At 40.7% G+C, this 47,383-nt stretch carries 42 protein-coding genes and 1 other annotated feature; of the genes, 35 read left to right on the top strand and 7 right to left on the bottom strand.

Annotated features, from left to right (window positions below):
* Positions 1 to 125: 125 nt before the first annotated feature.
* Complete coding sequence (locus tag AC973_RS06760) at positions 126 to 1,154, bottom strand: 3-deoxy-7-phosphoheptulonate synthase (protein WP_048729001.1); 1,029 nt, start codon at positions 1,152 to 1,154, stop codon at positions 126 to 128.
* A gap of 431 nt (positions 1,155 to 1,585) precedes the next feature.
* Here AC973_RS06760 and AC973_RS06755 point away from each other — a divergent pair, with 431 nt between their 5' ends.
* The 13 genes from AC973_RS06755 to AC973_RS06695 all read left to right on the top strand — a co-directional run bounded on the left by AC973_RS06755 (position 1,586) and on the right by AC973_RS06695 (position 13,094).
* Entirely contained in the window at positions 1,586 to 1,924 is a 339-nt protein-coding gene (locus AC973_RS06755) for a hypothetical protein (RefSeq protein ID WP_048728999.1), read from the top strand.
* 187 nt (positions 1,925 to 2,111) lie between these two features.
* Positions 2,112 to 3,497, top strand: a complete 1,386-nt coding sequence (locus AC973_RS06750) for a L,D-transpeptidase family protein (RefSeq protein ID WP_048728997.1) — start codon at positions 2,112 to 2,114, stop codon at positions 3,495 to 3,497.
* A 227-nt stretch (positions 3,498 to 3,724) separates the two neighbouring features.
* Entirely contained in the window at positions 3,725 to 4,471 is a 747-nt protein-coding gene (locus tag AC973_RS06745) for a methionine ABC transporter ATP-binding protein (RefSeq protein ID WP_048728995.1), read from the top strand.
* Positions 4,464 to 5,147, top strand: coding sequence for a methionine ABC transporter permease (locus AC973_RS06740; protein ID WP_048728993.1), 684 nt, complete (start codon positions 4,464 to 4,466; stop codon positions 5,145 to 5,147). Before AC973_RS06745 ends, AC973_RS06740 begins: the two co-directional genes overlap by 8 nt.
* Positions 5,148 to 5,258: 111 nt before the next feature.
* Positions 5,259 to 6,110, top strand: a complete 852-nt coding sequence (locus AC973_RS06735) for a MetQ/NlpA family ABC transporter substrate-binding protein (RefSeq protein WP_016897782.1) — start codon at positions 5,259 to 5,261, stop codon at positions 6,108 to 6,110.
* A 649-nt stretch (positions 6,111 to 6,759) separates the two neighbouring features.
* Positions 6,760 to 6,997 (top strand) — a binding site (T-box leader).
* Positions 6,998 to 7,098: 101 nt separating this feature from the next.
* Positions 7,099 to 7,665 carry an NAD(P)H-dependent oxidoreductase gene (locus AC973_RS06730; protein WP_048729004.1) on the top strand — a complete coding sequence of 189 codons (567 nt, stop codon included), beginning with the start codon at positions 7,099 to 7,101 and terminating at the stop codon, positions 7,663 to 7,665.
* Positions 7,647 to 8,207, top strand: a complete 561-nt coding sequence (locus AC973_RS06725) for a GNAT family N-acetyltransferase (RefSeq protein ID WP_048728991.1) — start codon at positions 7,647 to 7,649, stop codon at positions 8,205 to 8,207. The genes AC973_RS06730 and AC973_RS06725 overlap by 19 nt, the downstream gene beginning before the upstream one ends.
* Positions 8,208 to 8,290: 83 nt before the next feature.
* Positions 8,291 to 9,070, top strand: coding sequence for an amino acid ABC transporter permease (locus tag AC973_RS06720; protein WP_048728989.1), 780 nt, complete (start codon positions 8,291 to 8,293; stop codon positions 9,068 to 9,070).
* On the top strand, positions 9,070 to 9,900 hold the full coding sequence (locus AC973_RS06715; RefSeq protein WP_048728987.1) for a transporter substrate-binding domain-containing protein: 831 nt from the start codon (positions 9,070 to 9,072) through the stop codon (positions 9,898 to 9,900). The genes AC973_RS06720 and AC973_RS06715 overlap by 1 nt, the downstream gene beginning before the upstream one ends.
* Before the next feature lie 102 nt (positions 9,901 to 10,002).
* Complete coding sequence (locus AC973_RS06710) at positions 10,003 to 10,767, top strand: transporter substrate-binding domain-containing protein (RefSeq protein WP_225968950.1); 765 nt, start codon at positions 10,003 to 10,005, stop codon at positions 10,765 to 10,767.
* Between the two features lie 24 nt (positions 10,768 to 10,791).
* Positions 10,792 to 11,622, top strand: coding sequence for a transporter substrate-binding domain-containing protein (locus AC973_RS06705; protein WP_048728983.1), 831 nt, complete (start codon positions 10,792 to 10,794; stop codon positions 11,620 to 11,622).
* 18 nt (positions 11,623 to 11,640) lie between these two features.
* On the top strand, positions 11,641 to 12,354 hold the full coding sequence (locus AC973_RS06700) for an ABC transporter permease subunit (RefSeq protein WP_016897773.1): 714 nt from the start codon (positions 11,641 to 11,643) through the stop codon (positions 12,352 to 12,354).
* Positions 12,351 to 13,094, top strand: coding sequence for an amino acid ABC transporter ATP-binding protein (locus AC973_RS06695; RefSeq protein ID WP_048728981.1), 744 nt, complete (start codon positions 12,351 to 12,353; stop codon positions 13,092 to 13,094). The genes AC973_RS06700 and AC973_RS06695 overlap by 4 nt, the downstream gene beginning before the upstream one ends.
* A gap of 363 nt (positions 13,095 to 13,457) precedes the next feature.
* Here the strand turns inward: AC973_RS06695 and ald are convergent, their stop codons facing one another.
* Entirely contained in the window at positions 13,458 to 14,570 is a 1,113-nt protein-coding gene (ald, locus tag AC973_RS06690) for an alanine dehydrogenase (RefSeq protein WP_048728980.1), read from the bottom strand.
* Positions 14,571 to 14,647: 77 nt separating this feature from the next.
* Entirely contained in the window at positions 14,648 to 15,760 is a 1,113-nt protein-coding gene (locus AC973_RS06685; RefSeq protein ID WP_048728978.1) for a hypothetical protein, read from the bottom strand.
* A 233-nt stretch (positions 15,761 to 15,993) separates the two neighbouring features.
* Between AC973_RS06685 and trmL the strand changes: the two genes are divergently transcribed.
* The 13 genes from trmL (at position 15,994) to AC973_RS06615 (ending at position 34,949) form a co-directional block, all read left to right on the top strand.
* A complete protein-coding gene (gene trmL / locus AC973_RS06675; RefSeq protein WP_048728975.1) occupies positions 15,994 to 16,509 on the top strand; it encodes a tRNA (uridine(34)/cytosine(34)/5-carboxymethylaminomethyluridine(34)-2'-O)-methyltransferase TrmL in 516 nt (171 codons plus the stop codon).
* Positions 16,510 to 17,225: 716 nt separating this feature from the next.
* On the top strand, positions 17,226 to 18,986 hold the full coding sequence (locus tag AC973_RS06670; protein ID WP_048728973.1) for a DUF4153 domain-containing protein: 1,761 nt from the start codon (positions 17,226 to 17,228) through the stop codon (positions 18,984 to 18,986).
* Between the two features lie 279 nt (positions 18,987 to 19,265).
* On the top strand, positions 19,266 to 21,359 hold the full coding sequence (locus AC973_RS06665; RefSeq protein ID WP_048728972.1) for a transglycosylase domain-containing protein: 2,094 nt from the start codon (positions 19,266 to 19,268) through the stop codon (positions 21,357 to 21,359).
* A gap of 168 nt (positions 21,360 to 21,527) precedes the next feature.
* Positions 21,528 to 21,911 carry a YlbF family regulator gene (locus AC973_RS06660; RefSeq protein ID WP_026465470.1) on the top strand — a complete coding sequence of 128 codons (384 nt, stop codon included), beginning with the start codon at positions 21,528 to 21,530 and terminating at the stop codon, positions 21,909 to 21,911.
* A 247-nt stretch (positions 21,912 to 22,158) separates the two neighbouring features.
* Positions 22,159 to 23,436, top strand: a complete 1,278-nt coding sequence (locus AC973_RS06655) for a metallophosphoesterase family protein (protein WP_225968949.1) — start codon at positions 22,159 to 22,161, stop codon at positions 23,434 to 23,436.
* Between the two features lie 2 nt (positions 23,437 to 23,438).
* A complete protein-coding gene (locus AC973_RS06650) occupies positions 23,439 to 26,186 on the top strand; it encodes an ATP-binding protein (protein ID WP_048728970.1) in 2,748 nt (915 codons plus the stop codon).
* A gap of 24 nt (positions 26,187 to 26,210) precedes the next feature.
* Positions 26,211 to 27,254, top strand: coding sequence for a 3'-5' exoribonuclease YhaM family protein (locus AC973_RS06645; RefSeq protein ID WP_048728969.1), 1,044 nt, complete (start codon positions 26,211 to 26,213; stop codon positions 27,252 to 27,254).
* A 214-nt stretch (positions 27,255 to 27,468) separates the two neighbouring features.
* Positions 27,469 to 28,593 (top strand): ABC transporter ATP-binding protein, encoded by a 1,125-nt coding sequence (locus AC973_RS06640; protein WP_048728965.1) that lies wholly within the window; start codon positions 27,469 to 27,471, stop codon positions 28,591 to 28,593.
* Entirely contained in the window at positions 28,590 to 29,480 is an 891-nt protein-coding gene (locus AC973_RS06635; protein ID WP_048728962.1) for a carbohydrate ABC transporter permease, read from the top strand. Before AC973_RS06640 ends, AC973_RS06635 begins: the two co-directional genes overlap by 4 nt.
* Positions 29,481 to 29,495: 15 nt before the next feature.
* Positions 29,496 to 30,344, top strand: coding sequence for a carbohydrate ABC transporter permease (locus tag AC973_RS06630; protein ID WP_048728959.1), 849 nt, complete (start codon positions 29,496 to 29,498; stop codon positions 30,342 to 30,344).
* 145 nt (positions 30,345 to 30,489) lie between these two features.
* The gene (locus AC973_RS06625; RefSeq protein WP_048728958.1) at positions 30,490 to 31,842 is read left to right on the top strand and encodes an ABC transporter substrate-binding protein; all 1,353 of its coding nucleotides are present in this window, start codon (positions 30,490 to 30,492) and stop codon (positions 31,840 to 31,842) included.
* Between the two features lie 211 nt (positions 31,843 to 32,053).
* Positions 32,054 to 33,349 carry an MBL fold metallo-hydrolase gene (locus tag AC973_RS09725; RefSeq protein WP_082148260.1) on the top strand — a complete coding sequence of 432 codons (1,296 nt, stop codon included), beginning with the start codon at positions 32,054 to 32,056 and terminating at the stop codon, positions 33,347 to 33,349.
* A gap of 22 nt (positions 33,350 to 33,371) precedes the next feature.
* Entirely contained in the window at positions 33,372 to 34,949 is a 1,578-nt protein-coding gene (locus tag AC973_RS06615) for a bifunctional metallophosphatase/5'-nucleotidase (RefSeq protein WP_082148259.1), read from the top strand.
* A gap of 367 nt (positions 34,950 to 35,316) precedes the next feature.
* Here AC973_RS06615 and AC973_RS06610 read toward each other — a convergent pair whose 3' ends face one another.
* From AC973_RS06610 to AC973_RS06600, 3 genes are all read right to left on the bottom strand, one after another.
* Positions 35,317 to 36,459 carry a peptidylprolyl isomerase gene (locus AC973_RS06610; protein WP_048728956.1) on the bottom strand — a complete coding sequence of 381 codons (1,143 nt, stop codon included), beginning with the start codon at positions 36,457 to 36,459 and terminating at the stop codon, positions 35,317 to 35,319.
* A 116-nt stretch (positions 36,460 to 36,575) separates the two neighbouring features.
* A complete protein-coding gene (locus AC973_RS06605) occupies positions 36,576 to 36,938 on the bottom strand; it encodes a YtxH domain-containing protein (RefSeq protein WP_016897757.1) in 363 nt (120 codons plus the stop codon).
* Position 36,939: 1 nt separating this feature from the next.
* A complete protein-coding gene (locus AC973_RS06600; RefSeq protein ID WP_026465462.1) occupies positions 36,940 to 37,374 on the bottom strand; it encodes an HIT family protein in 435 nt (144 codons plus the stop codon).
* 215 nt (positions 37,375 to 37,589) lie between these two features.
* Here AC973_RS06600 and AC973_RS06595 point away from each other — a divergent pair, with 215 nt between their 5' ends.
* From AC973_RS06595 to trmB, 4 genes are all read left to right on the top strand, one after another.
* Positions 37,590 to 38,336: an ABC transporter ATP-binding protein gene (locus AC973_RS06595; protein WP_048728953.1), complete on the top strand. Its 747-nt coding sequence runs from the start codon at positions 37,590 to 37,592 to the stop codon at positions 38,334 to 38,336.
* Positions 38,317 to 39,570, top strand: a complete 1,254-nt coding sequence (locus AC973_RS06590; protein WP_048728952.1) for an ABC transporter permease — start codon at positions 38,317 to 38,319, stop codon at positions 39,568 to 39,570. The genes AC973_RS06595 and AC973_RS06590 overlap by 20 nt, the downstream gene beginning before the upstream one ends.
* Positions 39,571 to 39,709: 139 nt before the next feature.
* On the top strand, positions 39,710 to 40,528 hold the full coding sequence (locus AC973_RS06585; RefSeq protein ID WP_048728950.1) for a phosphotransferase family protein: 819 nt from the start codon (positions 39,710 to 39,712) through the stop codon (positions 40,526 to 40,528).
* A gap of 353 nt (positions 40,529 to 40,881) precedes the next feature.
* Positions 40,882 to 41,523, top strand: coding sequence for a tRNA (guanosine(46)-N7)-methyltransferase TrmB (trmB, locus tag AC973_RS06580; RefSeq protein ID WP_026465459.1), 642 nt, complete (start codon positions 40,882 to 40,884; stop codon positions 41,521 to 41,523).
* Positions 41,524 to 41,571: 48 nt separating this feature from the next.
* Here the strand turns inward: trmB and AC973_RS06575 are convergent, their stop codons facing one another.
* Positions 41,572 to 41,922: a hypothetical protein gene (locus AC973_RS06575; protein WP_016897751.1), complete on the bottom strand. Its 351-nt coding sequence runs from the start codon at positions 41,920 to 41,922 to the stop codon at positions 41,572 to 41,574.
* A 397-nt stretch (positions 41,923 to 42,319) separates the two neighbouring features.
* Here AC973_RS06575 and ytpR point away from each other — a divergent pair, with 397 nt between their 5' ends.
* From ytpR to AC973_RS06550, 5 genes are all read left to right on the top strand, one after another.
* Positions 42,320 to 42,955: a YtpR family tRNA-binding protein gene (gene ytpR / locus AC973_RS06570; RefSeq protein WP_065419877.1), complete on the top strand. Its 636-nt coding sequence runs from the start codon at positions 42,320 to 42,322 to the stop codon at positions 42,953 to 42,955.
* A 58-nt stretch (positions 42,956 to 43,013) separates the two neighbouring features.
* Positions 43,014 to 43,880, top strand: a complete 867-nt coding sequence (locus AC973_RS06565; RefSeq protein WP_225968948.1) for a hypothetical protein — start codon at positions 43,014 to 43,016, stop codon at positions 43,878 to 43,880.
* Positions 43,873 to 45,216, top strand: coding sequence for a UDP-N-acetylmuramate--L-alanine ligase (gene murC / locus AC973_RS06560; protein WP_048728944.1), 1,344 nt, complete (start codon positions 43,873 to 43,875; stop codon positions 45,214 to 45,216). Before AC973_RS06565 ends, murC begins: the two co-directional genes overlap by 8 nt.
* 81 nt (positions 45,217 to 45,297) lie before the next feature.
* Positions 45,298 to 46,275, top strand: coding sequence for a magnesium transporter CorA family protein (locus AC973_RS06555; RefSeq protein ID WP_048728939.1), 978 nt, complete (start codon positions 45,298 to 45,300; stop codon positions 46,273 to 46,275).
* A gap of 97 nt (positions 46,276 to 46,372) precedes the next feature.
* Entirely contained in the window at positions 46,373 to 47,275 is a 903-nt protein-coding gene (locus AC973_RS06550; protein WP_048728936.1) for a UTP--glucose-1-phosphate uridylyltransferase, read from the top strand.
* The last annotated feature ends 108 nt before the right edge of the window (positions 47,276 to 47,383 follow it).

The raw sequence follows: 47,383 nt of genomic DNA, 5'->3' as shown, positions 1-47,383 counted from the left end.
AACTAAAAAACGTATTCGTGTGCTTTAAAATTATTTACCAACACTATTTGTAAAAGAACCTAAAAAAACGAGCTACTTGAATTAAAAAATTCATGAACTCGTTTTTTGTTTGTTATTTTATGATTTTAAACATTTTCTGCAATGTAACGTACTAATTCTTCTGATTTTTCCCAGCCTAAGCATGGGTCAGTGATTGATTGACCAAATACGTCGCCACCTGGCTCTTGACGGCCATCTTGTAAGTATGATTCGATCATGAAACCGCGAACGTAAGCTTTAATGTCTTCGTTCCATTGACGGTTTTGTAAGACTTCTTGTACGATTCGGATTTGATCCAAATAGTTTTTACCTGAATTATCATGGTTTGTATCGATCACAACAAATGGGTTACGGTAGTCTTCTTTTTTATAGTTGTTGATGGTTTTGATTAGGTCTTCGTAGTGGTAGTTTGGCACTACTTCTTTGTTTTCAAGGGTACCACCACGTAGGATAACGTGGGCATAAGGGTTACCACTTGTTAATACTTCTTGACCTGAATACATTAACTCTTGTGGTTTTTGCGCCGCATGTAGGGCGTTAAAGGTCACAGTGAGGTTACCTGATGTCGGGTTTTTTAAACCAACAGGGCAGTCTAAACCAGAAGCAACGAAACGGTGTTGTTGGTTTTCAACAGAACGGGCACCTACAGCGTGATAAGATACTAAGTCTTCTACAAATTGTAAGTTATCTGGGTATAACATTTCGTCTGCAGTTGTCATGCCTGTTTCAGTGATGACACGACGGTGCATGTTACGAACAGCTTTCATACCGCGGATTAAGCTTGTTTCACCAGTTGGATCTTGTTGGTGTAACATGCCTTTATAACCGTCACCATTTGTACGTGGTTTGTTGGTATAAACACGTTGTACAATAAAGACTTTATCTTTCACTTCTTCTTGTAATTTGGCTAAACGGTGTGCATATTCAACTACTGCTTCCTCGTTATCAGCGGAACATGGTCCGATAATTAATAAGAAACGGTCGTCCTCACCAGACATAATTGCACGTAATTCTTTATCGCGCGCTTCTTTAATTGCATTCTCTTCATCAGTTAACTTTGCATGTGACTTGATCACATCAAAATCAACAGTTTCACTTATTGGTTTAAAGCTCATCATTTACCCTCCTGTAATCATAGCTCTAAGTATATTCTAACAAATTTGTAACCAAATAGCATTGTTTATCAACATTTCTTGTGAATTCTGCAGTCATCCCTTTAGTAAAATAATTGAAAACGCATTCCTAATCTACTATTATCATGACATACGACATTTTGAACGGGGGACAAGAGACTATGACAACAAAAATATACTTAATGCGCCATGGCCAAACGCTATTCAATGTCTTAAATAAGATACTAGGTGTGTCAAAGAAATTTTTTAATTGACGTTAGTGTAAGAAATGCGGGTGTTTTCTAGGCAATCATTTAAAAGATAGGTTCGAAGTAAATTGGACTTTCTTTCTATTAAAGTTATATAATGCAGTCAATCGCACAAGACCCAGTGTTAAAAGTGTGTAAAGTAGGGCAAGGTTAGGGAGGAAAACGATGAACAAACATGATGTAAACCGTAAAGGGACTAAGGACGACCATTCGTTTCGAAATGTCTATAAAATTGAAATCAGTGGCTTACAAGGGAACAACTACGATGAATTAGACGACAATAATTTAAAGGTCAGTGTCAAAAGTATCCTATTGAAGGTTGTGATATTCCTACTTGTGGGTGTCATTACTTTCTTTATTTTTAAAGAAGATATGTGGTCTACAGATACCAAGGCGGCTTCCTTGGCTAGCATCTACTTTATTGTGACAGCGCTGGTTGTGGGCTATTTGGGCACAGTCTTAGTAGACCTATTATTCGGTCGTAAAAAGAAAAGTAAGAAATAAGCTGACTGGGTGATTGACTAGTTTTTTTATAGTCAAAGGGGTGGCTATTTGACCAATGTGGTGCTTGTCAATCGGGGATTTTTTTTAAAAATACGATAAATTGAATAAATATTACAGAAATATTACAAGAAATAAGGTATAATAGGTAAAAGCTTTAATAGAGTCAATTGGGAAGGGAGATAATTGAATGAAGAAAGTTTCGATGTGGGTATTGGGGGCAGTCTTAGCATTATTAATAGTAGGCTACGGTGTAGGTGTGTATTATTATCAATCACATTTCTTACCGGCGACGACTGTTTCTAATGTAAATGTCAGTGGGATGACAAAGTCTGACGCGGAAGCTGCAGTGGCCAAGGCCAACAATGAACGTACCATGAAAATTACTGACCAAGGTCAAGAAGTAGTTACCATGAATTTACAAGAAGCTGGCTTTCAAGCAGCAGAAAATAAAGCTTTTGATGACATTCTAAATCAACAATCAACCTTCACATGGCCAGTTGAATTTGTCAGCAATGCTTTAAAATCTGTGGATGCCAACGAAAGTAATGAGTGGACGGTTGACCGTGAGGCATTCAAGTTTTACTTTGACCAGTTAGACATTGATCAAGAAGGCGCAACACCATCAACAAGTGCACAAGTAGTCATTAATGATGAAACAAAGGCGGTAGAAGTGGTGCCTGAAACACAGGGTAACCAAGTTACGTCAGATTCATTGGCGGATGCCGTTTTGGCAAGTGTAAAAGCAGGAACAAGTGAGCTAGATTTAGCGGATGCTTACGTGAAACCAGAAGTGACTAGCGATTCAGAGGCTATTCAAATGGCTAAATCTGAATTGGAGGGTATCTTATCAGCAAGTATCGGCCTACAAATTGAAGATGAAGTTGTGAATATTCCAAGCGAAACGCTAGCGGCATGGGTAAGTACGGATGATAAAGGAAAAGTCCAAGTGGATAAAGAGGCGATCGACCAATACTTATACGAGTGGAATGTGGAAAATGCTGGGTTGAACCAAGACCACCAATTCCAATCTACTGAATCAGGTGAAGTGACGATTACACCAGGTATTTACGGTTGGTACATCGAGCGCGAAATGACTACGCAATTGGTTGCGGAAGCAGTCCTTGCGGGTGAAGATACAGTGATTCAACCAAATATTTGGGGTGGCGGTTATAACCAAGATGACTTCTTCGGCACTTCTTATATTGAAGTGGACTTAAGCAAGCAAAAGATGTTCGTTTATATTGATGGCGAACAAAAGATTGCTACTGATATCGTGAGCGGAAATACAGGTACTGACACAGTTCCAGGTGCCTATGAGATTTGGAATATGGAAAATCCATCAGTATTGAAAGGGTATAACCCAAGAACAGAAAAAGATTATGCGGTACCCGTAGACTACTGGATGGCCTTTGACTTTACGGGCCAAGGAATCCATGACGCCAACTGGCAATCAAGCTTTGGTGGCGACGCCTACCAACAAAATGGGTCTTTAGGTTGTATTAATACACCACCACAAACAATGGCTAAAGTATATGAATTAGCTTATGTAGGATTACCAGTAATTGTGTTCTAAAACCTTTTTTGGAAAAAGGTAACCTTTCTTAGACTAGGATAAATGAATTGAAAACTAGCATATGCATTTTTAGTGGTCGAGGACTTAGTTTCTCGGCCTTTTTTGCTATCTGTAGGGATAGTTATATAACAGAATGTCCGTGAGATTGTAACAGTTAAATGTGCTAGACATCAATATAAAATGCTGTTAATATGGTACACATGATATAGAAGAAGGTGACGAGATACATGATAGAATTTAAGCAAGTGGCCAAAGAATTTATCAATGGTAGTAACCGCATACAAGCGTTAAACCAAGTAAGCTTAAATATTCAATATCGAGAAATATTTGGCTTAGTTGGTGAAAGTGGGGCTGGTAAATCGACTTTGTTGCGGTTTATCAATGCCCTAGAAAAGCCCAGCTCTGGACAAGTTCTAGTAGACGATGACCTAGTCAATGACTTATCTGGGAAAGACTTGCGGGCATTTCGAAAAGACATCAGTATGGTCTTTCAACAATTCAACCTATTAAACAATAAAACAGTAGCCGAAAATGTTGCCTTACCCTTAAGTTTGCACAAGTACGATGATCCTTTAACCGTGGATGAGGTCTTGGCTTTTGTGGGTTTAGCAGATAAAAAAGACCACTACCCAAGTCAATTATCAGGTGGTCAAAAACAACGAGTGGGGATTGCCCGATCCTTAATTACCCGCCCTAAAATCTTGTTGGCCGATGAACCGACATCAGCCTTGGATACCCGAACTACTGGCGAGATTGTGAAAGTATTAAAAGCTGCCCATAAAGCCTATCCTATGACCATGATTGTGGTGACCCACGAACTTGAAGTCATTAAGGCATTATGCCAACGGGCTGCCATTTTAGAAAATGGACAAGTCAGTCAAGTGGTAACAGTCAAGCCAGGTATCCAGGCTGTTTCAGACGGAAACCAGTCTTACGCTGACCATGTATTGGAGGTGCTTGAAGGTAATGAATAACCTACAAGAATATGGTCAACGGTTGATCGAATTTCTACCCGATATCATTGAAAGTCTTGGTGAAACAGGGATTATGATGAGCTTTGCTATGGTGGCAGCAATTATTTTAGGCCTACCTTTGGGAACGATTTTATTCTTAACCGATGAGGACAATCCAAGAGAAAATAAGCTGGTCTATCAGGTCTTATCCTTTATCATCAACATTATCCGGTCATTCCCATTCTTACTATTGGTTGTCTCTATGCAACCTCTGATTCGAGCGACTTACGGCCGAGCGACAGGGGACCCAGTGGCGGCATCCTTTCCAATGATGGTGATTGCCATCGCACTATATGCCCGCTTTGTTGAACAGTCTTTACTGGACGTTGACCGCGGTGTTCTTGAAACGGCCGAGGCTTTAGGGGCCAACACTTGGCAATTGGTGACCAAGTTCCTCTTCGTTGAAGCCAAATCGTCCTTAATTATTGGCTATACGACGGCATTTGTGTCCTTCATTTCCTATTCGACCATTATGGGGGTTGTCGGCGGAGGGGGTATTGGTGACTTCGCCATTCGCTATGGCTACCAGCGCTATGAAACCGACATGATGTACACGGCTATCGTTTTGATTATTGTGATCGTACAAGTTTGTCAGTGGTTAGGACTTAAACTAGCTAAGAAAGTCGACCACCGTTAAGTTAGTGGTTGTTGAGGCACAACTCATTGGAAAATAGCTTTATTTTCCTTAAGTTGGCGCCAGCTTAAAATACGGTAATCTTTTTACAAAAAAAATTTGGAGGTAAGATGTATGAAGAAAGGTTTATTGTTTACAGGGGTATTATCAGCAGGTTTGTTGCTTGCGGCATGTGGGAACGGGAGTGAAAGCGCTGAGTCAACGGCGACTGAATCAGCAGCTTCAAGTGAAGATACAGTAATCAAAGTGGCGTCTCATACGACACCAATGACTGATATCGTGGAATTGGCTGCTGAAGTGGTGGAAGAACCCTACACAATTGAATTGGTAGAAGTGTCCGATAATATTCAATACAACGAAGCGGTTTTAAATGATGAAGCAGATGCCTCATTTGCCCAACATGAGCCGTTCATGGAAGTTTTCAATGAAGAACGTAACGGTGACTTAGTAGCTATTCAACCGATTTACAATGCTGTCGTTGGTTTCTATGCACCAGAATATGAAAGTATTGAGGATATTGAAGATGGCGCAGAAGTGGCTATTCCAAGTGATATGACCAATGAAGCGCGTGCTTTACATATTTTAGACGCTCAAGGTTTGATTGACGTACCGGATGAAACTTTTGTAACAGTTGATGATATTACGGAAAATGACAAAAACCTAAACTTTACCCATGTCGACTTGTTGAATTTAAATGCTTCGTATCAAGATGGTGTGGACTTAGTCTTTAACTATCCAACTTATATTTCAGAAATTGGTTTAACACCAGAAGAGGCGTTATTCCTGGAAGAAGATGATTCTAACCGTTTCGCCTTACAAATCGTAACTCGTGAAGGCAATGCAGATTCAGAAAAAATACAAGCATTGAAAGCAGCCTTTACCTCACAAGAAGTCTATGACTATTTAGAAGAACTAGCTGCAAGTGGTCACTTAGAACCAGTCTTCGAAAATCCATCAGAACAATAATTTGAACCAGTAATTAAGTAAGATTTCGGCTTATACTTTATCTATCATCGCCTTAAAAAGCAGTGGGCATGCTAGGTAAGCTCCGTCTGAAACTCTTTCTAGTAGAGATTAATAGGCTAACTTAATAAGTAAAAGCTATTAATGTCACGTTACATATTATTGTTCAAGGCATTCTTCAATTATGAGAAACAAATATTTTGTAATATAGGCGTGATCATCAATTGGTCATGTCTTTTTTTAGGTCATTTTTGATAGGTGCTTACTATTGATCGCTTATTCAGGTCAAATGATAACCGGAAAAGTTTTCAAGTTTTTTGTCAAAAGTCTGACAAATACTGATATTAGGGTGTTTTTTAATGAATAAGATGTGCTTAAAAGGTACATGGAATACAATTATTGTATTTTGTGTACCCTTTTTTGATCGCTATTTTTGCCACTTCTATATCAGTGATGATAGCGGTTAACGATTAAAAGAAGATGATAATCAGATGAAAACCTAAGAGGGATAAAGGATTTTGTCCTTTTTTCAAAAAAAGGCGATCAGACGAAAGTGAATTCATTGATTGTTTTTCCTAGGCAGTAATATTGATGCAGATGCATGAGATTTGTTAAATTTACTGCAAGCAAAAGTTGCAAATCATTTTTATAACCAATTGCTTTGATGAGTAGAGTAGTTATGCAGGTAATCGACAGCGAGTCTGGATTTGGTGAAATCAGATGTTTACCGGTAATGAAAATGAGCTCTGAGCATCTAGTCAGTGAAAGCTGGTTAGACGGGTGGGACCGTTATTTCTTTCAGTATGTAAGGTATTTACTGGATAAGAGATTGCTCGCGAGGGCAATTTGAATAAGGGTGGCACCGCGATCGTTAACCAATCGCCCCTTCTTAATAGACAGGGTTGTTTATTAGGGAGGGATTTTTATTTTTCAAAAAATGTCTAGATGTATGAAATCAATGAAAGCAATCACCAAAGAAAGAGGGAAGGATATGACAAAAGTAACTTTAATTGTAGGCGCAAATTCATTATCTTCACGACTGAATGGTCTGGTGGCCTATGCCCAGCAGGTGTTATTCGAATATAAGATTCAAACGCAGGTGATTCAAGTCCATATGTTACCAGCTGAAGCTTTGATGACGGCGGACTATACGGATAAGACGCTTCAAGCGGTCAACCAACAGTTATTGAATTCAGATGGGGTTTTGGTATTTACGCCAATCTTTCAAGGAAGCTACTCAGGGATTTTAAAGGCATATCTTGATGTATTGCCGCCAAAGGCGCTGCAGGACAAGGTGGTTTATGGCTTGGGATTAGGTGGATCAAAACACCACTTGTTGGCCCTGCAATATGCTTTGGAGCCTGTCTTGAAAGAACTGGGTACAGAAGAATTGTTACAGTCAACCTTTGCGACGCAAGATCAAGTTGTGAAAGATGGTAGAGATTTTATTATCGAAGACAGTGTAACCAATCGAATAGATGAACAACTTTATAGATTTACCAGCCGTATCGGCCATGAGGTTATTAAGGAGGAAGCAAGATGGGAAAAGATCGTATAAGAATTGCTACTAAAGAGGACGCACCAGCATATTTAGCTCTTATTCAAGAGTCATTCCAAGAGGTGAAGGATTTAGGTATTGATTGGCCGTCAACAAACGCTACGTTAGAATCGGTCACAGAAAATATTGAAACGGGGATTGCCTTAGTCTTAGAGCGGGATGACCAGTTAATTTCAACCATCACGATTCGACAACCCTGGGAAAATAATAGCCCCATTTCACATTATCCTTTCTTGTGGTGGTTTGCGACTGCGAACGAATTTAAGGGACAAGGGATTGGGAAGAAATTCCTGAAACAAGTGGAAGAGGAATTCTTGGTGAAAACCTTAAAAGCACCAGCCTATGTCTTAGGAACTTCTGGTAAGAGACATCCATGGTTACTGGATATGTATTTGAGAAATGGCTACCAAGTCTTAGGCACAAGAGAAGATCCGAATGATATCGGGGTTTCCTTGTATAAAGTCTTGATTCCCGAACGGTTTGATGAAAGCGTCCTTCGGGTTGAAGCACCTTATTATGAGTACCAAGATTTGACTATTTAATGATTTGAAATTTTAGTGAATGAAATGAAAGTGATGGCTGAATAGCCGACTTAACAGTTCCAACAAATAGGAGGAAAAAACTCATGTCAGAATTTTTTAAATGGGAATATGTTGTATCCTTTTTCCCGAAAATATTATCCGCACTCCCTACGACACTAGCCATTGTGGCAGTTGCCACTGCAGTCGGAATGGTACTCGGCTTGGCCATTGCTTTTGTGAGAATTGAAAAAGTGCCAGTCTTGTCACAAATTAGTCAGGTGTTCGTGTCTTTCATCAGAGGTACGCCAATTCTAGTGCAATTGTTCTTAATTTATTACGGGCTACCGATTGTCTTTACGGCTTTAGCCAATATTGAAAAGATTGACTATGTTTACATTACATACGGTTTGAGTACGGCGGCCTTTTTCTCAGAAATCTTCCGGTCAGCGATTTCAAGTGTCGCAACCGACCAAAAGGAAGCGGCAGCCTCTGTTGGCTTGACCAAACTGCAAACCTACCGTCGAATCATTTTGCCACAAGCAGTACGAATCGCCATTCCTGCTACAGGAACCATGATCGTTAGCCTATTACAAGACACGTCACTGGCCTTCTCACTAGGGGTTATCGATGTGATTGGGAAGGTTCGGGCCCTAGCAGCCTTAACGTATCGGTCGCTTGAAGGGTATTTCGTGGCAGCCATCATCTTCATCGTCTTATCTATCGTCTTGGAGCGGGTATTTGCTTGGTTAACTAAACGATTCCAATTCCAATCGAAAGCGAAAACAGAAGTGACACAAGCTGGACTAGATCCAGAGATTTTAATTAAAAATGATGAATTATTTAATACATATACACTTAAAAGTGGAAAAGGGGAGACCTATTAATGAAGAAAAAACCAACTTTTATACGATGGGGATTATTAACTTTTGCAGCAACAGCAGTCCTTGCAGCTTGCGGGTCAGCTGAAGCAACGGATGAAGAAGTAGCATCATCGAATTCAGATGCAGAGACAGTTGTCGTTGGAACAGGGAATGGCTACCAACCATTTGTTTACTTAGATGAAAATGGTGAATTAACAGGATATGATGTGGCTGTCCTTGAAGCGATTGATGAAAAATTAGACGACTACAGTTTTGAATATGAGTCATCTGATTTCAAGAATATCTTGACCTCATTGTCAGCTGGGAAGATTGATTTAGCGGCCCACCAATATGAATACAATGATGAACGAGCGGAGAAATACCTGTACGGGGAAGTGGGCTATACCGACTATACCCTATATATTGTCAACATTGCAGGTGACGAGCAATATGCAACTTTAGATGACCTACAAGGGAAGAAAGTATTCGCTTCACCAGGATCTAACGTGGCTTACTTATTGGAACAATATAATAGTGAACATGAAAATGCAGATGAACAAATCTCCATTATTTATAACGAAAGTGCCAGTGAAATCTTTGTTTCAGGTTTACAAAACGGGACCGCTGATGCAGGAATCTTAACTAAATACGACACCAACAAATACAATGAACAATTCGACGCCAACTTAGAGATTGTCTCTGAACCGATTTCCGTATCAAAAACCTACTTCTTGTATGACAAGGCTGATGAAGAGCTGAAAGAGGCTGTTGACGGCGCCTTACAAGAGTTGATTGATGAGGGGACTTTGAAAGAATTATCGGTTGAATACTTAGGTGACGATTACACCAAATAGAAGATGAAATGGTGGACAGCACAATATGCAGAAAATTTTTGGCAATAAAATTAAAAAAGGGTTTGTGTTAACGGGTATTGCCTCAGCCTTATTACTTGGGGCTTGCGGGAATGCGGATGCTTCAGAAGAGACGACCAAGAATCGGCAGCTAATCCGGATGCAGAAACGATTGTTGTTGGAACGGGGAATGGCTACCAACCATTTGTTTACTTAGGTGAAAATGGTGAATTAGAGGGTTATGACGTGGTCGTGTTGAAGGCCGTCGATAAAAAATTAGACCAATATAACTTTGAATACGAGTCGTCAGACTTCAAGAATATCTTGACTTCGCTACAAGCTGGGAAAGTTGATTTAGCGGCCCATCAATATCAATACAATGATGAACGAGCGGAAAAATATCTCTTTGGTGAGGTGGGTTATAACAATATCACCTTACATATTATTTCGATTGAAGGTGAGGGCGAATACAACAGCTTAGACGACCTACAAGGGAAAAATGTAATCGCCTCACCAGGGGCTAATGAAGCCCATGTCGTTGAAGAATACAATAGCGAACACGGAAAAGATGAACAAATCAACATCGTCTATAACGAAGGTGGTAGTGAAATCTTTATCTCCAGCCTACAAAATGGTACGGCTGATGCAGGAATCCTAAAAGAATATGACGGTAACAAATACAACGAACAATTCAATGCCAACTTGGCCATCTCAGAACAACCAGTTAGTGGTTCAAAAGCCAATTCCTTATATAGAAAAGGTGATGAAGAATTACAGCAAGCCGTTGATGGCGCTGTCCAAGAGTTGATTGATGAAGGAACTTTAGCAGAATTATCCATCGAATATTTAGGCGATGATTATACACAATAAAAGTGAGAAAGTGGGATTAATAATATGAAGAAAATGACACATGAAAGATTCAAAAAAAAGTTTTTAATAACGGGTATTGCCTCAGCCTTTCTACTAGCAGCTTGCGGATCAGCTGAAGCAACTGATGAAGAAGCCACAGCTAATCCAGATGCAGAAACCATTATTGTGGGAACAGGAAATGCTTACCAACCCTTTGTTTACCTAGATGAAAATGAAGACTTACAAGGTTATGATATTGAAGTCTTGCGGGCAGTGGACGAAAAGTTAGACCAATACGACTTTGAATATGAATCCATGGACTTCAAAAATATTCTAACGTCACTTTCAGCCGACAAGGTCCAACTTGCAGCCCACAACTACGCTTATAACGACGAGCGTGGAGCCAAATACCTATACGGGGAAGAAGCCTACAACAATTACGCCCACCATATCGTAGCCGATGAATCTACCGGTCAAGTTTACCAATCTTTAGATGACCTTAAAGGCAAAAAGGTATTTGCATCCCCAGCTAGCGAGGTAGCCAATATTTTAGAGACCTATAACGCTGAAAATGACGATGCCATAGAAATTGTCTACAGTGAAGCGAAGGGTGAATTATTGGTCTCTGGTCTAAAAAACGGGACAGCAGACGCAGCCATTTTAACAAAATTTGACGCTGATAAATACAACGAACAATTCGATATCAACCTACAAGCGTCAGATGAAGCCCTAAAAAGTGCGGGTATCTACTACGTCTTCCAACAAGGTGATGAAGCATTACAAACAGCCGTTGACGGGGCTATCAAAGAATTACGAGAAGAAGGGACTTTATCAGATCTTTCCATTGAAATCCTTGGCGCTGACTACACCAAATAAAGAAAGGAGGGCGCCACTATGCCCATCGATTTTACAGCAATAGCAGAAGCCTTTAAAGCGGCCGTTCCATTTATCCCAGTCACCTTGCGCTTGGCCTTCATTCCCTTATTCATCGGGATGATCTTTGGCCTACTCATCGCACTGGCACGTTTCTTCCAAGTGCCTGTCTTAAGCAAATTTCTCGCTGGTTTAATTACCATTGGAAAAGGGGTACCAGTTGTTCTAAGTTTAATGGTTGCTTACCTACTTTTCTCAGACTTGTTCGATCAAGTAGCCACTAGCTTAAGCTTGCCGATACGTTTTTCAGATATCAACCGTGAATACATTGGCATTTTTGTCCTTAGTTTCACGGCAACCATTTCCCTTTCGGAGATTTTCCGAGGTGCCTTATCTGCCATTCCAAAAGACCAATGGGATGCAGCGGCATCCATTGGTTTAACCCAATTTCAAACCATTGCCCGGGTCATTTTCCCACAAATGATCCCCATCGCATTACCCATGATTTGTAGTCAATTAATCGTCTTAATCAAGGCATCTTCATTGGTATCCTTGGTCTCAGTGGTCGATGTCTTGAACGGGGCTTTAATTACAGCGACAACAAGCTATACCTTCCTAGAATCTTATATCGCAGCAGCCGTCATTTATTGGGCGCTGTCGATTACAGTGGAACAAGTATCGCAATTATTTGAACGCAACTACACCAGAAAATTTGTGAAAGGAAGTGCCCTATGATACAAGTTGAAAACATCCACAAAAAATTTGATCAAAATGAAATCCTTAAAGGGATCGATTTAACCATTAACCAAGGCGAGGTGGTCGTAATTATTGGCCCATCTGGTTCAGGGAAGACCACCTTCCTTCGCTGCCTAAACTTTTTAGAGCGTGCGGATGAAGGGTATCTGAAAATTGGTGACCAGCAAGTAGACTTTGAAAAAGTTTCTAAGAAAGAAATTCTAGATATTCGTAAGAAAACGGCTATGGTTTTCCAACAATATGCGCTATTTTCAAACCGGACGGCTTTAGAAAATGTCATTGAAGGTTTAGTGGTTGCCCGTAAAGTGCCTAAGAAAGAAGCGACAGAAAAAGGGCGTGACCTCTTAGCTAAGGTTGGCTTGGAAGGGAAAGAGGACCACTATCCACATGAACTTTCAGGTGGGCAACAACAACGGGTGGGGATAGCGCGTGCTTTAGCCCTGAACCCAGAAGTTATTCTATTTGATGAACCAACATCGGCCTTAGACCCAGAATTAGTAGGGGAAACCCTGGAAGTCATTAAAGATGTAGCCCAAAGCGGGTCTACTTTAGTCATTGTGACCCATGAAATGCAATTTGCTTATGAAGTTGCGGATAGAGTCATCTTTATGGAAAATGGCGTCATTGTTGAACAAGGGACACCTGAAGAAGTATTTGATAACACTCAAGAAGAAAGAACGCAAAACTTCCTGAAAAGAACTGCTGTATTTGCACGTTAGACTTTTGATAAACAGTTTGTAATGTCTAATGTGCATGCTAAAAATATCTTCCTTTTATATAGAAGTATTTTCAATTGATTGTGCTAGTTCTTTGTGTTCAACGACCATGGTACGTCTTGAATAGGCACGGGCAATCTTAAAAATGAACATCTGAAACGTAAGATTACTTTCAACGCTATGTCACAGGTGTGATGCTGATATCTTGGCTAACTGTCTAATAATGGTCAAAAGCGTTTTGTGATACATATCTATCTTACAAGAAGTGTTAATAGAATTTGCAAGCTTAATCAAATTTATCGATAACAAAAAAACCGCTATTCTTTTAAGAAATGGCGGTTTTTTGTTGCTGATAACAGCTTTAATTTATTTGTTTAGTAGGTCTTGGATTGGTGTGTAGTCACGGTTTTGCGATTCGGCTACGCCTTCGTGGGTCAGGTGACCTTGGTAGGTGTTGATGCCTGTTAGAATAGTTTCGCTGTTCTTGGCAGCTGCTTCTACACCTTGGTTAATGATTTGGTTGGCGAATTTCATTGTGGCGTTTGTTAAGGCCAATGTTGAGGTACGTGGTACTGCACCCGGGATATTGGCTACTGTGTAGTGGGTTACCCCATGTTTTACATAGACTGGGTCTTGGTGGGTTGTTGGGTGGGAGGTTTCAAAGTTACCACCTTGGTCAACGGCGATATCTACCAATACTGATCCAGCTTTCATGGTCTGAACCATTTCTTCGGATACGAGTACCGGCGCGCGACGACCAGTGACTAATACAGACCCAACGACAACATCCGCGTCTTTGAGGACTTGACGGATATTTTCTTCGTTGGACATTAAGGTAGTAACTTTGCCGTTTAAGATGTCTTCTAGTTGAGCGAGGCGACCAGTATTGACATCTAAAATCGTTACGCGAGCGCCCATGCCAACAGCTATTTTGGCTGCGTTGTAACCAACGGTACCACCACCAATGACAACGACATGACCGGATGCAACACCTGGTACACCTGAAAGTAAGATTCCAGAACCGCCGTTTTGTTTTTCCAGATAATGGGCACCAATTTGGATAGCCATTCGTCCAGCAACTTCAGACATAGGTGTTAGTAGGGGCAGGCTGCCATTTTCCACCATGGTTTCGTAGGCGATAGCCGTCACTTTATGGGCTAACAGGGCGTCAGTTAGTTCAAGTTCTGGTGCTAAATGGAAGTAAGCAAACAGAATCAAGCCTTCGTGGAAGTAGTCGTATTCAGACGCTAGCGGTTCTTTGACTTTAATAACCATCTCGCTGGCCCAAATAGTAGCTGGTTGATCTTCAATGCGCGCACCAGCTGCAGCATACTCGTCGTCTGTAAAGCCCGCGCCGTCACCAGCACCCGCTTCAACCAATACATCGTGACCATTATTGACCAAAGTTCTTACATTACCAGGCGTTAAACCAACGCGGTCCTCTTGCGCCTTAATCTCTCTTGGTATACCAATCTGCATGTAAACATCCTTCTTTCTATTTAATGTTTGTATCAAGAACATTATACCACGAAAAGAACAATTCCCAAATTTACCTATTATTTGGCCAATAGTCTAGTTAAAGCACGCCAAATCATTATAAACAAGAAAACAATCCCAAAATAACCAGCCACCACATAGACGATATTAACAAGTTGGTCAAAAGGTAGAAATAAGCCGATTGCCGTCGCGATGAAACCTAAAACGGCCGTCGCTAACTTATTACTTATTGTGCCATCAGACGTTACGGATGCTGCCACATTCCACAACATGGACACAACCGTCGAGTAAATCGCCAATAGGATGATCACGATGAAGGCATAGCCAAGCCAAGGATGAAGTTGGTTAGCGATGGTTAAAGTCGGTACTTGTACACCCGCAATCAGTGAGAATGCCCCCATAAAAGCCATGTATAGGATGAAAATTCCCAGGGCATAGATCCCAGATGAGAAAAGAGCTGCTGCCTTCGTTTCTGTCTGGTTATTGGCTTGAATACCAATTTGGGCAATAAAACCAGCGTTTAACATAATGATCAAGCCCACATAGTTTAAAGCGGACACCAACCAATTTCCAGAGGCGGCTTGAATAGTGCCTGAAGCTACGGCATTTTGGACCATGCCAGAAGCTTGACCAAGGTCACCGTTATTAGTGGATAAACTGAGTAAACCTAATACAATGGCAAAACCGGCAATCGTCGGGCCAATATTTCCTAAAATGCTGGTGATTTTGTCCATACCCAACATCACGGTTAGGGCGGAAGCGATATACATGAAACCAGATCCTATATATACGGAGACACCAAATTGTTGTTGGATGGTGGCACCTGCGCCAGCAACCATTACGGCATAGGTTAAAAATAGGGTGATTAAGGCGATGTATTTATACAAGCCACCGATCTTATCACCGGCAAATACCTTGAAAACGTCATTTGGACTATCTAGGTTTTCTTTGCTGGCTAAACCTGCTTTAAAGAAGGCATCGCTTGAAAAGTCTACTGTTAGGAAGGTGGCGATGACCCCTAAAATGCCTGTCCATTCGTGGGCTACAAAGTATTGCATAATTTCTTGGCCGGTCGCAAAACCTGAACCGATTAGAGTCGCAGTCATGGCGCCAGCCATCACAAAGACTAGCCCCCAACTGGTCGTACTAGTGTGTTTTTTATTGTCTTTCATAGTCAATCCTTTCAAACCGATTTAGATGAAATTGCATATACCGGCGATGATTTTTCTTTTTTCCTAAAGAGTATCATAACAAAATTTAGGACCGGTGTAGATAAAAAGGCAATGAAGGCAATCATTAGAAGGGACCGAATAACTTTCAAATATGATATAATTAATGGGCGAAAGAAGCTATTTGGTTTTATATACGTGATGAAAACAGTATTTATATAGAAAGAAGCGACATAATGACTAACCATATTGTATTATTTGAACCAGAAATTCCAGCAAATACAGGAAACATTGCCCGTACTTGTGCAGCGACTGATACCCACCTACATTTGATTGAGCCTTTAGGGTTTAAAACAGATGACAAGCATTTAAAACGTGCTGGTTTGGACTATTGGAATGCTGTAGATATTACTTACCATGCGAATCTAGACGCCTTCATGGAATATCTAGGCGACAACCAATTATATTTAGTAACAAAATTTGCTAACCATGTGTATTCAGATATTGATTACGGTAATAATGATCAAGACCAAGATATCTTCTTGATGTTTGGAAAAGAAACAACAGGATTGCCTGAAGAGTTTATGCGTGCGCATGAAGACAAATGCATTCGTATTCCAATGGATGATACCCATGTTCGTTCATTGAACTTATCGAATTGTGCGGCCTTGGTGATTTATGAAGTACAACGTCAACAATCTTTTAATAAGTTAGAGTTGACCCACCATTATGAAAATGACAAATTAGATTAATCCAACTAAGCGTGGTTAGGACAAACAAATCCTAATCACGCTTTTTTTGTATCATAAGTTATCAAGAAATTTGACGGTCTTTGGTTTCATGTCTTCTCTATCATTACCTTAAAATCAGGATGTGATTCAGGGCGTTCAGGCTGGTAACACTGGAAGGAATATGCCGTGGCAAGTGTAATTGCTGCAAATATTTATGAAGTGGAGACCTGCTTGCTCTTTAGAGCTCAACTTGCAGTGGCACCGGAATTACCCGAGGTCTAACTCCTTGGCTGATTGTTCATTCTGTAAGAACTGAAGTCCAAGTAGAATGATATGCATCAAACCAACCTCCTTCACCGCTAGGGCATGATAGGAAAGCTCCGCCTCTGACAAAATAAATGTGAAAATGAAATAACATTTAAACAGTGATAAATCCAAGCAAATGCATAATCTTCAATATCGATTTCACTGCAAATTTTACTAATTACGGATGTCTTGCTTTTCGATACATTGTCACCGGTGAAATTAGGAACCAATCCAAGTAAATCTAACCTTGGTAAATCGTACTAACTTCGATGGGGGAATATTTCCAAGGAACACAGATAATAGAATCACTAAGACTCGACTATAAACCAATTTTCTGCCGTATTGTGCCTACTTTCTATAATCTTAATGGTATAATAGATGAATAATAAAGCGATTTCAAAATTTATTTACCTATTTGGGAGGAGGTGCTGATGATGCGGAGGTTTCAATCTCTAGATGAATGGAAGGGTAGTTTACTACGATTTCCAATGGTAGTCGTGTTCGGTTTTATTGCGGCTACACTATCCATGTATGTGAATCGTATGCCTTACGACCAGCCGACGATGATGGCTGAGGTGGGGATTTATGCTAGTACGGTCGGCATGTTGCTGGCGACTGTGGTCCAGGTGGCTTATGAGCGTTTTTTAAAAGATGGCAGTCGGGTTCAGGCGCTTGGTCTTCAAGGTGTGGCAGGCTTTGGGGCAGTCGTTTATTACCTCTTTGCCAGTCGGACGGGGGATTTCTACTCTAGCCACCTGTTTACCCGAACCAATATTGCCATGTTCTTGCTAACTTTATTGATTATTTGGCTACCATCGATTAAGAATGAAGGGCTGGATTTTGCCCAGAGTTTCCGAATTTGGTTTAAGGCTTTCTTTGTGTCGGCGGTCTATACCGGTATCTTAATGATCGGCATTAGCTTGGTCTTGGCTGGTTGGTCCATCCTAATCTCTAATGTTGAGGGTGAATTGTATTGGGATATCTTTTCGGTACTTATATACATCTTCTTCCCTTGGTCTATCTTGTCTCAGCAGTCAGTATTCACCCGACCTTTTATCGAAGAAGAAGGTAAGATGACCTCTGATGTCAGCAAATTCTTGGATGTCCTTTTAACCAAAATATTTATCCCAATTGTAACGGTGTATACGGTGATTATTTTCATCTATTTCTTCTCGACATTGGGTAATTGGACGGATATTACGATTGAAATTGTGATGGTGTCCTACTTGGTGGTGGGCTGGATGGTTCTCTTCTTAGTAGCAGCGATTGAACGGGCTTATGTGGTCCGGTTTACTCAAATTTATGCGGTGGCAGTTCTGATTGCCTCGGTATTTCAAATTTACCGGTCAGTCATCTATTCTAATGTATATGGGGTGACTATGAGTCGGTATATGTTGATTCTCTTCTGCTCGATTTCAGCTGTTGGAGCGATTTTATACCTGATGAAAAATGAGTGGTTGCCGCTGGTGCTTGCGGCCGGTTTATTTGTGGCTATGATGCCACCAGTTGATGCGATTTCTGTGTCAGTGGCTAGCCAAGGGGAAATAGTCAATGATATTATTACTGACTATCCTGATTTGGTAACGGACAGCCAATTGCAATTAACGCCTGAAAATGTAGACCAGTTGGATGAAACGACGGCCCAGAAAATGAAGCAATCGCTGAGATATTTAGATAAGTACAATGAATTAGGGCGGGTGTCGTCAATACCAGAAGATTTTGATGTCTACCAGGACTTGCGGGCCTTTGACGGGGTTCATACGGACGATGATTATGACTATGACTATTCAGAAAGTTATTATTTCTCAGCCCACTTAAACTTTGACGAAGGATCTTCAACTGCCTTTACAAGTAGTGGTGGCGGTGAATTGGTCTTATTGAATGCTTACGATAGCCCGGTGACTTTCACTGCTTTAGGTAAAAATTTTAACCATGAAATGGTGGACGTGACTAGGTTACAAGTGACCGATAAGGATAGCGGTGAAGCCTTAACCTTTGACCTATCTGGTCTTGAGGATTTAACGGAAGCGGAGAATATTTCTTTAACGATTGACCAAGCGACATTTAGCCAAGAATCTGATTCTTATACGGCTACCTTGGTGGTCCAAGACTTCTCTATCTATTCGTCAAGTGGTGTGGACAGTGACCGGACGGGGTCAGGCTATTTTATCTTGATACTGTCTGAAAAATAAATGTTAATTTGAATGAGGGCAAGTAGCTGGCAATTTTTGTAAAAGAAAATGCTGGTTACTTTTTTTGCTATCTTACTAAATTTATGTTAATAATCGCTTTATCCTATTGTGCTTTGTTTTGCAGCGTGCGAGAATAGGTTAAAATGTTCGGCTGATCGCTTTTTAGGTAAGGCATTTTTTGCAATATCCAACCAGAGTCTGAGTGATTGTATTGGATTTCTGGTAAAATAGTAATAAAAAATGGAAAATACTGTAGACAAATAAGATAGGAAGAAAACAATGCGAAATAATTTTGAATCGAATGATCGAGATATGTATTCGGATGATTCAAATCCCACTTTGTGGCAAAAGTTCCGCAGCTTGTGGCAACGATATCGGATTACCCGATGGTTGATTTTGATCATCTTGGCTTTTGGATTTGTCTTGGAATCCTATTTACTAATAGGGGCCAAAACGACTGATGTGAGTGACTTGCCTGCAAAACTGCAAGTGACAACGGAGTTTTATGACCAAGATAGCGAGTATGCTGGTGAAATTTCCAATGATGCCGGTACCTATGTTGAGTTGGCAGATATATCGACCAATATTCAAGATGCGGTCATTTCAACAGAGGATAAACGATTTTATGACCACCAGGGGTTTGACCCTATTGGGATTGCCCGTGCGGCTTTTGGTTATTTAACAAGTGGACAAATTGTCGGTGGTGGGTCAACCATTACCCAACAATTAGTGAAGAATGCCTTTTTGGACAATGACCAGTCCTTGATGCGTAAGTTAAAAGAGTTGTTCTTGGCTTTTGAAATCGAGAAGAATTATACAAAAGATGAAATTTTAGAAATGTATTTAAATAATGCCTACTTCGGTAACGGTGCTTACGGGGTAGAAGATGCCAGCTTGAAATACTTTGGGGTGTCAGCATCCGAGGTGACTGTTGATAATGCAGCTGTCATTGCCGGTGCATTGAAAGGACCAACCCTGTATAACCCAGTGGATGATTATGATGCGACGGTGGAACGCCGTAATACCATTTTACAATTAATGGCCGATAATGAATTCATCACACAAGAGGAAGTCGATGCCGCGATCAATACAGAATTGGTGCAAATGAACAATGACACCTCTAGCGATACCTATGCTTATCCTTATTACTTCGATGCGGTAATCAATGAGGCAATCGATAAATACGGCTTATCTGAAGAAGATATTATGAACGGTAATTACAAGATTTATACCAACTTAAATCAAGCTTACCAAACGGAACTAGAGGCTTCATATGAGAATACATCGCTATTCCCAACGTCGCCATCTGGTGAATTGGCCCAATCAGCGTCCGTTGTGATGGACCCAGCAACTGGTGGGGTAATGGCCTCAGTCGGTGGTACCGGTGACTATTCATTTAGGGGCTTTAACCGGGCGACACAAATTTCAAGAAGCCCAGCCTCAACCATCAAACCATTATTGGTTTATGCCCTAGCCTTGGAAAAGGGCTACACTGCTCAATCTGTCATCCCTGATGAAGTACAGTCTTACGGGACCGATAACTATACGCCTGAAAACTGGAACTTTGAATCTGTGGGGGAAATTCTACTATGGGATGCCGTGGCTAAGTCGAAAAATACGTCAGCTGTTTGGTTGATGAATGAGCTCGGTGTGAATGCAGCTGTATCCAAATTAGATGACTTTGGGATTCCATATAGTGATGCCGATAAGAACTTGAGTTTAGCTTTAGGTTCATTCAGGGATGGCGGGGTATCGCCACTGCAAATGGCCTCTGCCTATTCTGCTTTCGCTAACGGTGGGGTGCGTTCTGAAGGTCAATACATTACCCGAATTGAAGACCAACAAGGGAATGTGGTTGTAGAGGAACAAGAACCGGTTCAAAACCAAGCAGTATCAGAAGAAGTAGCAGACGAGATGACTGCTATTCTAATGTCTGTTTATGATGAAGGGGGTACTGGTTCAACTATGGAACCTGAAGGATACAAGATTGCTGGTAAGACAGGTTCAGCTGAATCTGCAAACTTCTCTTCAGGGAACAAAGATGAATGGGATATTGCCTATACACCAGATGTGGTCATTGCCACATGGTTTGGATTTGATGATACCGATGAAGATACTTACTTATGGTATCAGTCAGAAGGATCATCTAAATTGGCCTTCTCAGACATCCTAGATGGCGTCTTGAATGCTAGCCCAGGAACTGAATTTACGGTGCAATCAGCTTATGATGAATATAATCAAATTCAATCTGAAGAAGCTGCAGCATCTGAAGAGTCATCGTCTGAGGTACCAACTTCTGATAGTGAATCAGAGGGCGGATCAGTCCTTGATTCTGTACAAGAATTCTTCCAAGGATTATTTGGCGGACAATAGGCCACCCCTTTTGGCTTTCAATGATTCTGAAAGCATGTTATATTGGAAAATGTAGTTGAAAAGAAGCGGCGCGACATTAAGTCGCCTGACGCTCGATTTGATAACTATTGTTAAATAGCAACTAAGGACGTGACCCAGTTGTCACATACCTAAGAACATTTTTGAGGAGTGAACATTTTGTCAAATATTTACGATACAATTAACCAATTAGAACGCGACATTCGTGAAGAAGCAGCTTATAAAGATTTAGTAGCAGCTGTTGAAGCATTAAAAAATGACCAAGAAGCATTCGATATCTACACTGAATTCCGTGCATTACAATCAAGCTTCCAATTCAAGGCTCAATTAGGGCAAGAAATTACTGAAGAAGATGAAAAAAATGCCAATGAATTACAAGAAAAATTAGCGAACAACGAAGTAATTTCTAGCTTGATGGATAAAGAACGTGCTTTAAACACTTTAGTTGAAGACATTAACAAAGGTGTTTCTGGTCCAATCAACGAAGTATACCAATCATTAGCAGAACAAGCAGAAGGACAAACAGAAGCGTAGTTCTAGTTGATTGGCAAGAATTAAATTAAAAGCGAAGCTAGTTTAACAGAGGCTTCAAGTTTAAAAGAGGGCGAGATGATCATCTCGCTCTTTTTTTATGGTTATTTTGCCAAGTTTTAGATTCTTTAAAATCCTTTAAGACGGCGTCATCTTTCACAAGTTTCTGGTCTGTATGTTAAAATAAGAATAAGGCAATTTAACAATTTCTAAGCAAGATGCCAATAAATTTATGAACGGAGTAATCAATATGGTGAGATTTATACACACAGCAGATTTGCATTTGGACCAGACCTTCAAAAATTTACCAATCAAAGACGATTACTTGCAATATGCTTTATCAGAAGCAACTTTAAATTCATTCGACAACTTAATTCAAACAGCGATTAATGAACAAGTAGACTTTTTCTTAATTGCCGGTGATATCTACCATGGGGCGCGTGCTACTTTGCGTGCGCAATTTGCCTTTTCCAACGGGATGCAACGGTTAGCTGACGCGGATATTCCAGTATACATGATTTACGGTAACCACGACTTCGATGCTGACGCTGATCACCGCTTGAAATTACCTAAGAATGTCTATATTTTCGGGGCTGAACCTGAAACGAAATACCTATCAACACCAGCTGGGGAAAGTGTGGCTATCACAGGTTTCTCTTATGATCAGCAATGGATTTCAGAAGACCGTTCAGAGGCCTATCCGAATCGTGACACCTTAGTCGACTACCACATCGGGTTGCTACACGGAGACAATTCATCTACTGATGGGCAAAAGCGGTATGCACCTTTTAACCCAAGTCAATTAGCTAGTCACGGCTATGACTACTGGGCGCTTGGTCACATTCATAAAGGACAAGTGATCTATGAAAATCCTGCTATGGTGTACCCAGGAAACATTCAAGGGGCTAGCTTCAAGGAAGACGGGGCTAAAGGCGCCTTAATCGTTAACTTAGCTAAGGGCGTCCCAGCTGAATTAGAATTTATTGAAACAGCTGAATGGCAATTTCAACATTCAACTCGTGATTTAGGTCCAGTTAACAGTCTGGATACCTTACGTAACAACATTGAAACGGCCTTGCATGAACATATCATGTTCGCAAAAGATGAGGCAGTCAATGTAATTTCTCGCATGACCTTCCTGACAGACGGAAATGAAGAGGCGCTTTACTGGTGGAATACCTATGCGGAAGAGTTATTGGAACAATTACAATGGTCTCTTCGCAATCAAAATGCCAGTCGTGAACAGAAAGTCTACTTGGTTTCACTTGATATTGAGGTGAAAGATCAGGCTGTATGGTCACCTTCACCAGTCTTCAACGAGAGCATGAAACAAGCCTTCGAAAATATTGTCGAAGACACTGACCAATACCAAAAAGTCATTGAAGACCTTGAGAAGAACGGACAATGGCAGCGACTAATTGGTTCTGCAATCGACCCAGACCAATTCAAGGCAGATATTTTGGCCAAGGCGAAAGAGAAAATCATTTTAGAGCAAGCAAGTTATAGCCAGGAACAAAGGAGATTTTAGCCATGCATATTCAACGCTTTGAGATTTTTGGGTATGGAAAATGGGTTGACCAATCCTTCCAGCTAACACCCAATTTAAATATTTTTTCTGGTTTGAATGGGTCTGGAAAAACCACCCTAATGTCATTCCTATTAAGTGTCATGTTTGGTTTCCCAAACACACGCCGTAAAAATGCTAGAAATTATGATACCAATGATAATATCAAATACGGAGGCCGTTTATACCTTACAAATACTAAATACGGGGATGTCATGATTGAACGAACCAAAACAAATGGCAAACAACAACTGACTTACACAATTAACGAAGGGGAGAAACAAGTCACAAACGATGTTTCTTTCTTGTGGAATGATTTAAGTAAGACAGATTACCTTGCCTACTTCGGTTTTTCAGAAGATGATTTAATGGACTTTGTGTGGGATGATGAAGAAGACTTTGCTAAAAGCTTGATGTCAATTGGGATGTCGGGACGCCAAGTCTTAACCGATATCACCCCTCATATGGCTAAACAGGCTGAAGAAATCTACAAGCCAAACGGTAAGAACCCAGTCTTAAACCAAAAGATCCAAGAGATTGAAACAGCTGAAGGCAGACTAACAAAGGCGCAAGATAAGGAAGCAGCTTACTTTGATTTACGCCAATCATATGAGCAAGAATCTAGTCGTTTAAACCGTCTGCAAACCAGCTTAAAGGACGCAACAAGTGGTGAAATTCAACTGGAATTAGCCAACCAACAGTCTACATCAATGAACGAATATCTACAATTGCATGATGAACTGGAATCATTTGAATTTGTGGACTTTGAACCTGAATTGGCCAATAAATGGTTACAACATGAAAATCAAAGCCAACACATTACCCAACAATTGGCCGAATTAACGGACGAAAATGATGAACTAGCAGCAGATGATCAAACTGCTGCAGGCAATTCTTCTGGTATGGACTGGATTTTGAACCATCCAAATGTCAGTGAACAAATGGTGGTTGAAGCCCGTGCCTTTAGAGACCGTATGCGTCAGAACGAAGAATTCAGTCAAGAATTGATTGAACGTCGTTATGAGAAGCAACGGTTAATGTCCTTACTTGGTGCTGAAGAAATGGCCGAGTTACCGGATGAATTATCCGCAGATGAAAGATCTTACTGGCAACAACGATACAAAGAATTAGAAAACAAACGCATTTTCTATAACCATAGCCAAAGTGATATGACAAACTTATCTGAAAAGGCTAGCTCTTTGGAAAATGAATACACTCAGTTATCTTATGAACGGGATGAACTTGAGGCTAATGGCCGACAAGATGACCGTTGGATCCGCTTATTTGGTAGTGTCCTTGCAGGAATGGGGATTGTCTTACTCGTTGCTTACTTTGTGACGTCAATGACCTTCCTATTTGGTGCTGGTGTGACAGCGACTATCGCAGGTATTATTATTTTGATTATTGGTATGATGGTACAAAATGCCAAGTTAAAACAATTTGAAGATAAACTTGAAGCCTATGATTTAGATTTAGAAGACATTCAATCTGAATTAAACGAAGTCCACCGCAACAAAGAAATTCAGGAAGAACAATTAGCCCAGTTAACTGATGAATCAACCGATATTGTGACTGAATTAGATAAATTATTAGCGGAAAAAGGTGGTTCTTCAAATATTTCTTCTCAAGTGTGGTTAGAAGATACTTATGTAGAAGAAATCTTTAATCTAGACCACAAAATCCAACAGTTAGAAATGACTCTTGGTATCTCTAACTTTGGTAAAGCACACGAACAACAATGGGCTGAATATGCCAATTCACTAGAAGTTGGGGAAATCAGCGAAGATGCCTACTTCCAACAATTTGAAGATGACTATTTAGCTTTAAGACGTCAACAAGCAGACCAAGACTATGCTTCATATGAAGAACAAAGTCGCGCCAACCGTCGTCAACAATTACAGGCAGAACTATCTGCTATTAAGGCTGACCAAGAGCGAATCCTTGACCAATATAATTACCGGTCTGGTGACGAGTTACTAGCAGCTATTGACCATCAAAAACAAATGAAACAAAAACAAAACCGTCATGATATCTTAGCTAACCACTTAGACTTAAACTTGGCCACCTACTTACAACAAGACCGTCCAGTCGACCAACAATTAACTGACTTACGTCAAAAGATTGCGGACATGGAATCAGAAATTGCGGACCTAACTCGGTCAACTGCTGACAAACGTAGCCAAATCCAAGAGATTGCTAGCGAGGGTATGGCACCAGATTTATTACAAGCTTATCAAGCACAAGTAGACGAAGCTTATCAAATGTCTGTTGAATGGGCAGCCAATAAGTTGGCCATTGCGACCTTTGAAAAGGCCACAGTTGGGGAATCGTCAGATGTCAAAGAACGAGTTTTAACAAACGCATCGCGGTTCTTGGTTGATTTATCGGATAGCCGTTTTACCAATTTAGCCTTTAGTGAAGAGGGGATGACGGTTCGTCTAGCGGATGATTCTGAAGTGTCTGTAAACCAATTGTCTCGCGGGGAGAAAGCCTTATTATTCGTGGCTATGCGGTTCGCCTTTATGGATGCACAGCTTGGTAACATTGAATTACCGATCATTATTGATGAAGCCTTCTCACATTTAGACCGTAAATACCGGTCAAACATTTACCGCTTCTTACAAAAATTTGCGGCATCGCACCAAATTATTTTCTTCACGGTTGATGACACCTTGTTAGACCTTGTAGAAGCGCCAGCGCAACACGTACTCTAGACGTGTGCGATAGAAAGGATACACATGGACAACTTACAACTTTTTGATGTGGCTTTAGACCAAAATTTCGATATCTTTGTATTGATTAAAGTTGCCGAAGTACGGGAAGACCGTAACGGTAAAAAGTACATCTCATTCACATTCCAAGACCGGTCTGGCTCAATCGAGGGCAAGTTTTGGGGAGCAACTGACGAAGATATTGAACAATATACTTCTGGCCAAGTAGTTGCCTTAGCGGGTAAACGAGAACTTTATAACGGGAAACCACAAGTTCGTATTAATGGTCTTCGCCTAGCCACTGACGGGGAACCCAATGATCCCTCTGACTATGTTGAACGTGGGCCAATGACCAGAACGGAAATGGTGAACGAAATATTGGCTGCAGTGGAAGGTTTTGAAAATACCACCATTGACGCCATCGTTCGTTACCTATTACGTGAAGTGTCATGGGATTTCTTTACCTACCCAGCAGCGAAGAAGAACCACCACGCCTATGTAGGTGGTTTAGGCTTTCATACCATTTCAATGCTTCGCTTAGCCCAAGCCGTTGTCAGCCAATACGATAACATCAACAAAGACTTATTGTATGCTGGTGTGATTATTCATGATATCGGCAAAACAGTCGAATTCACTGATCCGATGTCTACTGAATATACTGTTGAGGGGAATCTTATTGGACATATCTCAATTGTCGAAGAGATGATAACTCTTGCCGTTGATAAATTAGGGTTCGACCAGTACAGCGAAGACGTTGTCTTGTTGAAACATATGGTATTAGCCCATCACGGTAAACAAGAATGGGGTAGCCCAGTGTCACCGCATTTATTAGAAGCTGAAATCCTACATCATTTAGACAACTTAGATGCTTCTATTCAAATGATGACAACTGCTTTGGACCATACAGAACCTGGCGAATTTTCAGCCCGCATTTTCGGTATGGACAACCGGGCCTTCTATAAGCCGAAAGGGCAAGTAGCTACGGAAGAAAGTCAAACTCTAGACCAAGAAGACGAGGAAATTACCCTAGATTTCCAAGATTCAAATGATGACCTGCCATTTTTTGAATAAAGCATTTTAACCAGAGAACCAAGTTTTACCTGCAAGCAATCGGGTACAGACTTGGTTTCTTTTTTTGCATAAATTTCGTGTAAATTTCGAATTTACGCAAACAATATCCAAATTTTACGGAGAATTAACGTAGGCGTGATATTCTGTATTACTGCGAAAGAAATGGATCTATTCGCGGTTTAAAAATTGTTAGGACTATAAAGAGGTGACTAGGGTGCAAGTAAAATTCCAAGATGTACAAATGCGCTACAACGATAAACAAAACAATGTACTTGATGAAATTAATTTTGAGATTCCAGAAGGTCAACTAATCTCCATTTTAGGGCCAAGTGGTTGCGGTAAATCAACGACATTGATGTTGATTTCAGGACTTATTTTCCCAAGTGAGGGCAAGATTTTCTTCAATGGTGAAGAGGTAACTAGTAAAGATGCCGTTCAACGTAAGGTAGGCATGGTCTTTCAAAACTATGCCTTATATCCACATTTAACTGTTTTAGAAAACATCATGTTTCCATTGAAGATGGCCAAAATGTCTAAGCATGACCGAAAAGCACGTGCTTTAGAATTAGCTCAATTGGTGAAAATTGAAGATCATATCAACAAGAAACCAGCAGCGCTTTCAGGTGGACAACAACAACGGGTAGCTATAGCCCGCGCCTTGGCTAAGAAGCCGTCTATTTTATTGATGGATGAACCATTGTCCAATTTGGACGCTAGACTGCGAATTGAAATGCGGCAAGAAATCCGCCGTATCCAGTTAGAAACAGGGATTACCACTATTTTTGTCACCCATGACCAAGCGGAAGCTTTGAGTATTTCAGACAAGGTCATGGTCTTAAACTCAGGACAAATCCAACAATACTCGGACCCCGTATCCTTATATGCTAAACCAAACAACCGGTTTGTGGCCGAATTTATCGGAACCCCAGTTGTCAATATGCTTGAGAAAGACGCCTACCGGACATTGTGGGACAAATTACCTTTAAATGCGGAGAATAAGGCAGCTTGCCAAGCTATCGGGGTGCGGGCAGAGGACTTATTCAGAATTCCAGAAGCCAACAAAGACCAAGCCATCATCACTGGTCAAGTGACTATGGTCGAACATATTGGAAAAGACATTACCATTCATTCAACGGATGGTGTGTCACAATTCGTAGTGTCTAACCAAGATCAAGCACCACAAATTGGCGACCAAATTTACCTCGATATCTTGCCGGAAAATATCTTGTACTTTGATACGACAGGGCAGGCAATTGAAGCTCGCGCAATAGATGGACCGAGTGCTGAAACCCTCGTTCAAGATCCAGTTCAACTTGTTAAAGTTGGTGATCTCCAATGATCGATAAACCGACTTGGCGTTCAACTTTAAAGGCTTACTTATATTTATTACCTATGCTCTTAGTCATTGTGACTTTTAATATCCTGCCCATATTTAGGTCGTTTGAAATGAGTCTGTGGCAAGATTACAACTTCTTCACCCAAGAGGTCTTTGAATACGGATTTGGCCCTTTTCAAGAAATTTTCCAAGATAGTGATTTTTGGTTAGCTATTCGAAATACCTTCATTTTTGTTTTAGGTGTTGTGCCGGTTTCTATCATGATCTCTTTAGGGATAGCTGTTTTACTCAACCAGATTAAATTTTTATCCGGCTTTTTCCGGTCGATTTATTTCTTACCCTTTGTCACGTCAACAGTCGCGGTATCCATTGTCTGGCGCTGGCTTTATCATTCAGACTATGGCTTGATTAATTACTTTTTATCATTTTTCAATATAGAGGCCATTGCCTTTATGGAAGACCCTAAATTCGCCATGTTAGCCCTTGTTATGATGTCCATTTGGAAGGGGTTAGGTTTTAACATTGTTATTTTCTTGGTGGGCCTAAATAATATCTCGGATACTTATTATGCTGCCGCTAAGATTGATGGGGCAGGCCCTTGGCAACGATTTACCAACATTACCCTGCCACTCCTAACACCAACCATGTTTTTAGTATCCATTATGGGGGTCATCAATTCATTTAAGGCTTTTGATGAAGTATACGCCTTGTTTAATGGCCGTCCGGGGCCAGCCAACTCAGCTTTGACCATGGTTTACTATATTTTTCAAAAATTTTACGAAGAGAGTCAATATGCCCTCGCTTCAGCAGCCGGCATCATCCTCTTCTTGATTATCTTAGTCTTTACTTTAATGCAGATGGCCGTCAATCGTTACATCAACCAACAATAGCCTGGAGGTGACCCTATGGAACACAAACAACGCATTCAAAAACGGAAGCTCTCTGCTGGGCAAATCATCACTTTCGTATTGCTCACAATCGGTGCCTTTTCAATGATACTGCCATTCTTTTGGATGGTATCAACGTCCATTAAAACAACCGGGGAGACCTTGGCTATTCCACCGGTCTGGCTACCAGAAAACTGGCAGTGGTCAAATTATGAAACAGCCCTAACCATGGCGCCCTTTGACCAATACTTTATCAACTCGGTCATCATCACCCTGTCGTCAACAATTGGGGAAGTAATTACCTCGATATTAGCCGCCTTTGCTTTTTCTAAATTGCAATTTTTCGGTAAAAATATCTTATTCACTATTTTGATTTCAACTATGATGGTGCCCTTTGAATTACTCATGATTCCAACCTACTTAACCTTATCTAAAATGGGCATGATCAATAGCTACTGGGCCATGATAATCCCATTCTTAGCCAGTGTATTTTCAGTCTTTTTACTCAAACAAAACTTTGAGGCTGTACCAAAGCAATTATATTATGCTGCCAAGGTAGATGGGGCTAGCGACTGGCGTTTCTTATGGCAGATTTTAGTTCCTATGTCTAAGTCGTCTATTGTAACAGTAGTTATTTTGAAGATGATTGGGTCTTGGAATTCATTCATGTGGCCTTTGATGGTGACTAATGAAACCCACTTACGCCCGCTACCAGTTGGGCTACAAGCCTTTACAACGGAAGCCGGGACTTATTTTGAACTCTTGATGGCTGCGGCGACGATTGTCGTCTTGCCAATGATTATCATTTACCTGTTCTTACAAAAATACATCATCAAAGGGATTTCCAACACGGGAGTAAAGGGATAGACGTTATTGGGATGAAAGTCATTAAAGGGGGTGGTTGTGTCAAAGGATCATTGTAGTCACGGTTACTTGTCATTATGAGCGTTATGAATTAAGTTCAGCATCAAAAATTGCTTAAGGGATTTTATCATAAGGAGAGAAGAAAATAATGAAATTAGAAGTGAAATGGTTAAAAGCGGGATTGGGATTATTGTCTGCAAGTTTATTATTAGTAGCATGTGGCAACGCTGGCTCAAGTGAGTCAGGGTCAAGTTCAACATCTGTCGACGCGCCTTCATCAGAAACATCTTCATCAGGTGCTGACGGGGAAAAAGTTGAGTTAACTTTCTGGCACGCTATGACTGGGCCACAAGGGGACGCGTTAACAAGATTAGTAAATGACTTTAACAAATCGCAAGACAAATATACCGTAGTAGAACAAAATCAAGGTGACTACAATACTTTGGCACAATCTGTGACGGCAGCAGCAGTTTCAGGTGATTTACCAACCATGTCTCAATTAACAGCGACTGATGTGGTGGAATATGCCTCAAATGACTTATTATTACCAATTTCAGATGACTTATTAGCGGCTAACGATTTTACTCAAGAAGATATCGACGATGTTTATGAAGGATTCTGGGGATCAACTCAATATAATGGTGAGCGTTATGCGATGCCATTCTCAAAATCAACGCGTGTCATGTACTACAACCAAGACTTATTAGATGAGTACGGAGTTGAGGTGCCAGAAACTTGGGAAGATGTGACTGCCCTTGGTGAATTAATGGTTGAAGCAGGCGACGATGCCTACGCTATGGGCTTTGAAAACGGCTTTGAAATGGAATGGGAAACAATGGCCCGCCAAAACGGATCAGACTTTATCGACGCTGAAGCGGGTACTGCTTCTGTTAATGATGAAGCGGCAGTTGAAGCTTTAACCATCATCAAAGATGCTTTAGACAATGGCTATGCACGTACTGCCGGTGAAGATGGCTACATGTCAACACCTTTTGCAAACGGCGCAACAGCCTTATATATTGGTTCTTCAGCAGGTATGGGCTTTGTTGAAGAAGGGGCTGCTGAATCAGGTATCAACTGGGCGGTAGCAGAAATTCCAACATTAAATGACACAGAATTAACCTTGTTTGCAGGGAACGATTTAGGTCTATTCGCTGATGCTTCTGAAGATGAACAAGCAGGATTTGTGGCCTTTACAAACTTCCTATTAGAACCTGAAAATACAGGCTTCTGGTCAATGGAAACAGGTTACTTACCAGTTCGTCAATCAGCTTTAGAAGATGAAACTTACGCGACTTACCTAGAAGAAAACCCACAATACCAAGCGGCAACTGAAGAGCTAGCATATGGTACGTCATCAGAAACTTTCGTTGGCTACGGCGAATTCCGCAACCAAGTGGTCGCGGTAATGGAAGAAATCGCTGTAAATGGTGCCGACCCACAAGAAGTGTTGGATAACTTGCAAGCAGAAGTAGAAGAAATATTAGCAGACAACCAATAATGGTTGCACTGTGGTAAAAGGTGTGCAGACCTAACGGTTTTTGCACATATAGACAAGGGAACATACAGAGACAAAACTAGGTTCGAGCCCAATATTATGGCGAATTTGTGATTTAGCGCCTATCCGCCTAAATGCATAAGAAGAGTACTGTGTTATTTTTCAAACATCCCCTCTTTGCGGTGGCTCTTCTACCTTAAGAAAGGAGACCGGTATGACAACATTTCAAATATGGAGTGGCATTGAAACAATCGGTGGCAATATCGCGGAAATTAGTACCTACCAAGCTAGGGTCATTTGTGATTTTGGCTTAAGCGGTGGGGCCAATAAAGACCAACCACTAGAGAATTTAACAGACTTAGAAAGTACCTTGGTAGAAGGGAAATTGCCACAAATTCCAGGTTTATTTGATACCAGCGATTTTCAAACAATCCAGCTAGCAGGTGTTGAAAACCAAGAATTGAAGCAAGCGATTTTCATCTCCCATCTCCATATCGACCATATGGGCGGGTTAAAATTCCTGCCAGCTGAGGTTGAAGTTTACTTGACCAAAGATTCGCTCACCTTATATGAAGCCTTGATTGAGGTAGGCGATGAAGTGGCGCCAGTTGCCAAATTACATGGGGTCGACTACGGTGAAGTAGTGAGGATTGGGGACATTCAAGTTTTTTTCCAGGAGTCAGACCACGATATCAAAGGAATTGCGGGCATTTTTATCCAAACGCCTGAAGCCAAATTTGTCCATACGGGCGACTTTCGTTTGACGGGCTACCATCCTGAAAAGGTTGACCAGTTAGTAGAGGCTATCAATCACTTTGAACCGGATTATGTCTTCATTGAAGGGACCTCATTCTCTTTTGATGTGGAAGAAGACCGGATCACTTCAGAAGCTGATTTGTTGGACGATTTAAAAAAGGGTTTGACCGAATATGCCAATGATTTAATTGTCTTTAACCCTTATATGCGAAACGTCGAGCGTATTCACTATTTTAATCAAGCAGCAAAGGTAGTAGGTCGACAGCTGGTTCTTGAACCAGCTTATGCCAAGGTCTACCAGGCCTTTTACCCGGATGTGGATTTTCTGATATTGTCCGGCGATTTGTCAAACGATGTGGGTTCTAGTTTGGAAAATAAACCGGGCTACATCAGCCTAAGATCACTGAAAAAAGACCCAGAATTGTATCTTTTACAAAATGCTTTTGAAAATATTTCAATCTTGGCAGACTTAAAACCAGCGATTTACCTACATACAAATGGGGAGCCAATTGGAGAATATATGCTAGCTTATAGCCAAATGATTGCTTATTTACAAAGTATAGACATCCCCTTCGTGTCATTTGGGGTCAGTGGTCACGCTAACCAGACGGATTTACTCTATATCGCCAATCGAATTCGGACAAAAAATATCATTCCTTGGCATACATTCAAACCGGATTACTATGGTAAACTAATAGCAAATTTAGGGTTGCAAGTTGTATATCCGAAATATAAGAAAAGCTATATAGTTTAAGGGGGGGATCCTCATCAAACAGGTGACAATTTTTCAAACGAGTGATATTCACGGGTATATCTATCCTACAAGTTACTTGGCTAGAGAAGAAAACCAGCCATTTGGCCTGTTAAAGGTCAATGAAAACTACTTACGAGAGAAAGGTCGCTTGGCCGATAAAAGTAGTTTACTGATTTCTACAGGAGATATAATTCAAGGATCGCCACTAACCCATTACCTACAAAAGCACCGCCATTCAGCGGCAGCCATTGTAGAAAATATGAATCGGATGGGTTACGACATGGCGGTGCCGGGAAACCATGAATTCAATTACGGGCAAGAATACCTGTTGAATTCATATCAAATCGCACAATTTCCCATTCTGTGCGCTAATATTTTAGACGACACTGACCAACCATTTTTCGGTCAACCCTATAAAATATTTGAACGCAATGGGATTAAGATTGCCGTTTTGGGGCTAACCACTCAATGCATTCCCAACTGGGAGCATCCTGCCCATATCACTGGCCTGCAGTTTAGGTCAGCTGTTGAAACAGCCAAGGAATACGTGCCCGTGTTAAGCAGTATGGCTGACGTAGTCGTTGTCGCTTACCACGGAGGCTTTGAGTGTGAACTAGACACCCTTGAACCAGTAGAACAAGGCGCCGGGGAAAATGAGGGTTACGCCTTAACCCATGAAGTGCCAGGGATTGATGTCTTATTAACTGGCCACCAACACAATGAAATTGCCCGCGTCGTGAACGGTGTGGCAGTTGTCATGCCAGGAGACAAAGGCCGCCATCTTGGTAAAGTTACATTAGACTTAAACAAATACGATGGCGATGAGCACTGGACCTTAGTAGATGCAGTGCCTGAATTAATAAGCTCGACCGTGGACACACCAATTCAAAAAGAAGCCGCCGCAAGATTAGCGGACCTACAAGCAGAAATTGAAAACTGGTTGGACCAACCGGTAGGGACCATTCAAGGGGACATGAAGATTGACAGTGTGGATATGGCCCGCATCCATGATCATCCATACGTCGAATTTGTCCACCGGGTACAGAACTATTACGGGCAAACAGAAATCTCGGCGGCAGCCTTATTTAATAATGATGCCAAGGGATTTCCAAACGCAGTAACCGTCCGTGACGTACTCAATAATTACCCATTCCCTAACACCTTGGCAGTGGTTAAAATCACCGGAGCAGAATTGAAAGCAGCTATCGAGCAATCAGCGGAATTTTTCATTTTGAATGAAGACCAAGAAATCGTCATGTCTAAAGATTGGCTATATCCCAAACCAAAGCCCTATAATTATGACATGTATGAAGGGATTGACTACATCATTGATGTATCAAAGCCAATTGGTCAACGGGTAACCAAATTAAACTACCACGGCCAGCCATTGGATTTAGAAGCTGAATTCGAAGTGACCCTCAACCAGTATCGGGCTGTAGGCGGCGGTGACTATCACATGTTTGATTCATCAAAAATTGTCCGTGAAGTCAACCTGGAGATAAACCAATTGATCGCTCACTACCTTGAAACACATCAAGAAATCAAAGCCACTTGTAACAACAATTTCCAAGTGGTGAACGGCAATAATTGTCCAGAATAGTAACAACGGGATACCTCGTTTAAGGGGTATTCCGTTTTTTATTATGCTAGCTAAAAGTATGCGAATTAAACCTAAATGTGATATGGAGGATTAATGAGTTTAGACTTATTCGACGCAGTTTACATACGCGCAACACGTACAAAAATCAGTCCCTTATTGATATCGACGATGAAGTAGCTGATTTAGGCAAAATGGCAACTGATAATCAAGTTGTATTCTTCATGGCAGACAGTTGTCTACTTCAAAATAGTTTGCAAATATCATTACATAAAGTTCTGCCGAAGGCTGATGAATAGATAGAAGAATTAGTCATCAAAAAAGCCCATCCGAAACCGGATGGACTTTCCATTTAGGTATGTCTGTTAGCTTATTCAGCTGAAGATGATGCTTCGCTTGAAGTTGATTCTTCGTTAGGAGATTCAGTTGAAGAAGACTCTGTTGATGATTCCTCTGTGCTAGATTCTTCTGAAGATGATTCTTCTGAAGTTGATTCTTTGCTAGAAGATTCAGTAGATTCTTCGCTTGATGCTGCAGATTCGCTAGCAGCTGATTCACTTGCTGCGGCAGCTGACTCAGCTTCAGCATCTAATGATTCTTGTTCTTCTTCAGTGATGATCACGTCATCTAGCGCAGTCTTCAAGTCATCGTCTTTAATGTCGATGTTGTGAGCTGTCATGATGTCAGAAACGATACCAGCAACTAAAGTAGAATCAGTTAATTTTTCAGCAATAATAGATTCTTTCAGTTGTTCAGTTTCGTCTTCTAGGGAACCTTTTTCAGGTTTTTCGTCCATCTTGATAATGTGGTAACCGTAGTCAGTTTCAACTGGTGTAGTTGTGTACTCGCCTTTAGCTAGTTCTTGTGCTGCTGCGAAGAATGTTTCATCTAAACCAGAATCAGCATTAACTTCACCTAATGAACCACCCTTTTCAGCAGATGCTGTATCTGTTGAGTTTTCAGTTGCTAATTCAGCAAAGTCCGCACCATCATCTAATTGAGCAATTAAGTCATTAGCAGTTTTTTCATCATCCACTAAGATATGTGAAACAGTGAATGAAGGTGTGTAATCATCGTAGGCTGTTTGAATTTCTTCGTCAGTCACTTCGATGTATTTAGATACAGATTCACTCATTAATTTGTAGTAGTAAACTTGGTGTTCGTAGTCTTCACGGTCTGAGAAACCAGAAGATGCCAATACAGTATTGAATTCGTCTTCTCCGCCATAAGTAGCGACTAGCGTTTCAACTTCAGTTGTTGCTTCTTCTTTTAATTCTTTAGCTCGGTCATCGCCGACTTCGTTTACGAATACTTCTTCCATAATTAATTCTTGCAATACGGTGTTACCGTATGTTGATTTTAATTCGGCTTGTAGTTCTTCGTTGGTTACTTCAACACCATCACCAGTTGCAACGGCGCTTGAACCATCACTTGAGCCAGTTGAGCATGCTGCTAGGGCAACAGTACTTAATAAGGCAATTGAAGTAAGTTTGAATTTCTTACTAATCATCATTTTCTCGATTCACTCCTGTCAAATCTTCATAATACAAGTCTTAATATAGCATACCAAAAATGCTATACACAATGATTCAGAAGATTAATCAAGAAATCTTCATATTTAAAACATCATTAAAAATCAGTGTTTTTCTCGTTAGCACGGATATCCGCTGCCGATAAGTCATTTTGTAGTTTTGCCACTTGTTTTTGAATTTCTGAAATTTGTGGGACTGCTGATTGGTTGAAATCATTAATTGCTAGTGTGATTTCGTCGCGGGCAACTTTTGCAGAAGATAAGCCTTGTTGAGCTAAATCTGTAACTGCATTTTGTGCTTGAGCGATTGAGCCAGTTAGATCATTGGCTGCAAAAGTGACATCGTCTAAATAGTTTTTCAAACGTTCTCTATTTTCAGTACCTGAGTGTGGTGTTTTTAATAGGGCGTAGCCTGCACCAGCAATGGCGCCAAATAGAATACCAGTAATAAATTTTTTCATATTATCCCTCGATTTGTTGGTTGATTGTGTTGGTAATGTTCTTCAAGTCTTCATCAGAGTATGTGCCTTCTTGGGCTGGTTCCCATTTCAAACCAAAGCCGTCACTTTCCCCGTTGTATCTAGGGATTAAATGGACGTGTGAATGGAAAACAGACTGGTAGGCCATCTCGCCGTTGTTGTTTAAAATGTTTAAACCTTGCATATCTGAGAAGGCATCTTTTAATGCGTTGGCAACTAATGGGATGCGTTTGAAGACTGCGCCAGCGTCATTTGATGAGTAGCCGAAAATGTCTTGAATGTGTTTTTTAGGTACCAGTAAGGTATGGCCTTTTGTAACTTGGCTCATATCTAGGAAGGCTATCACCACTTCGTCTTCGTAGACTTTGTTTGTGGGGATTTCACCGTTTGCAATTTTACAGAAGATACAATTATCCATGAATAGTCCTCGCTTTCAATATTGGGTTAACTTTGGCCGTGTTAATTCATCGCATTTACTTGGAAATAGTGTTAAATTAAAGGCTATAATTATATTAATTTTAACATAAATGATGGGAAGGGAACAATTTCAGTGCTATGCTAGATTGGAAATGATTTCTTTATCATTAAACTTAAATGCTAGATTAAATCTAGATCAATAAAAGGATGAACAAAATGACATTAACAGTTAAAGGACTTACAGGGGGCTATTCTAGTCAACCTGTACTAAAAGATATTAATTTTGAAATTGCATCAGGTGAAATTGTTGGCCTGATTGGGTTAAACGGTGCGGGTAAATCGACTACCATTAAACATATTATTGGCCTGATGCGGGCGATGAAGGGTGAGATTGCTATTGATGGTCATCAGTTAACCGATGATGCCAATGCATACCGTCAATCCTTCACTTATATTCCTGAAATGCCGGTACTATATGAAGCCTTAACTTTGAAGGAACATATTGAATTAACGGGTATGGCCTACGGTTTAGGGAAGGAAGAGGCACTAAGAAATGCCCAACCTTTACTAGAAACCTTTCGTTTAGATAAACGGTTAGATTGGCTGCCGATTCATTTTTCAAAAGGAATGAAGCAAAAGGTGATGATTGTCTGTGCCTTCCTAGTGGAGACGTCTTTATATGTAGTGGATGAACCGTTTCTTGGTTTGGACCCACTGGCTATCCATGATTTTATCGATACATTGAAAGCCAAACGTGATGCGGGTGCGTCGGTATTGATGACCACTCATGTCTTAGCGACAGCTGAACAGTATTGTGACCGATTCTTATTCTTGGCGGACGGTGAGTTAGTGGCGGCAGGTACTTTAGATGAAATCCGAGTGCAATATCAACTGCCAGGAGCTACTTTAGATGACCTATATTTACACTTAGCGAAGGGGGCAGATGACCATGCGTCTGCTTGATACTTACCAGAAACGTCGGCAAGAAGGGCAAGATTTATTTCTAAAGAATGCTAAATATATTTTTAATGACCATGCCGTAATCGTCCTCTTCTTCCTATTTGGCGCATTGGCTTACCAGTATTCCAACTGGCTATCAGGCTTGTCACAAGGATTGGTCGGGGTTTGGGTCCACGTAATTTGGGCGGTTCTGATGACGGTTGGGGTATTTATTACCGGTGTGGCTTCACATATTGTGGCAGCAGACTTGGTCTTTCTCTTACCTATGGAGTCGAAATTTACGGACTGGTTCCGGTCAGCCTTGAACTATTCATTACTGTTACCGAGTGCTATGATTATCCTGTTGATTGCTGCTTCTTACCCACTTCTGATGGCTATGGTGGGCTATTCGATTTTTGAATTGATTGTCTTGGCCGTGATTTTGATTTGCTTTAAGACCGCCCACTTAAATACTATTTTGGAAAGCTGGCATTATACCAGCGACCGGGTGATTAAAATTCACAAGGCAATCTTGTATCTAGCAGTTTTTATCACGCTATTATTAGCTTCCTTTGTGACACCATATCTCTGTTTAGGCGTTGCACTGCTGTATTTAATCGCCATTCATTTTACCGGGATTCGTCCTTTTTCAGATGGGAAAAAGGGTTGGCACTGGGATAAGATTGTCGCAGTGGAACAAGACCGTCAGCAACAAATAAAGCGCGGACTGGCCTTGTTTGTAAATATGCCACAAGATGCCGTTTCAAGTAAACGACGCAAGTATTTGGACGGCTTTATTAAAGGGATCAACCGTGGGGACAATCCTTACGCTTACTTATACAGTCGGGCCTTTTGGCGGGCGAGTGATTATTTCCCACTTTGGGGCCGGATGACTTTAGTAGGGATTTTGTATTTGGTCTTTGTAACCAATAGTCACTGGTTGAACTTAGTGGTGATTTTATTGATTCAATACTTCAGCCATTTCCAAATTTTACCTATGGCTAAGAAAATCAACCAACATGTCTTATTGCAGGTCTACCCAATGGATCAAAGTTCACAGGTGACTGGCTTTAAACAGATGATGGCTCAGCCAATTTGTACGCAAATTGTATTATTTGCTGTAACGAGTTTGCTTACCCACGATTGGATTTTTGCCGGTGCAGTGTTACTTTCTACCATTATACTAGGCTTATTCTTTCTTTATCTCTATTTACCGCGTTTTATCCGCAAGAAAGAAAAAAAGGTTAGAATACGCTAAGTCTGTTGACTAAGTCCTGTTTTCCAACTAAAATAACTAGTACTCAAGAAAAAAGGAGTAAGCATCTCAAGGGGGAGTCGCTGCTCACTTTTTTCATTTATACAGTAAGTTAACACTACTTGGGCAAAAGAGAGGAGGAATGGTTTTGGAATACAAATTTGATCGCGAGTGGATTCTCGAACCCATTGGAGGGGATACTGGTCAAGCCTATGTTGGCTATAATGACGCCAACGATGAACGTGTATTTTTAAAACGTAATTCTTCACCCTTGTTAACCATCTTGTCGATGGAAGGTTTTGCGCCCAAGTTGAAATGGACTAAGCGTGAGTCTAGCGGGGACATTATGACAGCCCAAGATTGGGTGTCTGGTAATGTTTTGTCGCATTTTGAAGTGGCTCAATTGCCGGTAGTCAAATTGATGTATCGTTACCACCATTCGGATAATTTATATAACATGCTGGTTAAAATCGACGGCGAGGTTTACGAGCCAGACCGCTTTTTACAGGATTATGAAAGTGATTTGGCAAAAGAATTACGTCACCACCAGTTACTAGCCGAGGTGACTACTTGTCTATGGGACACTCTTCATTTGGTTGATGGGGTCCGCAAAACGGTGTGTCACGGAGACTTGAACCGCCGGAACTTTATCCGAGCTGAGGACAATCAGTTATATCTAGTGGACTGGGAAATGGTGAAAATCGCTGATCCTATTCTAGATATCAGCCAATTGTTGGTGCAATATGTTGATTTTAAAAATTGGGATGTCTGGTTTGACTTATATGGCTTACACATTACATACGATATTTACCAACGTATTGAATGGTATTCGATGTTGAATCTCTTGAATATGATCAAAAAAGACTTCAGAGAAAATCGGATGATTGCCATGAACCATAAAATCTTAAAATTAAAACATATCTACAACAACCGTTACTTACATCAAGTAGGGGAAATGTAAGGAAGGTGTAACAAAGTCGTTAAAACTCGACGCTTCTATCGCATTTAGGAGAGTAAACGCTAAAGCGTAAACTCTCTCATAAGTTGGACCAAAATCGGGTTTGACCCTCCAGAAAGGACTGCTTTTCAGATTAGATTGCAAAGTTTCCTTTCTTGGCGTCGGCTCTTACACCTTCAAAAGCCGAACAATTACTGCGAGTAATTGGCGCATTTTGGGAAGTGTCGGAAGAACTTGACTTATGAAGCCCAATATAAGACCGTTATTGGCCAAAAAAAGGGGGATGTGAACTTCATGTCACGTCTCTTTTTTCTTGGAACGACATCATTTATAAAACAAATCATTAGGAGGATATTATGCGCGTAAGAAATAAACCGTGGGCAAAGGACGCCATGGCAGAACATAGAGAATATGTCATTTTAGAACCGGAAACAATGCAGGGGAAATGGCAATCTGAATTTAAAAACGACCATCCTGTTCATTTAGAAGTGGGAACTGGTAAGGGGCAATTCATTATTGAGATGGCCCGCCGTAATCCAGACGTGAACTTTATTGGTCTTGAATTACAAGATTCAGTATTAGTGATGGCGATGGAGAAAGCTTTGGAAGGTGAAGTGTTACCTAATTTACGCTTTATTTTAGGGAATGCCCTTGAACTATCTACTTATTTTGAAGAGGGTGAAGTGGCCAAGTTATTCTTAAACTTCTCTGATCCATGGCCAAAAGCGCGTCATGCGAAACGTCGTTTGACTTTTAAAACCTTCTTGGACCAATATAAACATGTCTTACAAACAGAAGGTTACCTGCAATTCAAAACGGATAACCAAGGATTATTTGAATATTCACTGACTTCAATGTCACAGTATGGGATGGATTTCTTAGAAATTTCGTTGAACTTGCATGAGTCGGATATTGAAGGCAATGTCCAAACAGAGTACGAAGAAAAATTCTCAGCCCGTGGCTTTAGAATTAACTATATGTTGGCTAAATTTAAATAGAAAAAATGAGGGACTGTGACTTCAATTGTCATAGTCCCTCAATTATTCTTACAGCTTATAAAAATCTAGAAAGTTGCCGGTACTTGGGTCTGCCATAAATTCGTATTGAACTAATTCGTTGTCTTCTGTACGAGAGATTCCGCCGTAGAAGACTTCTTGTTTTTGGCCAAAGCGTTCTGCTTGAATGGGTTGTAATTCAATCCAAGAACCTTCGATGGTACCTGGGTCGGTGAATAGGGCTTTGGCTTTTTGAAGGACGTCATTGCCGTCTACTTTTTTAGAATGGTCGGCTACTAATGCGCCCACAACGCCACCGATAACTAGTCCGCATCCAAATAGGAAACCTGCTAGTAGGACGTCGTCACGTTTTGTTGGTTGTTGGTTGTATTGATTAGACATATAATCGCTCCTTTGTTGTCTGAAGGTTGAATAAGTGAATCTATTTCGATAAGTGATCATGAACATATTATAACAATCATGGCTGGCAAAATATAGTTTTACCTATTCATAATTGTTTGGCGTATATGGCGGATTTGATTTTGTGAAGTGATTTCAAATAATGGCGGAACCATTTATGCCATGGTGGAAAGGCTTGGCTGTCGGGGAAAATGATTATTTTTCACAGTCTATTATTATTTGCACTTTTATGACTAGGAGTATATAATCGAGTAGAATATTATACGTTTTAATAGGACATTACCGGTCTAGTTGATGACTAGGCTTTTTTATTGGTTTATGTCGTAAGTTTTACTTAATTTTATTTTAAAAAAGAAATATGAAGGGGATTTTAACGAGTATGTGGATTAGTATATATAATCGAGATGGCGTCGGTGACGTTATCATGTTTTCCAAAGGGACATTAACGAGAGATCGTATTGCGACTTCAACAGTTGGAGATGTGACGCGTATTTTCAATAATGAAACGAAAGAAACAATGGGTTACAATATCCAAAATATTTCTAAAATGATTCAAATTGAAGGAAAGGGGCGTGTTCATTTAAGTCAAACACAATTAGACTTAATCAACCAATCCTTATATGAACAAGGTTTTGATACTATTCCTTTCAATGATAATCCGCGTTTAGTCGTGGCTGAAGTTTTAGAAGTGAAGGATTTAGAAGGTTCTGACCACTTGCATATTACGCAAACCAAAATTGGCCCAGATGAGGTTGTTCAAATTGTTTGTGGTGCGCCAAATGTCCGCGAAGGGATGTTTGTAGTGGCGGCCTTGCCAGGGGCTGTAATGCCAAATGGTCAAGTGATTTGGGAAGGTGAACTGCGTGGCGTTTCAAGCTACGGTATGTTAACTTCTGCATTTGAATTAGGTGTCGACCCTGAACATGTACGAAAAGGTATCCTTGAAATTAAAAATGACGTGCCAGTTGGGACATCATTTGATAAAATTAACAGTGAACATTTCGTTGAAGCTTAGCAGATATTATACGGTCTGATTAGGCAAACTATACATGTATTGTGTTGGGGGTGAGTAGTTGAGTCGAGAGCATGACAAACTGAGACATTCTAAGGATAAATGGCAGCGATTTGAAGAGAAGTCCGCAAATCAGCCTGAACAATTTGTCCCATTTTATCATAAGGAGAATGATTCTTTGTTACACGAGAAAAATGACAATCCAATTACTTTCCCCAATTACATGAACTGGTATAACCAGGGGGAGGACCAATCTTCTGGACGGCAAATTCCGCCTAAAAAGACCTATCAAAGAGAGGGTCAAGGAGACGACCGTCAGCAGATGGATTATTATCTAGCCGAAAAAGATCATAATCACCGCTACCAACCTTCATATGGGCATTTTAAATACGCCAGCAATGAGGAACGGGACACCACAAAACCAGTTGAAGATTCAGGGGTGCAAGAGGTTTTTAAAGCGGTCAATGTGGATGACAAGCGCCAGCAAAAATTGGACCGTTTACGTCAAGAGTTGCAGGAATATCAAGATTACCAATTCCGCAGACCTTTTCAACCGAATGATTTGCCGACAAATTGGACCAGTAACCGCCAAGATGCCAAGGCTGCTCGGTCATCCAAACGCAGCCATTTTCATTTTGAAGAGGCGGTTTCTGAACCTAAAGGATTCCAAGAAAAACGGCAAGCAACACCGGTTTCTGAAACCACGCCTGCAAGGGCCACTGTCCCTAAACGAGGGCATTTAAACCGTGGTCTGCAGAGTATTATGGCAGAGGAACCAGGGGGAAGCTTTAACCAGCCAGGAAGACAAGCTAAGTCGGGACATTATTCCTATTTTCCAGGCCAGGACAAGCCATCATTGACCCCATATTTAAAGAATAAACAAGCACAATCTAATCGAGGAAATGGAGATTTTAACGAGCATGAATAAAGAATTAACGTATTACTTCACAGGGATTAAAGGATCAGGCATGAGTGCCTTAGCCTTAATCTTGCATAATATGGGCTATAAGGTTCAGGGTTCAGACCAAGAAACTTACTTCTTTACCCAAAGGGGTTTAGAGAAAGCTGGTATTGAATTACTACCTTTTAACGCTGACAACATCCAAGAAGGTATGTTTATCATTTGTGGGAACGCTTTTGGCGATGACCATCCTGAAGTTGTCCGTGCGAAAGAATTAGGTCTTGACGTGATGCGCTACCATTTCTTCCTTGGTGAATTAATCAAAGACTACACTAGTGTAGCGATTACTGGTTCTCACGGGAAAACATCTACCACTGGTTTGATGGCACACGTGATGCGTGGTTTACAACCAACTAACTTCCTAATCGGTGATGGTACTGGTGCTGGTCAAGAAGACGCTGAATACTTTGTGTTAGAAGCGGACGAATACCGTAAACATTTCTTAGCTTACCACCCAGACTACGCGATTTTTACTAATATCGATTTTGACCACCCTGACTACTATGAAAACATTGACCAAGTATTTGCAGCGAATACGACTTTTGCTCACCAAGTGAAGAAAAAAGTCATTGCATACGGTGGCGATGCTTACTTACGTCAATTTGCTGACCAATCTGACTTGGATGTTTGGTACTACGGTCTTGAAGGTGGCGACAACCATATTGTGGCTTCAAATGTCGATCTAGCTACTGATGGCTCTCATTTCGATGTGCATGTAATGGGTGAATACTATGGTCATTTTGACATTCCAACGTTCGGTGAACATAATGTGATGAATGCTTTATCTGTGATTGGTTTCTGCTACTTCGAAAACTTCCCAGCAGACCGTGTTGCAGAAGAATTACGTACTTTCGGTGGGGTTAAACGTCGTTTCTCTGAGAAGAAAATTGGTGATATGACTTTAATCGATGACTATGCTCACCATCCATCAGAAATCAAAGCGACGATTAATGCTGCCCGTCAAAAATACCCGAACAAGAAGATTATTTCTGTCTTCCAACCACATACTTTCAGCCGTACCATTGCTTTAATGGACGAATTTGCGGGTGCGTTGGACTTGTCAGATGACGTTTACCTATGCGAAATTTTTGCCTCTGCGCGCGAGAAAGACAACAAGCAAGTGTCTGTTTCTGACCTAGCTAATAAGGTAACAAAACCTGTGCAAGTATTACCGTTGGAAAATGTATCACCATTATTAGACTATGATGATGCAGTCATGATCTTTATGGGTGCTGGCGATATCATGAAATTTGCTTACGCGTATGAAGACCTATTGGCAGAGAGCCAATCAACTATCCACTAGAATAAAAGAATTGAAAGGTCGGCTTTGTGCTGGCCTTTTTGCGAAGAGAAAGATTTTTATCAGCCTTGAGAGGAGGATTAGATGGTTTACCAAAAAGTGATTCAATTTGACCAAGAGAACCAGTTTCAAGATGGCTTGGCCAATGAAATCAAGCAACTAACCTGGTTGCATTATGAAAATCCGGATAAGGGGGAAGTCCGGCAGGTGCTTGAAGACTACCACTTGCCAGTCCATTTCGGGGAGTATGTCTATGACCAGTTTGAAACGTCTTGGATTGAGTATTACCGAAATGATGCCGGCGACCTATTTACCTATATCATTATCCAGTATCCCTATGGTCATGAGGTAATTAGCGAGAATACCTATCATACAGCCCCGCTAGTGATTGTTATGGGCAAGGATTTGGTGATGACTTTTATGAACCATACCAACATGCCTTTTATGTTGGATATTCAGCGGTTAAATTTTCCTTCTGACTTTCCGATGACCTCTGCCTACGCATTTGTCATGTACATGTTTTATGAGGTGGCTCAGGCCCATATCGATGCGGTCACCATTATGCATGGCTTGATTAAGCAAGCTGAGGAGGAAGCCCGTCATTCTACTAAAAACAACGTGTCTTATGCCTTAATTAACGTCAATAAGGGGCTGGTATACTTATCCACCGCGGTCCATAATAATGCCAAGACTTTGAGCCGGATTAACCAATACTTTAACCAATTGGAAAACGACACCCGCTACCAGGAACGAGTCCTCAATAGGGTACAAATCGAGATGAACCAGGCAGTAACCATGATTGAAAACGACATGGCGCTCATTAATAAACTGAACGATATGCTGTCGAATGTCATTTCAAATAACTTGAACGATGTCATGAAACGGCTAACGGTTATTACCATTATTATGACCGTGCCGACGATTACAGCAGGTCTTTGGGGGATGAACGTAGCTTTACCACTTGAAGATAATGTCCACGGTTTTTCCATTATTTTAGTCGGTTCGATTATCTTGTCGGTTATTATTTACTTTATTATTGACCGAATCAATCTGTTTAAATGATTGCTTGGATTATAAATTTTTTGGAAAATGACCGTTTACCTTCCTAGTTGAAAGTAAATTATGCTAAGATAAAGATAGTATAATCAAGGAGGCTATTATGGCTAAACAACAGATTAAAAAAGCAGTAATTCCAGCTGGTGGTTTAGGAACGCGTTTCTTACCAGCGACTAAAGCGATGGCAAAAGAGATTATTCCAATCTTAGATAAACCATCCATTCAGTTTATTGTTGAAGAGGCAATTGAAAGTGGTATTGAAGAGATTTTAATTATTACCGGACGTAACAAACGTTCAGTAGAAGACCATTTTGATGCAAACTTTGATTTAGAAGACAACTTGAAGCAAAAACACAAAGATAAGTTGTTGAAGATGGTTGAAGACACGTCATTATTGAATATTCAATTCAAACGTCAGCACTATCCAAAAGGATTAGGGGACGCTATTTTCCAAGCGAAATCATTTGTTGGTGATGAACCCTTCTTATTACTATTAGGAGACGACATCGTGGTGAATGCGCCAGGTGAAAAACCATTATCAAAACAAATGATGGATTGCTACCAAACTAATTTAGCGGATGATGCCTTATTAATTGCTGGGGCTAGTGTACCAGCCAAAGAAACTTCTTCTTACGGGATTATGACGACATCTGGTGACGGCGAAGCGGGTATCTACAATATCGATAAATTTGAAGAAAAACCACAAAATGAAACCGAAGAAAAATTAGCGGCGATTGGTCGTTACATTCTACCACCAGAGATTTTCGATGCCATTGAAGCCATTCCAGAAAATTCTTTCTCAGGTGAAGTAGAACTAACAGATGCCATCAACCACTTAGCTAAAGGCGACAAGTTAAAAGCCTATGACTATCAAGGTGAATGGTATGAAGTGGGGGAACCATTAGGTTTACTAAAAGCCAGCATTCAATTCGCCTTACGTCACGAAGAAACAGCAGACGGTTTCCGTGAATACTTGAAAAACGACATTATCCCAACATTGAAATAACCGAACTTAAAAAGCAGTAGCGCGACTTCAATCGCGCTACTGCTTTTTTCGGTTCTATAATAAATAGTGTTGGTGAGATTCAATTGAGTCTCATCGGCACTATTTTTG

Source organism: Carnobacterium sp. 1290_CSPC, assembly GCF_001053265.1.
GTDB classification, from domain to species: Bacteria; Bacillota; Bacilli; order Lactobacillales; family Aerococcaceae; genus Aerococcus; species Aerococcus urinaeequi.
The sequence above is the reverse complement of the archived record's forward strand: the minus strand, read 5'-3'. Positions and strand labels throughout refer to the sequence as shown.

Bases quoted from the DNA above. Each gene is read 5' to 3' on its own strand.
- AC973_RS06715 (WP_048728987.1), top strand. From the start codon at position 9,070: ATGAAGAAAAAACCAACTTTTATACGATGGGGATTATTAACTTTTGCA.
- AC973_RS06600 (WP_026465462.1), bottom strand. From the start codon at position 37,374: ATGGATAATTGTATCTTCTGTAAAATTGCAAACGGTGAAATCCCCACA.
- trmB (WP_026465459.1), top strand. From the start codon at position 40,882: ATGCGCGTAAGAAATAAACCGTGGGCAAAGGACGCCATGGCAGAACAT.
- AC973_RS06760 (WP_048729001.1), bottom strand. From the start codon at position 1,154: ATGAGCTTTAAACCAATAAGTGAAACTGTTGATTTTGATGTGATCAAG.
- AC973_RS06755 (WP_048728999.1), top strand. From the start codon at position 1,586: ATGAACAAACATGATGTAAACCGTAAAGGGACTAAGGACGACCATTCG.
- trmL (WP_048728975.1), top strand. From the start codon at position 15,994: ATGACTAACCATATTGTATTATTTGAACCAGAAATTCCAGCAAATACA.
- AC973_RS06550 (WP_048728936.1), top strand. From the start codon at position 46,373: ATGGCTAAACAACAGATTAAAAAAGCAGTAATTCCAGCTGGTGGTTTA.
- ytpR (WP_065419877.1), top strand. From the start codon at position 42,320: ATGTGGATTAGTATATATAATCGAGATGGCGTCGGTGACGTTATCATG.
- AC973_RS06725 (WP_048728991.1), top strand. From the start codon at position 7,647: ATGGGAAAAGATCGTATAAGAATTGCTACTAAAGAGGACGCACCAGCA.
- AC973_RS06720 (WP_048728989.1), top strand. From the start codon at position 8,291: ATGTCAGAATTTTTTAAATGGGAATATGTTGTATCCTTTTTCCCGAAA.
- AC973_RS06745 (WP_048728995.1), top strand. From the start codon at position 3,725: ATGATAGAATTTAAGCAAGTGGCCAAAGAATTTATCAATGGTAGTAAC.
- AC973_RS06625 (WP_048728958.1), top strand. From the start codon at position 30,490: ATGAAATTAGAAGTGAAATGGTTAAAAGCGGGATTGGGATTATTGTCT.
- AC973_RS06735 (WP_016897782.1), top strand. From the start codon at position 5,259: ATGAAGAAAGGTTTATTGTTTACAGGGGTATTATCAGCAGGTTTGTTG.
- AC973_RS06585 (WP_048728950.1), top strand. From the start codon at position 39,710: ATGGTTTTGGAATACAAATTTGATCGCGAGTGGATTCTCGAACCCATT.
- AC973_RS06700 (WP_016897773.1), top strand. From the start codon at position 11,641: ATGCCCATCGATTTTACAGCAATAGCAGAAGCCTTTAAAGCGGCCGTT.
- AC973_RS06635 (WP_048728962.1), top strand. From the start codon at position 28,590: ATGATCGATAAACCGACTTGGCGTTCAACTTTAAAGGCTTACTTATAT.
- AC973_RS06645 (WP_048728969.1), top strand. From the start codon at position 26,211: ATGGACAACTTACAACTTTTTGATGTGGCTTTAGACCAAAATTTCGAT.
- AC973_RS06610 (WP_048728956.1), bottom strand. From the start codon at position 36,459: ATGATGATTAGTAAGAAATTCAAACTTACTTCAATTGCCTTATTAAGT.
- AC973_RS06575 (WP_016897751.1), bottom strand. From the start codon at position 41,922: ATGTCTAATCAATACAACCAACAACCAACAAAACGTGACGACGTCCTA.
- AC973_RS06685 (WP_048728978.1), bottom strand. From the start codon at position 15,760: ATGAAAGACAATAAAAAACACACTAGTACGACCAGTTGGGGGCTAGTC.
- AC973_RS06665 (WP_048728972.1), top strand. From the start codon at position 19,266: ATGCGAAATAATTTTGAATCGAATGATCGAGATATGTATTCGGATGAT.
- AC973_RS06670 (WP_048728973.1), top strand. From the start codon at position 17,226: ATGATGCGGAGGTTTCAATCTCTAGATGAATGGAAGGGTAGTTTACTA.
- AC973_RS06630 (WP_048728959.1), top strand. From the start codon at position 29,496: ATGGAACACAAACAACGCATTCAAAAACGGAAGCTCTCTGCTGGGCAA.
- AC973_RS09725 (WP_082148260.1), top strand. From the start codon at position 32,054: ATGACAACATTTCAAATATGGAGTGGCATTGAAACAATCGGTGGCAAT.
- AC973_RS06655 (WP_225968949.1), top strand. From the start codon at position 22,159: ATGGTGAGATTTATACACACAGCAGATTTGCATTTGGACCAGACCTTC.
- AC973_RS06695 (WP_048728981.1), top strand. From the start codon at position 12,351: ATGATACAAGTTGAAAACATCCACAAAAAATTTGATCAAAATGAAATC.
- AC973_RS06555 (WP_048728939.1), top strand. From the start codon at position 45,298: ATGGTTTACCAAAAAGTGATTCAATTTGACCAAGAGAACCAGTTTCAA.
- AC973_RS06750 (WP_048728997.1), top strand. From the start codon at position 2,112: ATGAAGAAAGTTTCGATGTGGGTATTGGGGGCAGTCTTAGCATTATTA.
- AC973_RS06705 (WP_048728983.1), top strand. From the start codon at position 10,792: ATGAAGAAAATGACACATGAAAGATTCAAAAAAAAGTTTTTAATAACG.
- AC973_RS06730 (WP_048729004.1), top strand. From the start codon at position 7,099: ATGACAAAAGTAACTTTAATTGTAGGCGCAAATTCATTATCTTCACGA.
- AC973_RS06605 (WP_016897757.1), bottom strand. From the start codon at position 36,938: ATGAAAAAATTTATTACTGGTATTCTATTTGGCGCCATTGCTGGTGCA.
- ald (WP_048728980.1), bottom strand. From the start codon at position 14,570: ATGCAGATTGGTATACCAAGAGAGATTAAGGCGCAAGAGGACCGCGTT.
- AC973_RS06650 (WP_048728970.1), top strand. From the start codon at position 23,439: ATGCATATTCAACGCTTTGAGATTTTTGGGTATGGAAAATGGGTTGAC.
- murC (WP_048728944.1), top strand. From the start codon at position 43,873: ATGAATAAAGAATTAACGTATTACTTCACAGGGATTAAAGGATCAGGC.
- AC973_RS06595 (WP_048728953.1), top strand. From the start codon at position 37,590: ATGACATTAACAGTTAAAGGACTTACAGGGGGCTATTCTAGTCAACCT.
- AC973_RS06740 (WP_048728993.1), top strand. From the start codon at position 4,464: ATGAATAACCTACAAGAATATGGTCAACGGTTGATCGAATTTCTACCC.
- AC973_RS06590 (WP_048728952.1), top strand. From the start codon at position 38,317: ATGACCATGCGTCTGCTTGATACTTACCAGAAACGTCGGCAAGAAGGG.